At 66.7% G+C, this 53667-nt stretch carries 59 protein-coding genes, 2 tRNA genes, 1 pseudogene and 2 riboswitches (1 of these 64 only partly in view); of the genes and pseudogenes, 39 read left to right on the top strand and 23 right to left on the bottom strand.

Annotated features, from left to right (window positions below; genetic code table 11):
- Together VB739_RS04330 and VB739_RS04325 are read right to left on the bottom strand one after the other, a co-directional pair.
- Positions 1 to 344, bottom strand: the start of a protein-coding gene (locus VB739_RS04330; protein WP_323355889.1) for a Nit6803 family nitrilase. The gene continues 661 nt to the left of window position 1, outside the view; the window shows 344 of its 1005 coding nt (coding positions 1-344); it begins with the start codon at positions 342 to 344; its stop codon lies off the left edge, out of view.
- A 26-nt stretch (positions 345 to 370) separates the two neighbouring features.
- The gene (locus VB739_RS04325; protein WP_323355888.1) at positions 371 to 853 is read right to left on the bottom strand and encodes an MSMEG_0572/Sll0783 family nitrogen starvation response protein; all 483 of its coding nucleotides are present in this window, start codon (positions 851 to 853) and stop codon (positions 371 to 373) included.
- A gap of 169 nt (positions 854 to 1022) precedes the next feature.
- On the opposite strand from VB739_RS04325, the gene VB739_RS04320 reads away from it, so the two are divergent.
- Positions 1023 to 2321 (top strand): MSMEG_0569 family flavin-dependent oxidoreductase, encoded by a 1299-nt coding sequence (locus VB739_RS04320; protein WP_323355887.1) that lies wholly within the window; start codon positions 1023 to 1025, stop codon positions 2319 to 2321.
- A gap of 3 nt (positions 2322 to 2324) precedes the next feature.
- On the opposite strand, the gene VB739_RS04315 is transcribed toward VB739_RS04320, so the two are convergent.
- Entirely contained in the window at positions 2325 to 2948 is a 624-nt protein-coding gene (locus VB739_RS04315; RefSeq protein WP_323355886.1) for a HupE/UreJ family protein, read from the bottom strand.
- A gap of 25 nt (positions 2949 to 2973) precedes the next feature.
- Positions 2974 to 3138: riboswitch (cobalamin riboswitch) on the bottom strand.
- Between the two features lie 50 nt (positions 3139 to 3188).
- Positions 3189 to 3348, top strand: a riboswitch (cobalamin riboswitch).
- A 23-nt stretch (positions 3349 to 3371) separates the two neighbouring features.
- On the opposite strand from VB739_RS04315, the gene VB739_RS04310 reads away from it, so the two are divergent.
- Entirely contained in the window at positions 3372 to 3980 is a 609-nt protein-coding gene (locus VB739_RS04310; RefSeq protein WP_323355885.1) for a HupE/UreJ family protein, read from the top strand.
- On the opposite strand, the gene VB739_RS04305 is transcribed toward VB739_RS04310, so the two are convergent.
- From VB739_RS04305 to VB739_RS04290, 4 genes are read right to left on the bottom strand one after another with little or no spacing between them, the layout of a single operon-like run.
- Positions 3968 to 4936 (bottom strand): N-acetylglucosamine kinase, encoded by a 969-nt coding sequence (locus VB739_RS04305; protein ID WP_323355884.1) that lies wholly within the window; start codon positions 4934 to 4936, stop codon positions 3968 to 3970. The two genes, VB739_RS04310 and VB739_RS04305, sit on opposite strands and share 13 nt — an antisense overlap.
- A complete protein-coding gene (locus tag VB739_RS04300) occupies positions 4933 to 6243 on the bottom strand; it encodes an IctB family putative bicarbonate transporter (RefSeq protein ID WP_323355883.1) in 1311 nt (436 codons plus the stop codon). Before VB739_RS04300 ends, VB739_RS04305 begins: the two co-directional genes overlap by 4 nt.
- The gene (trmB, locus tag VB739_RS04295; protein ID WP_323355932.1) at positions 6243 to 6956 is read right to left on the bottom strand and encodes a tRNA (guanosine(46)-N7)-methyltransferase TrmB; all 714 of its coding nucleotides are present in this window, start codon (positions 6954 to 6956) and stop codon (positions 6243 to 6245) included. Before trmB ends, VB739_RS04300 begins: the two co-directional genes overlap by 1 nt.
- Positions 6957 to 6958: 2 nt before the next feature.
- The gene (locus VB739_RS04290; RefSeq protein ID WP_323355882.1) at positions 6959 to 8269 is read right to left on the bottom strand and encodes an FIST signal transduction protein; all 1311 of its coding nucleotides are present in this window, start codon (positions 8267 to 8269) and stop codon (positions 6959 to 6961) included.
- A gap of 60 nt (positions 8270 to 8329) precedes the next feature.
- On the opposite strand from VB739_RS04290, the gene VB739_RS04285 reads away from it, so the two are divergent.
- The 3 genes from VB739_RS04285 (at position 8330) to VB739_RS04275 (ending at position 9997) form a co-directional block, all read left to right on the top strand.
- The gene (locus VB739_RS04285) at positions 8330 to 8947 is read left to right on the top strand and encodes a DUF3177 family protein (protein WP_323355881.1); all 618 of its coding nucleotides are present in this window, start codon (positions 8330 to 8332) and stop codon (positions 8945 to 8947) included.
- A gap of 25 nt (positions 8948 to 8972) precedes the next feature.
- Positions 8973 to 9314, top strand: a complete 342-nt coding sequence (locus tag VB739_RS04280; protein ID WP_323355880.1) for a hypothetical protein — start codon at positions 8973 to 8975, stop codon at positions 9312 to 9314.
- Between the two features lie 308 nt (positions 9315 to 9622).
- On the top strand, positions 9623 to 9997 hold the full coding sequence (locus tag VB739_RS04275) for a hypothetical protein (protein ID WP_323355879.1): 375 nt from the start codon (positions 9623 to 9625) through the stop codon (positions 9995 to 9997).
- 138 nt (positions 9998 to 10135) lie between these two features.
- On the opposite strand, the gene VB739_RS04270 is transcribed toward VB739_RS04275, so the two are convergent.
- On the bottom strand, positions 10136 to 11419 hold the full coding sequence (locus VB739_RS04270; protein ID WP_323355878.1) for a serpin family protein: 1284 nt from the start codon (positions 11417 to 11419) through the stop codon (positions 10136 to 10138).
- Between the two features lie 122 nt (positions 11420 to 11541).
- On the opposite strand from VB739_RS04270, the gene VB739_RS04265 reads away from it, so the two are divergent.
- From VB739_RS04265 to VB739_RS04230, 8 genes are all read left to right on the top strand, one after another.
- Complete coding sequence (locus VB739_RS04265; protein ID WP_323355877.1) at positions 11542 to 12204, top strand: response regulator transcription factor; 663 nt, start codon at positions 11542 to 11544, stop codon at positions 12202 to 12204.
- A gap of 53 nt (positions 12205 to 12257) precedes the next feature.
- Positions 12258 to 13817 carry a HAMP domain-containing sensor histidine kinase gene (locus VB739_RS04260; protein ID WP_323355876.1) on the top strand — a complete coding sequence of 520 codons (1560 nt, stop codon included), beginning with the start codon at positions 12258 to 12260 and terminating at the stop codon, positions 13815 to 13817.
- A gap of 251 nt (positions 13818 to 14068) precedes the next feature.
- Complete coding sequence (locus VB739_RS04255) at positions 14069 to 14719, top strand: hypothetical protein (RefSeq protein WP_323355875.1); 651 nt, start codon at positions 14069 to 14071, stop codon at positions 14717 to 14719.
- A 53-nt stretch (positions 14720 to 14772) separates the two neighbouring features.
- Positions 14773 to 16053: a hypothetical protein gene (locus VB739_RS04250; protein WP_323355874.1), complete on the top strand. Its 1281-nt coding sequence runs from the start codon at positions 14773 to 14775 to the stop codon at positions 16051 to 16053.
- Between the two features lie 570 nt (positions 16054 to 16623).
- A complete protein-coding gene (locus VB739_RS04245) occupies positions 16624 to 17322 on the top strand; it encodes a hypothetical protein (protein ID WP_323355873.1) in 699 nt (232 codons plus the stop codon).
- A gap of 60 nt (positions 17323 to 17382) precedes the next feature.
- Positions 17383 to 17895 (top strand): hypothetical protein, encoded by a 513-nt coding sequence (locus VB739_RS04240; RefSeq protein ID WP_323355872.1) that lies wholly within the window; start codon positions 17383 to 17385, stop codon positions 17893 to 17895.
- 16 nt (positions 17896 to 17911) lie between these two features.
- Positions 17912 to 18406, top strand: coding sequence for a hypothetical protein (locus VB739_RS04235; RefSeq protein WP_323355871.1), 495 nt, complete (start codon positions 17912 to 17914; stop codon positions 18404 to 18406).
- A 22-nt stretch (positions 18407 to 18428) separates the two neighbouring features.
- On the top strand, positions 18429 to 19379 hold the full coding sequence (locus tag VB739_RS04230; protein WP_323355870.1) for an aldo/keto reductase: 951 nt from the start codon (positions 18429 to 18431) through the stop codon (positions 19377 to 19379).
- Here the strand turns inward: VB739_RS04230 and VB739_RS04225 are convergent, their stop codons facing one another.
- Positions 19380 to 20042: a TetR/AcrR family transcriptional regulator gene (locus VB739_RS04225; protein WP_323355869.1), complete on the bottom strand. Its 663-nt coding sequence runs from the start codon at positions 20040 to 20042 to the stop codon at positions 19380 to 19382.
- Between the two features lie 118 nt (positions 20043 to 20160).
- Between VB739_RS04225 and VB739_RS04220 the strand changes: the two genes are divergently transcribed.
- The 14 genes from VB739_RS04220 to VB739_RS04155 all read left to right on the top strand — a co-directional run bounded on the left by VB739_RS04220 (position 20161) and on the right by VB739_RS04155 (position 32662).
- Complete coding sequence (locus VB739_RS04220; protein ID WP_323355868.1) at positions 20161 to 20880, top strand: Coq4 family protein; 720 nt, start codon at positions 20161 to 20163, stop codon at positions 20878 to 20880.
- Between the two features lie 11 nt (positions 20881 to 20891).
- On the top strand, positions 20892 to 22007 hold the full coding sequence (locus tag VB739_RS04215; RefSeq protein WP_323355867.1) for an MFS transporter: 1116 nt from the start codon (positions 20892 to 20894) through the stop codon (positions 22005 to 22007).
- A gap of 260 nt (positions 22008 to 22267) precedes the next feature.
- Positions 22268 to 22948 (top strand): DUF6602 domain-containing protein, encoded by a 681-nt coding sequence (locus tag VB739_RS04210; RefSeq protein ID WP_323355866.1) that lies wholly within the window; start codon positions 22268 to 22270, stop codon positions 22946 to 22948.
- A gap of 249 nt (positions 22949 to 23197) precedes the next feature.
- Entirely contained in the window at positions 23198 to 23428 is a 231-nt protein-coding gene (locus tag VB739_RS04205) for a DUF4287 domain-containing protein (protein ID WP_323355865.1), read from the top strand.
- A gap of 223 nt (positions 23429 to 23651) precedes the next feature.
- Positions 23652 to 24419 (top strand): hypothetical protein, encoded by a 768-nt coding sequence (locus tag VB739_RS04200; RefSeq protein WP_323355864.1) that lies wholly within the window; start codon positions 23652 to 23654, stop codon positions 24417 to 24419.
- Between the two features lie 153 nt (positions 24420 to 24572).
- Complete coding sequence (locus tag VB739_RS04195) at positions 24573 to 25625, top strand: DUF4062 domain-containing protein (protein WP_323355863.1); 1053 nt, start codon at positions 24573 to 24575, stop codon at positions 25623 to 25625.
- 44 nt (positions 25626 to 25669) lie between these two features.
- Positions 25670 to 26431 carry an endonuclease/exonuclease/phosphatase family protein gene (locus VB739_RS04190; protein WP_323355862.1) on the top strand — a complete coding sequence of 254 codons (762 nt, stop codon included), beginning with the start codon at positions 25670 to 25672 and terminating at the stop codon, positions 26429 to 26431.
- 152 nt (positions 26432 to 26583) lie between these two features.
- The gene (locus VB739_RS04185; protein WP_323355861.1) at positions 26584 to 27663 is read left to right on the top strand and encodes a DUF262 domain-containing protein; all 1080 of its coding nucleotides are present in this window, start codon (positions 26584 to 26586) and stop codon (positions 27661 to 27663) included.
- A gap of 1380 nt (positions 27664 to 29043) precedes the next feature.
- Positions 29044 to 30129 (top strand): M14 family metallopeptidase, encoded by a 1086-nt coding sequence (locus tag VB739_RS04180; protein ID WP_323355860.1) that lies wholly within the window; start codon positions 29044 to 29046, stop codon positions 30127 to 30129.
- Between the two features lie 57 nt (positions 30130 to 30186).
- Positions 30187 to 30450: a ribbon-helix-helix protein, CopG family gene (locus VB739_RS04175; RefSeq protein WP_323355859.1), complete on the top strand. Its 264-nt coding sequence runs from the start codon at positions 30187 to 30189 to the stop codon at positions 30448 to 30450.
- Positions 30447 to 30854: a type II toxin-antitoxin system VapC family toxin gene (locus VB739_RS04170; protein ID WP_323355858.1), complete on the top strand. Its 408-nt coding sequence runs from the start codon at positions 30447 to 30449 to the stop codon at positions 30852 to 30854. The genes VB739_RS04175 and VB739_RS04170 overlap by 4 nt, the downstream gene beginning before the upstream one ends.
- Positions 30855 to 30932: 78 nt before the next feature.
- Positions 30933 to 31289 (top strand): hypothetical protein, encoded by a 357-nt coding sequence (locus VB739_RS04165; RefSeq protein WP_323355857.1) that lies wholly within the window; start codon positions 30933 to 30935, stop codon positions 31287 to 31289.
- Positions 31290 to 31323: 34 nt separating this feature from the next.
- A complete protein-coding gene (locus tag VB739_RS04160; RefSeq protein WP_323355856.1) occupies positions 31324 to 31803 on the top strand; it encodes a nuclear transport factor 2 family protein in 480 nt (159 codons plus the stop codon).
- A gap of 94 nt (positions 31804 to 31897) precedes the next feature.
- Entirely contained in the window at positions 31898 to 32662 is a 765-nt protein-coding gene (locus VB739_RS04155) for a hypothetical protein (protein ID WP_323355855.1), read from the top strand.
- Here the strand turns inward: VB739_RS04155 and VB739_RS04150 are convergent.
- The 3 genes from VB739_RS04150 to VB739_RS04140 form a co-directional block, all read right to left on the bottom strand.
- Positions 32605 to 33444: a glycosyltransferase family 25 protein gene (locus VB739_RS04150; RefSeq protein ID WP_323355854.1), complete on the bottom strand. Its 840-nt coding sequence runs from the start codon at positions 33442 to 33444 to the stop codon at positions 32605 to 32607. The two genes, VB739_RS04155 and VB739_RS04150, sit on opposite strands and share 58 nt — an antisense overlap.
- 140 nt (positions 33445 to 33584) lie before the next feature.
- Complete coding sequence (ileS, locus tag VB739_RS04145; RefSeq protein WP_323355853.1) at positions 33585 to 36509, bottom strand: isoleucine--tRNA ligase; 2925 nt, start codon at positions 36507 to 36509, stop codon at positions 33585 to 33587.
- Positions 36510 to 36534: 25 nt separating this feature from the next.
- Positions 36535 to 37134, bottom strand: coding sequence for a Ycf66 family protein (locus tag VB739_RS04140; protein ID WP_323355852.1), 600 nt, complete (start codon positions 37132 to 37134; stop codon positions 36535 to 36537).
- Positions 37135 to 37225: 91 nt separating this feature from the next.
- Here VB739_RS04140 and VB739_RS04135 point away from each other — a divergent pair.
- From VB739_RS04135 to crtR, 3 genes are all read left to right on the top strand, one after another.
- Positions 37226 to 37307, top strand: a tRNA-Leu gene (locus tag VB739_RS04135).
- 77 nt (positions 37308 to 37384) lie between these two features.
- On the top strand, positions 37385 to 38935 hold the full coding sequence (locus VB739_RS04130) for an alpha/beta hydrolase family protein (protein ID WP_323355851.1): 1551 nt from the start codon (positions 37385 to 37387) through the stop codon (positions 38933 to 38935).
- 85 nt (positions 38936 to 39020) lie between these two features.
- Positions 39021 to 40040, top strand: coding sequence for a beta-carotene hydroxylase (crtR, locus tag VB739_RS04125; RefSeq protein WP_323355850.1), 1020 nt, complete (start codon positions 39021 to 39023; stop codon positions 40038 to 40040).
- Between the two features lie 27 nt (positions 40041 to 40067).
- On the opposite strand, the gene gatC is transcribed toward crtR, so the two are convergent.
- Positions 40068 to 40361, bottom strand: coding sequence for an Asp-tRNA(Asn)/Glu-tRNA(Gln) amidotransferase subunit GatC (gene gatC / locus VB739_RS04120; protein WP_323355849.1), 294 nt, complete (start codon positions 40359 to 40361; stop codon positions 40068 to 40070).
- Between the two features lie 27 nt (positions 40362 to 40388).
- Complete coding sequence (locus VB739_RS04115; RefSeq protein ID WP_323355848.1) at positions 40389 to 41207, bottom strand: creatininase family protein; 819 nt, start codon at positions 41205 to 41207, stop codon at positions 40389 to 40391.
- Positions 41208 to 41277: 70 nt separating this feature from the next.
- Here VB739_RS04115 and VB739_RS04110 point away from each other — a divergent pair, with 70 nt between their 5' ends.
- Positions 41278 to 41574, top strand: coding sequence for a DUF6679 family protein (locus tag VB739_RS04110; protein ID WP_216908097.1), 297 nt, complete (start codon positions 41278 to 41280; stop codon positions 41572 to 41574).
- Positions 41575 to 41594: 20 nt separating this feature from the next.
- Here the strand turns inward: VB739_RS04110 and VB739_RS04105 are convergent, their stop codons facing one another.
- Positions 41595 to 41732 (bottom strand): hypothetical protein, encoded by a 138-nt coding sequence (locus tag VB739_RS04105; protein ID WP_015109478.1) that lies wholly within the window; start codon positions 41730 to 41732, stop codon positions 41595 to 41597.
- Between the two features lie 129 nt (positions 41733 to 41861).
- Between VB739_RS04105 and VB739_RS04100 the strand changes: the two genes are divergently transcribed.
- Positions 41862 to 42542, top strand: coding sequence for a DNA-3-methyladenine glycosylase (locus VB739_RS04100; RefSeq protein WP_323355847.1), 681 nt, complete (start codon positions 41862 to 41864; stop codon positions 42540 to 42542).
- Positions 42539 to 43549 carry an aspartate carbamoyltransferase catalytic subunit gene (locus tag VB739_RS04095; protein ID WP_323355846.1) on the top strand — a complete coding sequence of 337 codons (1011 nt, stop codon included), beginning with the start codon at positions 42539 to 42541 and terminating at the stop codon, positions 43547 to 43549. The genes VB739_RS04100 and VB739_RS04095 overlap by 4 nt, the downstream gene beginning before the upstream one ends.
- Before the next feature lie 19 nt (positions 43550 to 43568).
- Here VB739_RS04095 and VB739_RS04090 read toward each other — a convergent pair whose 3' ends face one another.
- From VB739_RS04090 to VB739_RS04075, 4 genes are all read right to left on the bottom strand, one after another.
- Positions 43569 to 43955 carry a DUF565 domain-containing protein gene (locus VB739_RS04090; protein ID WP_323355845.1) on the bottom strand — a complete coding sequence of 129 codons (387 nt, stop codon included), beginning with the start codon at positions 43953 to 43955 and terminating at the stop codon, positions 43569 to 43571.
- A 269-nt stretch (positions 43956 to 44224) separates the two neighbouring features.
- Positions 44225 to 44422: a hypothetical protein gene (locus tag VB739_RS04085; protein WP_015109473.1), complete on the bottom strand. Its 198-nt coding sequence runs from the start codon at positions 44420 to 44422 to the stop codon at positions 44225 to 44227.
- A gap of 44 nt (positions 44423 to 44466) precedes the next feature.
- Complete coding sequence (locus VB739_RS04080; protein ID WP_416233300.1) at positions 44467 to 44640, bottom strand: PCP reductase family protein; 174 nt, start codon at positions 44638 to 44640, stop codon at positions 44467 to 44469.
- 68 nt (positions 44641 to 44708) lie between these two features.
- Positions 44709 to 44781 (bottom strand) — tRNA-Ala (locus tag VB739_RS04075).
- 46 nt (positions 44782 to 44827) lie between these two features.
- Between VB739_RS04075 and VB739_RS04070 the strand changes: the two genes are divergently transcribed.
- Both VB739_RS04070 and coaBC read left to right on the top strand, forming a co-directional pair.
- On the top strand, positions 44828 to 45046 hold the full coding sequence (locus VB739_RS04070; RefSeq protein ID WP_323355844.1) for a DUF2555 domain-containing protein: 219 nt from the start codon (positions 44828 to 44830) through the stop codon (positions 45044 to 45046).
- Positions 45036 to 46334, top strand: a complete 1299-nt coding sequence (gene coaBC / locus VB739_RS04065) for a bifunctional phosphopantothenoylcysteine decarboxylase/phosphopantothenate--cysteine ligase CoaBC (protein WP_323355843.1) — start codon at positions 45036 to 45038, stop codon at positions 46332 to 46334. Before VB739_RS04070 ends, coaBC begins: the two co-directional genes overlap by 11 nt.
- Here coaBC and VB739_RS04060 read toward each other — a convergent pair.
- Positions 46300 to 46638: a hypothetical protein gene (locus VB739_RS04060; protein ID WP_323355842.1), complete on the bottom strand. Its 339-nt coding sequence runs from the start codon at positions 46636 to 46638 to the stop codon at positions 46300 to 46302. The two genes, coaBC and VB739_RS04060, sit on opposite strands and share 35 nt — an antisense overlap.
- A 112-nt stretch (positions 46639 to 46750) precedes the next feature.
- Here VB739_RS04060 and psbO point away from each other — a divergent pair, with 112 nt between their 5' ends.
- The 4 genes from psbO (at position 46751) to VB739_RS04040 (ending at position 51397) form a co-directional block, all read left to right on the top strand.
- Positions 46751 to 47563, top strand: a complete 813-nt coding sequence (gene psbO / locus VB739_RS04055; protein ID WP_323355841.1) for a photosystem II manganese-stabilizing polypeptide — start codon at positions 46751 to 46753, stop codon at positions 47561 to 47563.
- Between the two features lie 125 nt (positions 47564 to 47688).
- The gene (sat, locus tag VB739_RS04050; protein WP_323355840.1) at positions 47689 to 48858 is read left to right on the top strand and encodes a sulfate adenylyltransferase; all 1170 of its coding nucleotides are present in this window, start codon (positions 47689 to 47691) and stop codon (positions 48856 to 48858) included.
- 66 nt (positions 48859 to 48924) lie between these two features.
- The gene (gene ftsH3 / locus VB739_RS04045; protein WP_323355839.1) at positions 48925 to 50769 is read left to right on the top strand and encodes an ATP-dependent zinc metalloprotease FtsH3; all 1845 of its coding nucleotides are present in this window, start codon (positions 48925 to 48927) and stop codon (positions 50767 to 50769) included.
- A 16-nt stretch (positions 50770 to 50785) separates the two neighbouring features.
- The gene (locus VB739_RS04040; protein ID WP_323355930.1) at positions 50786 to 51397 is read left to right on the top strand and encodes a bifunctional 4-hydroxy-2-oxoglutarate aldolase/2-dehydro-3-deoxy-phosphogluconate aldolase; all 612 of its coding nucleotides are present in this window, start codon (positions 50786 to 50788) and stop codon (positions 51395 to 51397) included.
- 8 nt (positions 51398 to 51405) lie between these two features.
- Here VB739_RS04040 and aroC read toward each other — a convergent pair whose 3' ends face one another.
- From aroC to VB739_RS04025, 3 genes and pseudogenes are all read right to left on the bottom strand, one after another.
- Positions 51406 to 52494: a chorismate synthase gene (gene aroC, locus VB739_RS04035; protein WP_323355838.1), complete on the bottom strand. Its 1089-nt coding sequence runs from the start codon at positions 52492 to 52494 to the stop codon at positions 51406 to 51408.
- Between the two features lie 48 nt (positions 52495 to 52542).
- Positions 52543 to 53397, bottom strand: a complete 855-nt coding sequence (locus tag VB739_RS04030) for a methyltransferase domain-containing protein (RefSeq protein ID WP_323355837.1) — start codon at positions 53395 to 53397, stop codon at positions 52543 to 52545.
- 144 nt (positions 53398 to 53541) lie between these two features.
- A pseudogene (locus VB739_RS04025) lies at positions 53542 to 53667 on the bottom strand (photosystem II q(b) protein); the annotation flags it as partial.

Genomic DNA, 53667 nt, shown 5'->3' with positions numbered 1-53667 from the left:
ATCAGCAGCTGGGCGTTGTAGAGGCTGCCCCCGTCGCGCTCGTTGATGCCCAGCAGCACGTGCAGGCCGAGCTGGCGGGCGGCGGCGGCGATGCGGGCCAGGGCCGGGCCGGGCACCGTCACCGCCTGCTCGTAGAGCTTCAGGTGCGACTTCCCCATCAGCACCGGCGGCTCCACGAAGGAGAAGTAGGGGTAGTAGGGCAGGAACGTCTCCGGGAAGGCGATCAGCTGCACCCCGGCGGCGGCGGCCTCCTCCATGGCCGCGACCACCCGCGCCACCGATCCCTCCAGGCTGTAGAGCACCGGACGGATCTGGGCGGCGGCGACGGTGATCGTGGCGGGCATGGGCGGCTCGACGGGGGACGGGGAACTCAGAGGGTCCAGGTGTCGAGGATGAAGGCCCCCTCCTTGCGGTGCAGCAGCACGATGTCGAGCACATCGAGGGGGTTGATCGGGATGATCCCGGGGATCAGGGCGCCTTCGCCGTGGCCGTAGAGGGCCTGCAGGGCGAAGCGGCAGGCGTAGACCTTGCCGCCCTGGTCCATGAACTTCTGGATGCGGGCGCCGAAGTTGAGGTGGCCGTCGAAGGCGGCGTCGCCCAGCTTGGGAAAGCCCCGCTGCAGCCCCAGGGTCACGCCCGGGCCGTAGAGCAGGATCGAGGTCTCAAAGCCCTTGTTGACCAGGCGGCTGGCCTGCAGCAGGTTGACCAGGCCGATGGAGCCTTCGAAGGCCACGGTGTGGAAGGTGACCAGGGCCTTCTCACCCGGTTCGGCCTTGATGTCGGGGAAAACCTTCTCCTCGTAATCGACGAGGAATTCGCCCGTCTGGTTGGCGGGACGGCTGACCTGGGGCATGGGGACGTGCGGTCGGTGGAATCGGCATGGCGACCGTGCCACGAATGAAGTTTTGTGCTGTGTCGCCGATGCCACCGAATGCCGGCACCGGGCAATCCGTGCCGGTCGTTACAGGGCCGATCGAGCCGCGCGGCCAGCATCAGCCCACGACAACGACCAGAGGGTCACGGTGGCAAGCGGCTCGCAGACGGTTCAGCGTCATCCGGTGGTGGTGGTGGGCGGCGGGCAGGCGGGCCTGTCGGTGGCCCACTGCCTGAAGAAACGGGGGCTGCGTCCCCTGGTGCTGGAGCGCCACCGCATTGGCCACGCCTGGGCGCGCCAGCGCTGGGAGTCCTTCTGCCTGGTCACCCCCAACTGGCAGTGCCGCCTGCCCGATTTCCCCTATGACGGCGACGATCCCGACGGCTTCATGGGCCGCGAGGAGATCGTCCGCTACGTCCAGCGTTTCGCCGACCACATCCAGGTGCCCGTGCGCGAGGGGGTGGCGGTGCGGCGTCTGCAGGCGAGTGGTTCCGGCTTCCTCCTGAGCACCGATGAGGGTGCCATCGAGGCCGATCAGGTGGTGCTGGCCACCGGCGGTTACCACCGCCCGAAGCGCCATCCCCTCGCCGCCCGCCTGCCCGAGCGGATCCTCCAGATCGATGCCCGTGATTACACCAGCCCTGAATCGCTGCCCGCCGGCCCGGTGCTGGTGGTGGGCAGTGGCCAGTCGGGCTGCCAGATCGCCGAAGACCTCTTCCTGGCCGGCCGCCGGGTGCACCTGAGCGTCGGCCGCGCCCCCCGCTCCCCGCGCCGCTACCGCGGCCGCGACGTGGTCGACTGGCTCGATCGCATGGGCTACTACGCCATGCCGATCGACCAGCACGCCGACCCGAAGGCGGTACGGGGCAAGACCAACCACTACCTCACAGGCCGTGACGGTGGCCGCGAGATCGACCTGCGCCGCCGTGCCCTTGAGGGGATGGTGCTGCACGGCCGGCTGGCAGAGCTGGGCCACGACCGCATCGACTTCGCCGGCGACCTGGCCGACAACCTCGACGGGGCTGACGCCGTCTACAGCCGCATCTGCCGCAGCATCGACGACCACATCGCCGCCCAGGGCCTCAGTGCCCCTGAGGAGCCCCCCTACGTCCCCTGCTGGACGCCGCCGCCCGGTTCAGCGGAGCCCCTCGATCTGGTGGCTGAGCCGCTGGCGGCGGTGATCTGGTGCACGGGGTACCACCCGGATTTCAGCTGGGTGGAGGTGCCGGTGTTCGATGGCGCCGGCCATCCGGCCCATGAGCGGGGCATCACCCAGGTGCCGGGTTTTTATGTGTTGGGTTTGCCCTGGCTGCACACCTGGGGTTCGGCCCGCTTCTGCGGGGTGGCCGAAGACGCCGAGTACCTGGCGGAGGCGATCCGGCTGCGCGCCTCCCGCCTGGCCGTCAGACAGGAGCGGCTGGTGTACACCGCCCTGCTCGGCACCTGAGCCTCAGGCCACCAGGGCCGACCAGGTGAAGGCCAGGCCGATGCCCATCAGCAGGCCGGCGGTGAGGCTCAGCGCGCCGCTGGAGGCGTTCTGGCGCCAGCGCCGCACGGCGGTGAGAGCCACCAGCAGCAGCAGGCTCTGGCTCACCAGCAGACCCACGAGATAGAAGGCGATCGGGGTGGGCTCCCAGCCGAGGACGGCACCGCTGAGGGCATAACCGTGCAGCAGGAAGGCGGGCACCAGCACGGCCGGGGGCAGGCGGCGGGCCAGCACCAGGCCGGTGAGCGCCACCGACAGGGCCACCAGCGGCTCGACCCAGGTGAGGCCCGGCAGGGCCAGCCCCAGAGCATTGCCCACCAGGCCGCAGCCCAGCAGGGCCAGCACCCAGCGGAAGGGCTGGACGATGCCCACCAGGCCGATGGCCAGCAGGAACAGCAGGTGGTCGGGGCCCAGGATCGGGTGGGCCAGGCCACTCAGCAGGCCGGTGAGGGGGCCCGGCTTCAGCCCGGTCAGATCCATCAGGTGGTGGGCCGAGGCCGGCGCCGCCAGCAGCAGGGGCAGGGCGCACAGACCGGCCAGGGCGATCGGCAGGAGGCCGCGTCGCTCAGCCAAAGAAGGCAGGTTCATGGAAAGTCTCCGGTCCGCGCCGGCAGGAAATGGGTCGAGTGGGGGTGAGCGTTCTGACTGAGGACGCCGGGCCGGGAAGCCAGGTTTCCATCACAGCTGCGGGACAGCGGCGGACTCGGGCAACCCCTCACCGCCTTTCCTCCTTGCGTCCTCCCCGTGAAGGGGAGGAACCTCCTGGGCGCCATCCTCCCCCCTTCCTGGTCAGAAGCTGCGGTCATCGGGCGGCAACGTCACCGGCTGCGGTCACAATGGGCGGACGGTTCCCGGGGTTCACCTCCGGGAGGAAACGAGGAAAGTCCGGTGCACGACTGGGTTCGCCCCTGCGTCATTCCGGCGCTGTCCCGCAGCTGTGATGGGGTCACCCTCAGCCAGAACGCTCGCCGTGAACCGTTCCTTCCATCCCGGCGCGGACCGGGCACCTCGATGACTCACTTCTCCGGCCTCCGCTCCTGGACCCTCCTGGGGGTCGCGGCCGCCCTCGGCTTCGTGCTGATCGGCCAGCCGGCCCAGGCCCATGGCCTGGCCCACGGCGGCCTTGGCCACGGCTTCCTCCACCCCATCACCGGCGTCGATCACCTGCTGCTGCTGATCGGCGTGGGTGCGGCCGCGTCCTATGTGTCCGCGGAGCTGCTGCTCTGGGGCCTGGCCGGTGCGGTGCTGGGGGGCCTGGCCGGTGCCATGGGCTTCGCCCTGCCCTTCGCTGAAGTCCTGGCCGCCCTGGCGATCTCGGCGGTGGCGCTGCTGATCCTGCGCTCCCACCGGGATGGCCGCAGCCCCGGGCTGGCCTTCGGGGGCACCCTGGTGGCCGGTGCGGTGGCCCTGCACGCCCTGCTGCACGGCGGCGAGGCCCCCGTCGATGGCTCGGCCCTGGGCTGGTGGGCCGGCGCCCTGGCGGCCTCGCTGCTGGTGAGTGGTGGTTCGTTCCTGGCGCTGCGCCGCCTGCCCCTGGTCTGGACCGCCCGTCTGGCCCTGCTGCTGGCCGTGCTCGGCGGCGCCCTGGCCCTGGTTCCCCTGGCCGCTCAGGCCGGCTGAGACACCGCCTGCAGGGCGGCCGCCATCGCCAGGGCCCCCTGGCAGGCATCGCCGGCCGCCGTCACCAGACGGCTGCCGGGCAGGGCCAGCTCCAGGTTCCGGGCAAAGGGTCGGCGCAACTGCTCCAGGTGGGTGAGCGCCCCGCCCATCGGGCACACCGCCGGCCCGATCAGATTCAGGCCCCGGGCCACCCCCGCCGCCAGCGCCGCCAGCGCCGCAGCGTTGCGCTCCATCACTGCGATGGCCGTCGCTTCACCCGCGGCGGCTTGTTGATCCAGCACCGGCGCCAGCCGGGCAAAGCCGGCGGGACCGAAGCTGGCCGCCACCACCAGCGCCTTGAGCCGCTGCGGTGAACCGGGATCGTCCGGGTCCAGCCCCAGGGCCTCCCAGAGGGACAGCCGCAGGGGGGAGTCAGGGAGCCGGCCGTCGGCCATCTGCAGGCTCAGGGCCAGGCCGTCGCGGCCGATGTCCATGGCCGAACCGGCCCCATCCAGCAACCAGCCCCAGCCGCCGCAGCGGTGCTCGCACCCCTGGCCGTCGCGGCTGACGGCGATGCTGCCGGTGCCGCTGATCACCACGATGCCGGCGCCGTCAGGGAAGGCCCCCCGCAGGGCGGTGCGCTCATCGCCCGTGACCATCACCCGCTCCGGGGCCAGTCCCAGGGCCTGCGCCGCCAGGGCCTGGCCTTGTGTCTGCACCGGGGAGCCCTGCTCGATGCCGCTGGCCCCCACGGCGGCCGCCACCAGCATGGTGGTCGGGCTGCCGCTCTCCACGCGGGCCATGGCCTGCACCAGGCTCTCGCGCAGGGCGGCGCCAAAGCGTGCGGGACCCTCCGGGGCCGCCAGATGGCAGACCCCGGGCCCCTCGCCCTCGCCGATCACCCGGCCATCCCCCACGAGGGCCAGGCGGCAGCTGGTGTGGGTCTGACCGGCGTCGAAGCCGGCGATCAGCCTCACGGCAGGGGATCCGCCGCGGCGGCCGCCAGGGTGGCCAGGCTGAACAGACCGATCAGCTGCACTTCCGGGCGGAAGAAGATCGTGTCGGTGAGCCCCTGTACCCCCAGGGCCGCGAACACAGCCACCGCCGCCAGGCAGGGCAGGGCCAGGGGGGCGCTGCTCCGCCACTGGCCCAGGCCCACCTTCACGGCGCTCAGCAGCAGGCCCAGCCCCGCCAGCAGGCCGGGGATGCCGGCTTCCACCAGCAGCTCCAGGGGGATGGAGTAGGCGCTCAGGGCATTGAACTTGGGCTGCTGGTACAGGGGATAGATGAGGTTGAAGGCGCTGTTGCCGGGGCCGATGCCGATCCAGGGCCGGTCCTGGATCATCGCCAGGGCGGAGGTCCAGACGTTCAGGCGGAAGTTGTTGGAGCTGTCCTCCCGGCCCGCCACCAGGCTCATCACCCGCACCCGCAGGGGCTCCACCTGGGTGACCAGCAGCACCAGCACCAGGGTGGCGCCGGCCAGGAGCAGCAGGGGGAACAGGCGCCGCCACAACGGCGGCCAGTCGCGGGTCTGACGCAGCACCAGCAACAGGCCCAGCAGCCCGAGGGAGGCCACCATCCCCATCCAGGCGCCGCGGCTGTAGGTCAGCACCAGGGCCACCAGGCCCAGCACCAGGCTGGCCAGCGCAAACAGGCGCCGCCCCCGCCCCTGCCAGCGCAGCAGGGCCACCACGGCCAGGGGCAGGATCGGCAGCAGATAGCCGCCCAGCAGGTTGGGATTGTCGAGGGTGCTGTAGATGCGCACCGTGCCTTCGGCCACGGAGTTGTTGTCCGACCATCGCGCCAGGGCCCCGGGGGCTTCGTAGAGCTGGCGGATGCCGATCACGCTGGTGATCAGCTCGCCGGCCAGCAGGGCGCCGACGAGCCGGTCCCACCACACCGGGGCCGTGGCCAGCAGCTGGCGCATCAGGGCATAGACGCTCAGGTAGCTGAGCAGCTTGAACAGCCCCACCAGCGCGGCCTTGGGCACAGGGGAGAAGCCGGTGGCCACCACGGCGATCGCGATCACCAGCAGCAGCCAGAGGTTGATGGCGCCGAGGCGACCCGGCGGGGTGCGCAGGGCCCAGAGCACCCAGAGCAGGGCGGAGGCGGCGATCAGCAGGCTGAGGCCGGTGCGGGTCACCAGGGGCAGCCCCGCCATCAGGGCGCAGAGGATCCAGCCCGCCAGCAGGGGCAGGTGGGCACTGAGCCGGCCGGCGGGCAGGCTGGCCAGCAGCCCCTGCCAGCGCAGCAGCAGGGGCACGGGAGCTGGGGCAGGCACCATCAATCCGCTGCGGCGTCGAGGCGATTATCGGTGCTGCCGGCGGTGGGCTCCAGACGGCCTTCCAGATCAGCCAGCGGCGGCAGGGGGGCGCAGTTGCGGCGGTAGAGGCTGCGGTGCACCGGCAGGCCCCCCGCCAGCACCTGGCCTTCCCGTTCGGTGGCCACCGGCAGGGGATTCAGCTCGGGGCCGCACTCCTCGGGCCCGGCCAGCTCGAAGGCGCTGCTGGCCTCCACCAGCTGCCGCATCGGGGCGATCAGGGCCTCCACATCGCTCTGCAGGAACAGGCGGCGGCCGGGGGCCAGGGCCGCGGCGATCGCCAGCAGCAGGGCGGGCTGCAGCACCCGGCGTTTGCGGTGGCGCAGCTTGAACCAGGGGTCGGGGAACTGCAGGGTGACCAGCTCCAGCTGCCCGGCCCCCAGGTGCACCAGCCACTCCGGCAGGTTCACGTTGGCGTTGCCGTAGAGGAAGCGCAGGTTGGTCAGCCCGTCCCGGCGGCGGTCGGCCTCGGCGGCCTCCACCAGGGGCCGGCGGATCTCCAGGCCCAGGTGGTTGCGCTGCGGCGCCAGGGGGGCCATGGCCAGCAGGAAGCGGCCCCTGGCCGAGCCGATGTCGAGATGCAGGGGCAGGGAGGGATCGGCGAACAGCTCGATCAGCGGCGGCAGGGGCCGTGCCAGCTGGTGGATCCGGCTGAGGGGATTGACGTGCTGGCGCACCATCAGAGCGGCGCGGCGCTGCCCCCGGGCGGCTCGTTCGGCACCAGGAACCCCCAGCTGGCGGTGTAGCCGTGCAGGTGGGTGGTGCCGCCCACCGGGCCGATCTCGCCGTTGCAGAACAGACCGGCGATCGGCACGGTGCCGAACACCTCCCGGCAGAGGCTCACATCGCCGTCGGCCTCGCCGTAGAGGCCTTCGCCCCGCCCCAGACAGGCGAACAGGAAGGCGGCCAGGGGCTCACTGCGCCGCCGCGACTGGCCGGCCAGCAGCTGGCGGGATTCGTCGCGGGAGGCATCGGCATCGCGGAGCTGGAACTGCACCTTCTGACCGACGCGCATGCGTTCGCCCACCGCCACCGCGCCGTTGCGGGGATCCACGCCGATCAGGTTGCGCACCAGGAAGGACCCCGGCGCTTCTGCCACGGGGGTGAGGTCGGCGTTGGGAAGGCTGAAATCGCTGCGTCCCACGCCGAGGAACAGGGAGTGCTTGACCTGCTCCCGCTCGGCCGGGGTGAGGTCGGTGAGGATCGACTGCAACGCCGCCACGGGGCTGTTGCGGGTGCTGCCGCAGCTCACCTCGATCACCACGTTGCGCTGGGCCTGCTCCACCTCCAGCACCGGCCCGATCGGCCGGCAGCCCTGGGCCACCAGCGGATCGAGCCGCCAGGAGCCGCTGATCAGGCAGCCCACCGCACCGGTGCGGACGGTGTCGGCGGGGTCGCTGGTCCCGCTGCTGAAGAGAAGGGAACCATGGGTGGCGCTGTGGGGGCCGGCGATGCCGCCCACCTTGGTGGTGTTGGGGTAGGCGTAATCCAGGCCGCTGATCAGGTCGTTGATGGCGGTGCCGGTGGGATCGAGCAGCAGCAGCATCGACTGGCCCTCCTCCAGCTCGGCCCCCACCCGCTCGCGCCAGGGCTCGGCCGGACCATCGAGGTCGGGCAGGGAGGTGGTGTCGATGGCGAAGGGGCGCAGGCTGGCGCCGGGCAGGCGCAGCAAGGTGACCGCCAGGGCCGGCTGGTTCTCGATTTCATGGGGCGCGCCGGCCGGATCGGTGCCCACCACGCCACCGCCGACGCAGCCCAGCCAGTGGGCGGCGTTGAGTTTCTGCTGCAGCAGGGGCAGCAGCCGGGGCAGATCGCTGGCGTAGCTGGCGGAGGCGAACACCAGGGCCAGGTCGGCCTCGGGGGCGCCCCGGAGCTGCTCGAACACCTGGTTGACGGCGTCCTGGAGCGAGGCGTCCCGGCCGAGGGCGGTGCGGCACCAAGGCCCATCAGGACGGCGTTGCAACCAGGGAAAGGAGGGGAGGGAACCCATCAACGGACCCTATCGCCTGGGGGGCACGCGGATAATGGCGCCTTACCGAACCGAGCGGACGTGCCGGAACAGCTCTATCGCTCCCTGGTCTGGCTCGACGTGCGGCTGGGAATGCTGTTCGCCGTGGGGCTGCCGCTGGTGTTGCTCCTCTGGGCGGCCCTCCGCAAGGAGCAGGCGCTGGTGCGCCTGATGGGCCTGTATTGGAAGGTGGCCAGCCTGCAGCTGATCGCCCTGCTGCTGCTCACCGACAACCGCCCCACCGGCTTCCTGCTGCTGGTGGTGGCGCCGCTGCTGGTGGTGGCGAGCCTGTGGTTCTGGGTGGATCTCAATGAGGAACTGGCCGACATGCCCCCCTGGCGGGCCCTGCCCCTCACCCTGCGCATCTGGCGCTGGAGCCTGACGCTGCTGTCGCTGGCCGGGGCGAGCCTGGCCGTGACCGCTCTGCCCTGCATGGGCGGCGCCGGCGCCACGTTGCGCCTCTGCCTGGCCTGGCAGGAGGCGCCCCAGGGGTTGCACGGTGTGGTGGCCAGGGTGTTCGCCTTCGTGTTCGGCGGGGCGTGGACGCCGGGGGTGGCCGCCTTCGTGGGTTATGTGGCCCTGGTGGCCTATGCGGTGGGGCTGCTGCAGTGGCTGGTGGTGCGCCTGCCGCGGCTGGGCCGGGTGGCCGGCGAGTTCTGAGCCTTCTTCCCGTGCCCCTCCGCCGATGACTGACGCCGCCTCCCCCTCCATGGCCGCCCTGCTGGCCGCTCTGGAGACGATCAGCCGTGGTCGCCCCGACCGGGTGCTGCGCCTCGTTGGCCTCCTGCCGGCGCCGGGGGGGGACGAACCCTTCGAGCTGCTGATCTTCCGGGGCTTCTCCAGCAGCATCACCCACCCCACCGCCTTCGACCCCGACCAGCCGGCCCTGCCGGAATCGGCCCGCCTCACGGCGGCCGAACTGCTGGCCGGGCCCCTCAACCCCAGCGAAGAGCGGCTCCTGGCGGGCCCGCTGCCGGCGGAGATTTACCTGGATCCGGGGGCCTGGGAGGGGATGGGGGGCGCCTGATCCGACCATCCTTCTGATGGCCCTGGTGTGCTTGCCCGCACCCATGAAGACCACGCCTGCGGCCTGCATCGACGGCGCTCCGGATCGAAGCATCGGTGGAGAATGGAACCACCCACGTCGTGGTCAGGTGCGTCTCCTCACAGAGGTCAGCACGCAGGCTCCCGAGGAAGATCTGGGCAGCCTCAATCTGTATGGCGCCACAGGCCAAGAAGCCTCACAGTCCCATTCGGATGTCAATGAAAAGCCACCAACGCCCGATACAGGCCGCTGACCCTGCGGCACGCCGCCGGGCGTTCCTATGGCTGGCGATGATCAGCGCCTTGGGCATCGTCGCCATCTCCGTGATGGAGCGTTGGCTCGCCGACATCTCGAGCCTGCCTGAAACCCACGCCGCCCGGGATTCGCTGGCCGGGGCGCTCTGGTATTGGGTCCTTCCAGCGTCCGCGGTTCTTGTCGCCCTTGGCGTTCACATCTGGCGAGTCGCCGCACGGGCTCAATCCGCTCGCCGCTTTCCGCCTCCCGGTCAACCGGTCGTGCGCGACACGGCCATCCTCCAGGGCCAGGCGGCCGTCCAGCGAGCCCGGTGGTTGCGGATCTTGGGAGTCCTGCTGGTTGCTTCGGGGGCAGGCCTTGTGCTGACGGCGCGTGTCCTCATTCAGCGTCTCGTTCAGGGCGTGGCCTAGCCCCTCGCATGGGCGGCTTCTGCTCCACCAGCAGCCGGATGGCCCAGCGCGATGCTGGGGGGCTTCGGCAACGTCGGGCATGGAACCCGGCTTCGGGTGAAGGGCGATCCCTTTGGCTGGGTAGCTCACGGTGCCCGGTCAGTGGGCTTGCGTATGGGGTGGCGATACCAGCACCCCGTTGAACAGCAGCGTCCGCGAGGCGCGCTCGACGATGGCGAAGGCGAAGGGTCGGTTCACCACAATCTGGCGCCGCCGATGGCTTGGACGCACCGAGGTGGACTTGACGCCTCCGACGAGGGTGGCCGCGGCTGCACGCACCCCCTTTTCGTCCAGTTCGATGCGGGTGTCCTGCTTGATGATCCCAACCCGGCTGGGCTGTTCCGACAGCCTCGACAGGTCCACGCCCCGCTCAAACAACGGTGCAAGCCCCAGATCCCGCGTCAGCGGCGAGAGGCCGCCCATCGTGACGGTGTCGCTGAACGCGAAGGCCGGCAGCTGGATCGACAACGGATGCAGGCTGCCTTCGCCGCCGATCACCCGCTCGGCCATGCCCGCAAACCCTGGAACCGCCACATGGAGCAGCCAGCCGCGGACGTCAGCCTGCTCGGGTGCCGGCATGTGCACGATGAAGGCGTAGTGGCCTCCCGCGAAGGGCAGCTGGAACACCAGACTGCCATCGTCCAGGTCGATCACTCGCGCCGCGTAATCCACGGTCCGAATCGTCGCGGCGGCCTGCGAATGGCCGTCGAGGGTGATGAAGCGGTAGGCGTCCTGTGCGCCCACGCGCTGCATCGCCGTTCCCCAGGTGCCTTCAAACAGGGTGGTGTTGAGGATGACCCAGTCGAGCCTGGACAAGAGAGCGTCGTCGATGACGGCCGGGATCAGTCCGCGGGTCTGTTCCTCCGCCCAGTCATTGATCAGCCGCGCCGCGCCGGTCGCCCTGAAGTCGAGCGGCCGGTGCCCGGCGCCGTACAGCGCCTCGGCAGTGGCGAGAAACCCCTCCGCCAGCACGAACGGTTTGCGATCGCTCGCACCATTCGTCGACCACAGGGAATGGCTCAGCCGGAACGCACCGTTCCTGCTGTCGCCGTTGTCGCCGCTGTTGTCCGTAGAAAGCAGCGCAGCCAGTGGCGGGGCGACATCGGCCAGGGACGCATCCGGATCCGTGAGCAGCCGCGAGGCCAGCAGTTCCTGTGAGGCTCCGTCGGCGCCAAGAGCCAGCACGCTCAACGCATAAAACAGCGATGGGGATGACACCATCGCGTTCTGAAGTCCGTTGTGGCGCAGGTGAGAGGTCAGCAGTTCGGGGCCGATCACATTGAGCGAGGTACGCGCCTGCAGTTGTGCGGGGTCGACGTTCGCTGCGGCGAACGCGGCTCCAGCCGCGAACACAGAGACGCCGAGGCTCAGGAGCTTCTTCATGGGGGTCTTGTGTGCGATTCGCTAAAGTGGTGCGACCACTATTCCCGCCCGCAACAGCCCTGGCTATGGGGTGATGGCCCTATTCGCGCCTGGGAATGCGGGCAGTATCGACTGGAACGAGGATGCATTCCGAGCCAACAGGAAAGACCTGCTCGGTCGTCATCGCTGATGATCACGCCATCATCCGTGAGGCGATTCGCGATCTGCTCACCAGCAGCGCCGAAACCGACAACATCCAGTTCTCGGTGATCGCGACCGCGGAGAACGGCCTTGAGGCCATCGCAGCGGTGAAGGCACACCGGCCGGATCTTCTATTCCTTGATATCTCCATGCCGCTCGCCAGTGGCGCGGAACTCATTCACGACGTCAGGTGCTGGAGTCCGGAGACCAGGATTGCGGTGTTCACCGGCATCTCCGCCGCCGGTGTCCTGGCCGCCGTCGTCGAGGCAGGTGCCGACGGTCTGTTCAGCAAGTCACATCCTGCCCGTGACATGGTGGCGAAGCTGCCACTGCTGCTCAGCGGCGGTCGTTATGTCGCGGCGGAATTCACCGACCTCATCCGTCGCGGCCAGCAGGCCGGGGCGCTCACCGGCCGTGAGCGACAGGTCCTCAACATGATTGTCGCTGGAAAGTCAAACAAGGAGATCGCCGGTGAGCTGTATATCAGTCCGAAGACGGTGGAGAAACACAGGGCCAGCGTGATGGGCAAGCTTGAGGCGCACTCGGTGGTGCAGCTGATGGCGCGTGCCCTCAAGGACGGCCTGATCGATCCGTCTCCCGTGTGAATGGGGTGAGCACCCCATGGGCGTGGGGCCTCGTTTCAGGAGAATGGGGAGCCATGACGGTGTCGGGAACGCGCATGGTTGCCCCCTTGCGATCGCAGGCCGTTTACCGCCATCGCCTCTGGTTCACGGTGCCAGTCGGCATGTTGCTGGCCGCGGGCGAGGCCCAGGCGCTGACCGAGGGCCATGTTCCGGACATGGGCGATGCCGTGTTCTACACCTTCTTCCTCACCGCCATCGCCTTCTCGGCCGCCATCATCGCCGCCTACCAGGAGTTCCGATGGCTGGTTTACGTGCTGTTTTCCCTGCTCCTGTTGCTCAGTGTGGCGAGCCAGGACGGCACGCTCGCCCACCTGCTCGGGGGCGGGCCTTTCGTGCTCTGGGTCGTGCCCTACCTGTGCCTGTCGCTGACGACGGCCTTCGGCTACCTGGTGGTCGTCCTGCGCATCGAGGCGCCCCATCCCCTGGCCCGCCTGCGGCCGCTCTTTGGTTTCTTGGCCCTGCTCACCACCCTGCTGCCCCTCAGCAGTGCGCTGTGGCTGGAGCAGATCTCGCTGGTGACCATGTGGAAACCGCTGAACCTGCTCTTCTTCGCGATGCTGCTCGCCCAGGCGCTTCCGCCGCTGACCTGGTCCATCCGGGACCGCCTGCAGCGGCTGTTGACGCGGACCTTCCCGGTGGTGGTGGGCGGCTTCGCGATCGCGTTACAGGTGGCCCACCTGTCCGGCGAAGGTTTCTCCCAGCCCGACATCAACCAGCTGAATCGCCTGACCCTGCTGTTGTTCGCGCTGTTTTCCCTGGCCATCGTGATCTGGCAGGTGGTCGCCATCACCCGTGAGAAGATCCGGGCCGAACGCCAGACGCTGGAGGCCGAGCGCAACGAGGCCCGGTTGCAGCTGGCCCTCGCCGAGGCCGAAGCGGATTATCAGCAGGCTCTGTCGACCGCTTCCCGGCACCGCTCCAGGCTCGCCACGGTGTCGCATGACCTGAAGCAGCCTGTGGCGGCGTTGCGCCACGCGGTGGACCAGATGCAACGCGCCGGCCGCGATCAGGACGCAGACACGCTCTCGCGTGCCGTGGACTACGTCGCCAGCCTGGCTCACGCCTACACGGGCGATCACGGGGCCGATCCGGCTGGCGAGGTGCAACAGACTGCACCCAGCCGTGGGCCCGAGGTGGTCGCCTGCGGCATGTTTGCGCGCACGCTCGAGCAGATGTTCGCCGCCCAGGCTCTGGAGCAAAACGTGCGTCTGCGCATCATCTGCCCGGACACCAGCATCTGCGTCGAGCCGCTGGCGACGATGCGGATCATGGCCAACCTGATGGCCAATGCCCTCGCCCATGCCGAGTCCACGCGGCTTCTGATCGGCTTCATGCCCCGCGGGAGCAACGTCGTCTTCCAGGTCCACGACGACGGCGTCGGGATGGACGCTCAGATGCTGGCCCGTGTGAGCCAACAGGGTTTCAAGGGGGCCGACTCCAAAGGCGACGGTCTGGGGCTGAGCATCGTCCAGGCGTTGTGTCGGGCCCAGGGGATGGCCTTCGACCTGCGCTCGACGCCCGGCCGGGGGACATCGGCCTTCGTGGCGCTGCCGAGACATCTGGGTCGCCCCTGAGGGCCTGAACCGGGTGCAGGGTTCCCTCCCGCCAGGATGCAACAGGTCAACATGCACCAAGCATCCAATCCGATCGCCAAAGCTGGATGGCTTCGGATGTTTTGGGCGTGACAACTGACGGAGAATGGGGTGTTCACCCCATTCTCCGCACGCGCTGTCTTGCTTAGGTTTCAGAGGTGATTCGGGCCAGACAGTGTTTGCGAATGCTGCCGGCAATGGAGGAACTCTGACCAAAATCAAGGAATGACGACATGAGCAATTCAAGGCGTTCACAGTGCCGCTTCTTTCTATCGGGGCTGTGTGCTTTCGGCCTTCTGTTGGGCACATCGCAGGCCCAGGCCAAGCCGTTCGATGGTGGCCAAATCGCCCAGATCCCAGCCTTCCTGCCGATGTCCACGGCTGTCCCCATGACCGAAAAACTGCCGATTGACGGTGAGTGGATCATCAGCACCATCGGCAAGAGGATCCGTATCGAGGCTGGGCGTGCCTATGCGATTGATCCCTGGGCCCATCTGTTTATGCTGCAGATTCAGCCCTCGATGGTGGTCATCAAGGACATGCGCCGGACCGGCCCGGGTGCCTACTCCGGCTATGACTTGCCACTGATGGGCACGCTCACCGGGCGACTGCAGGCCGACGGTTCGCTCAGCGTTTCGGTACGGGGCGCGCTGATGCCGGCCCAGTACACGCTGATTCCGGTACGTGTCGATGACCAGCTGACCTTCGACCTGGAAAAAAGCGGACAGTCCAACGAACCGGGCGATGAACCGGAGCCTGGCGATAGCCCACAGCCCTGGGATCCCCAACAGCCCGACGATCCAGTCCCTTTCCCTGACGAACCGGGCCTGGACCAGCCGCCGGTCAACCCCGATCCCAGAGAGGCACCAGTCAGCCCCTGGTAGCTGCGCCCGCAAGGCACTGACAAACAGCAATCAAGTACACCACGACTCTGACCATGTTCACCTCCACCACGATCAAGGCTGTCCTCCCCATCATGGCCGGCTTGGCCCTTTCACTGTCCCTTTCAGGTGAGGCCCACGCCGGCAAGAACTGCGGCGGCCTGAATCAAAAGAGCTGCTGGAACCTGAACCCCCAAAAATGGTGCAACACCGGACTGCAGTATGTCGGCACCGGCAAGCCCGGCGAAGGTCGCTGCGTGAAGCCCCAGCCGAAGCCCAACCCCGGAGTGAGGCCCGGGCCGAGGCCCAACCCAGGAGTGAAGCCAGCCTGCGGCGGCCTGAATCAAAAGAGCTGCTGGGACCTGAACCCCAAAAAATGGTGCAACACCGGACTGCAGTATGTCGGCACCGGCAAGCCCGGCGATGGTCGATGCATCGCCCCAGGCGGTGATCCCACGCCGAATTGCGGTGGACGGAACCAGAAAAGCTGCTGGAATGCCAATCCCAAACTCTGGTGCGATCCCGGTCTGAAGTATTTCGGCACCGGCAAGCCCGGCGACGGCCGCTGCATCCCACCGGGAAGCGATCCCACACCGAATTGTGGTGGGGAGGGTCAGAAAAGCTGCTGGAATGCCAACCCCAAACACTGGTGCGATGACGGCATGTCTTACAGCCCTGGCGTGATCCCTAACCAGGGCACCTGCCATCGCAAGCTGAGTAGAGAGGAATACAAGGCAGCCGCCAGAAGGATGTTCGAAGTCGTCAAGTCTCTGGGGGTCGAAAACCCGGCCTTCCGTCTGCGGACCTGCCTGCTGGTTCCTGGCAACCTGACGCAGCTGAGGAACGCCATGAAGGAGCGCTCGGAAAACGGCATCAACCGACTCCTGTCCAGCTGTGGTGTTTCGCCCCAGGCACTCAAGGCCTATGGGACGAAAGTTCTTGGTGCTCCTCCAAGGACGCTGGAGATCGGTGTTTCCGGCGGGGTGATTGCTGGTGTCGGCATTGAGGGCTCGATCTCCTACGCGATTCCTCTTGTGCCGCGTCCCGATGGCCGTTTCTTCCTCACCAATGGCCTTGGTGCCGGTGCCGGCCTTGCCGGTGGCGTGGATGTGACCGTTGGTCTCACCGTCGAGGAAATGCCGGTTGAGGACTATGTTTCTGAGAAAGGCCGCAGTGTCAACTTTTCGGGAAAAGCCCTTGCCGGTGGTGGCGTGTCGATCGATTTCCCCGAGCGCGCCATCACGCCGCACGGCTTCACCATCAGTGGGGGTGTCGGTGCCGGTGCTGAGTACGGAACGGTGATCTTCACGCGCGATCAGTATCTGAAAAACTGGTAGCGACCGCGGCGGGTGTCGTCATTGATCCTACTGAGCTGACAAGGCCGAATCTGCTGAGGAACCAAGGGATCGAAGCCTTCATCCTGCGAGATGCGCAGGCTCCACGGCCTGCTATCGATGCAGATCGAGATCAATGATCGAATGGCTTCGATGCCCTGGCTTCAGCAATGCGACGCCCTCCATGCCCTGGACGTCGATTCATCAGCTCAACGGATTCGTCTGAACAGCCCATGATTTCGGCGCCTTACCAGGATCATCCGGTCATTCGAATGGCCCACTGTCTAACTTCGAGCGGCTGCCTCACTTCGATCTGCCTGAATCCTGCGTTCAATCCATTCACAGTCCAGGCCCTGTTGCGGACGCCGGGCCTCTCCTGTGGCCGTTGGTAGAGTCCCCATCTGTGAGCCCATGCGCCAGCTGTTCATGCCTGTCCTTCGGCTTGCGCTTCCCCTGGCGGTTTTTGCTGTCGTCCTGGGGCTGCCCTCCGTTGCCAGGGGGGCCAGCTGTGAAGAGGCTTTCGCGACACGTGGCAACCCCCTTTCCGGTATTCGGTTCACCGCCGTGGTGACCGTGGAGGAGTTGACCCCGGCCACGGCGATTCGCCAGCTGCGCGGCATCGCGGCCACCAGGGGTTACGACATCCTCAGCGAAGAGGCTGACGACGGCAGCATGCTGCTGGAGCAGCCCCGATCGGGCTCCGCCCGGCCGTTCCCGATCATCGCCACAGCCGAGTCGGCGGCGGGAGCCGCCACGGTCAAGCTGGAGGCCAAGCTCCCGGCTGGCATGTCGGCCGGTGCCAATGGTGCCCGCACCGAGCTGTGCGCCATGTTGGGCTCCTTGAAGGGTGGCCCCGAAGGCATCGCCGCAGCGGAGCGCAGCCAGGGGGCCGTGTCATCGGCGGGCCCGGTGGTGATTGATGCCCTGGTGCTGTCCCAGCAGATCTCCCAGGAAGCCGACACCAACGCCGCTTCGATTCCCACCCGCTACCAGGGCAAAACCTTCACGATCAAGGGTCGGGTGGCCCACGTCGCCAAGGATGGCGGTGCCTATCGCATTGCGTACGAGATTCCCAATTCCACCAACGATCTGGCCATCAGGTTCGGCAAGTTCCGCTTCCTGACCCAGATCAGTTGTCTGGCCGCCAAGGGCCAGGGCGCCTACGCCCTCTCCCTGAGGACCGGCCAGGGCATCCAGCTGACGGGCCAGTACAAGGATTACGACCATGCCCGCCACGTCATGTGGTTCGAGGGTTGCCGGCCGGTCAACTGAGCGTTCCTGGCGGACAAACCCGGTGGGCCTGGCCACCATGACCGTGGTGGCAGGGAGGGCATGGCCTCGAGGGATCCGATCCGAGACTTCTTCAGCTTCCTGCTGGGAGGGGTGCTCTTTTCGATGGGTGCTTTCCTGTTCTTCAACCAGGTGATGGTCAGCTCCGTGCCCATGGGCCTGGGCCTCCGTCACGGCCGCCGCTTCGCGGGTGGCTGGGGCGGTGCCGGATCGGCCTGGGGTGGCGGCTGGGGCGGCGGCTTCGGGCTCTCTCAGGGCCTGGGCGGCGGTTTCGGCCTGCTGCTGATCCCGCTCACGATCGGGGTGTGTCTGCTGTTCGCCCTGCGCAACCAGCGCTGGGGCTGGTTCCTGGTGCTGGCCTCGGTGGCGGCCCTGGCGGTGGGCGTGCTCCAGACCCTGATCATGAGCTTCCAGCCCACCTCGCTCTGGAACCTGCTGACGATGTTCGCCCTGATCGGCAGCGGCGGCGGGCTGATGTTCCGTTCACTGATGGCCTACGACGATGGCAAGGACCGGCAAGACCGAGCGGAACGCGGGGAGCGGGAAGACCATTGACGACCTGATCGTCGAGATGGAGCCGGTCCCGCCGGCCCTGCCCCCGGCCTCGGGATCCTCCCGGTTTCCGTTCTTCCAGCGGCTGCTGATGGTGGGGCTGGTGCTGCTGGGCTTCGGCGCCGGCTGGATGGCGGCCGGCCTGCGGGCGTCCCTGGCCGAGAAGCCGGCCGCCGGCGGCAGGGGCGAAAGCCGCCAGGACCTGCTCGCCGATGGCTGGGTGGAATCGGATCAGGGGGTGTTCACCCGCCGCTGCCAGGGGATCTGCCGCAAGCCCCGCCTCTATGGCGGCGGGCTCATCGACGTGATGGAAGTGGCCTGCCTGGAGCGCCCCTGCGGGGACATCCAGGCGACGTTCGCCGTGCTCGATGGCCAGGGCCAGGAGGTCGACAAGGTGGTCGAAAACCGAGCCGGACGGCAGGGGGAACGGCTGCAGCTGGTGATCGAATCGCAGAAGTCGGAGGCCCGGCGCTTCGCTTTGGTTGACTTCCGTGCCAAGGCCAGGGTGGAGTGACGATCCACTGGGGTTCCCCGCCATGAAGACACTCCGCTTCGACAACGGCGCTGAGATGCCGATGCTCGGCCTGGGCACCTGGAACGCCCCTCCGGGCGAGGTGGGGGCGGCGGTGACGGCGGCGCTGCAGCTGGGCTACCGCCACATCGACTGTGCCGCCATCTATGGCAACGAGGCGGAGATCGGCGAGGCCGTGGCTGGGGCGATCCGCTCGGGCCTGGTGCGGCGCGACGAGCTCTGGATCACCTCCAAGCTCTGGAACAACGCCCATGCCGCCGAGGACGTGGGCCCGGCGCTGGAGCGCACCCTGGCCGATCTGCAGCTCGACCACCTCGATCTGTATCTGATCCACTGGCCCGTGGCCTTCCGGCCGGGCGTGGTGATGCCCGAGAGCGCCGCGGATCTGGTGTCGCTGGAGACCCTGCCGATCGCGGCCACCTGGGCGGCGATGGAAGCGGCCGTGGACGGGGGCCTGTGCCGCCACATCGGTGTCAGCAACTTCGGCATGGCCACCCTCTACAGCCTGCTGGGGCAGGCGCGCATCCGGCCGGCCATGAACCAGGTGGAGCTGCATCCCTATCTGCAGCAGAAGGGGCTGTTCGCCTTCTGCGAGGCCCACGGCGTCCACCTCACGGGCTATTCGCCCCTGGGCACCCCGGGCCTGCCCCCCCAGATGCGCCCCCCGGGTCAGCCGGTGCTGCTGGAGGACCCCACCATCACGGCGATCGCCACCCGCCGGGGCCTCACCCCGGCCCAGGTGGTGCTCGGCTGGGCCCTGCAACGCGGCACCGCCGTGATCCCCAAGTCGGTGTCGCCAGCGCGCCTGGCCGAGAACCTCGCCGCCGCCGAGGCCGAGCTGGCCCCCGAAGACATGGAGGCGATTGAGGCCCTCGACCGGTGCCATCGCTTCATCGACGGCTCCTTCTGGGTGAAGCCCGGCGGCCCCTACACCCTGGAAACGCTCTGGGCCTGATCAGCCCGTCGCCAGCCGCCGGCGCAGGTAGGCGATCGCCAGGTCGCCGCATTCGGCCACCAGCCTGTCGCGGCGGCCCTGCTCCTGGGTGGCCGCCAGCCAGAGCAGGTGGCCGACGGTCTTGACCAGCACGTAGGCGATCAGGTGGCCCTCCTCGTCGCTGAGCTGGCTGCCCTCGGCGGCGGCCTTTTCGACGATCAGGCCGCTCCAGTCGTTGATCAGCCGGACGTCGGCCTCCTCTTCGATGGCCAGCAGCTCGGGGGTGGCACTCTGCACATCCAGGAAGATGGCCGGGTAGCCGGGGTGGTCGCGGAAGAAGCGATCGGTGAGGGCCACGGCGGCGGTGATCGAGGCCTCCAGGGAGAGGCCGCGGCCGTCCCCCTGGTCGAAGAAGGCCGTGAGCAGCTCGTGCAGCTGCTCGGCGTAGAGCTGGGCGAGGCTGCGCAGGATCGCCCCCTTGTCGGGGAAGAACTGGTAAAGGGAGCCGATCGGCACCCCGGCTCTGGCGGCGATGGCGTTGGTGGTGGTGCTGCCGACGCCTCCTGCCACGAACAGCTCCTCGGCCGCCGCCAGGATCCGCCGCACCCGCTCCTGGCTGCGGGCCTGACGCGGCTGGCGGCGCAGGGGGGAGGGCTCGCCGGGGGTGGCGGGTGCGTCGGCCATGGCGGGAAGCGGCGCCTCCAGAAAACCTGAGCGATCCTCGCATCCCATTGACAAAGGCGAGGGATGCTCATAATTTCTTAGACGTGAGGACTGCTCACGTTCTTTCGCGACCATCCCGATGACCACCACCGTTTTCCGCCCCAATCCCGCCCCCACCGCGGCGTCGTTCGAGGCCCCGGAGCTGCCACCCCAGCTGTTCCGGGTCCTCGGCACCTTCGTGGCCATGAGCGGAGGCGACACCGACCTCGAGCTGGTGGGGGCCCTGGCCGAGGCCCTGCTGGAGACGCCCTCCTATGCCCTGATGGCCGAGCAGCTGCGCCGCGATCCGGCCTGCGCTGCGCTGATCGAGGCGCGCTGGATCCCCCCGGCCCACGACCTGGAGCAGCTGGCCGCCCTGCCCGAAGGCAGCCTCGGCCAGGCCTACGCGGCGTCGCTGGCACGGCTGGGCTACGACCCCAACCTGCACGCCGGCATGGCGCCGAACACCGACGCGGCCTATGTGGAGCTGCGGCTCAGCCAGACCCACGACCTCTGGCACGTGATCACCGGCTTCGACACCACGGTGACGGGCGAGATCGGCCTGCAGGCCTTCCATCTCACCCAGTTCCCCTACCCCCTGGGGGCCGTGCTCACGGCCCAGGCCCTGCTGTCGGCCACCCTCGGGGCCCCCGAGCTGCTGCCGGAGCTGGTGGAGACGATCCGCACCGGGCTGCAGATGGGCCTGGAGGCCAGCCCCCTGTTCGCCCAGCGCTGGGAGGAGGGCTGGGAGCGGCCGCTGCACGAGTGGCGCGAGGCGCTGCAGCTGCGGCCGTTCGCCGAGCGGGTGGGGCAGCTGTGAGCGGCAAGGCCGTGAGCGGCTCCCTGCTGCGGCGGCCGGGCTTCCGCTGGCTCTGGCTGGGCCAGACCCTGCTGTTCGCCGGCGTCCAGTTCTGGTTCGTCGCCGTCACCTGGCTGATGCTGCTGGGCGGCGTGCTCAGCGACCGCCATCCGCCCCGGACGCTGGCGGTGCGGGCCGGAACGATCCTGGCGACGGCCACCGGGGTGCTCACCCTGCTGGCCAGCCGCGACGCCCTCAACCTGGGCCCGGTGCTGGTGCTGGCGGCCGTGTTCGGGGCGGCGGAGGCCTGCCTCTACCCGGCAGCCCTGGCCCTGCTGCCCCGCCTGCTGGAGGACCGCCATCTCGGCAGGGCCCACGCCTGGCTCCAGGGCAGCGAGCAGATCAGCAACGTGGCCGGCCCGGCTCTTGCGGGGTTGTCCCTGGCCGTGGCCGGGGCGACGGCGGCCCTGGCCTTCGACACCGCTCTGCTGCTGCTCGCCGTGGGCTGCTTCGTGCAGGTGCGGCCTTGCCTGGCTGCGGCGGACACGGCCCCGACGGGGGGCCTGGGGCAGGGCCTGCGGGAGGGGATCGCCTTCGCCTGGGGCCACGGGGCGATCCGCACGGGCCTGACGCTGATCGCCATGATCAACCTGGCCGTGCTGGGCCCGGTGGTGATCGGCGTGGTGGAGCTGGTGACGCTGCGCTTCGGCGGTGGCGCCGCCAGCTACGGCTGGCTCCAGGCCGCCTACGGCGTGGGCGCCCTGGTGGGGGTCTGGTGGGCCGGCCGGTTCGGCGCCCTCGCCCATCCGGGGGGCGCGCTGGGCTGGCTGTCGGCCGGGCTGGGGGCGGGCCTGCTGGGGCTGGCGGTGGCCGGCCAGTGGTGGACGGCGGCCGCCCTGCTGGCGGCGATGGGGATCGGCGGCGGCCTGGTGGGGGTGCTGGCCACGGCCTGGTTGCAGCGGGAGACCCCGGCACCCCTGCAGGGCCGGGTGATGGCCCTGGCCATGCTGGCCGGCGTCGCCTTCGATCCCCTGTCCCAGGCCCTCTCGGGGGTGCTGATCGACATCTCCCTGCCGGGGATGTTCGTGGTCGCTGGGGGGAGCCTGCTGCTCACTGTGCCGTTTGCCTTGCGCAGTGCGCGGGGATGAGCGGGCTGGATCTCTTTGCGGGTCTTGAACTGCTCAAGATGGGCGGGCTGGCAAGACTTGCGTATCGGTGGCTACAGGTGGTTATCGGATCCGTGAACCACTGCTAGAACGCGGAAGTTGCTCTCGGAAGGCTGTGCAGCATCGGGATTTCAAGTCATCCTCCCTGCTGCGCGTCAGGTGGTTATCGGAAAGGGAGCACATGGGAGGAGTGGTTCTCTGAACCGTCTAATGAGTTGTTATGCATTTACGGAGGTAATCATTTGAACCAAGCATTTCGTGATCTATTTGGTGCCAAGGTTGCAGGTGCGGTGGCTTCGGCCAAGGCGTTGGGTCAAGTCGATCATTCAGGCCTTAAAGGTGCACTTCGCGAAGTTCTTGTAAGATCATTGTTGAGGCCCTTTCTTCCGCCATCGATTGGCGTAGGCCATGGAATAGTAATTTCTGCCTATGATGATCAGTCAACAGAACAGGATATAGTAATCTTTAATCGTGCCAGTCTGCCGTGCATCCTCATTGATGAGGAATCAGGGCTATTCCCACTTGAATCGACACTGTTCACGATTGAAGTAAAGAGCAGGCTCAATGCTACTGAGCTCGAAAAGACTCACGAAAAAGCGGCTCGCTTAGAAAAGCTGCGACACACGCCAGGAGAAACTACGCCAGAGCATGTCATCCCATGTCTATTTGCCTTTGAAACTGATCTGGTTCAAAAGACTGACCTGCATAGGTATCAAGAGCTAATCGGCACAAGTGATCCTAGTATTCGTGAAATCTGTGTGGTTGGTCAAGGCCGGTGGTTCTGGACACCACAAGGTTGGCATCATACGCCTCCGACTGATACATACTCAGAGGTCGCGGGTCTAATCGATGGCATTTCATCTGTGTATGAAAGAGTTCAAGCGACTAGATCTCGTCCATTGCTTCTGAACTATGTAGACTGAATGCATAACATCAAGATTCAGCGGGCCGGGGCAAGGCCAGCCGGTCATTGCAGAGATCATTTCCCAGCCGCTGATCTTGGCGTTGGGCGGCACTTACCTCTTGCTGGTTGCCGTGTTTGCTCGGAGCAACGCTAAGCTCGCGATCGGGAGGCGAACTATCCAACCACCTACTAGATTCTCTGAGACAGACCGGCCTTGGCAAGTGAGTTGTTATGGCCGTTGGTAGACCCAGATCCTTCGGAGAACGTCATGTCTTTTGAAGCGTATCTCACGGCCATCAAGTCCAAGACTGGCCGTACCCCTGAACAGCTCAAGGTCGATGCTACGAAGGCCGGCATCTACAAAGCCGACATGAAAGCTGCGGAGCTGGTGTCGTGGCTAAAGTCGGAACACGATCTGGGGCACGGACACTCCATGGCTGTGTGGGCTGTCTGGAAGGAGAAGGGCTGGGTTCAAGCACCTTCGAGCAAGAAGAAGTAGCTGACCTGGTGCAAGAACAGAAGTGAGAGTCTCATGGACCTCGTGCCGCCCAACAAACAAATGCAGCGCGCCGGGACGCATAAAGTGCTCGGCCGCGGGCGGCCTAGCCTCGTGCCCTGTTCAGTGCCCCGCACCCGCGTGCTGATAGCTCAGCGTGCGGGCGCTGATGTGAACCGTTGTGCGGACGCTATCTTGATGGCTTGAGGGTGAGACGGTTAACCCAGTGGGACGTAAAGATCGGCGGCCAAAGCCTTGCCGCCTATGCCATGCCGAAAAGCTTCTCGTTGAAGCCCATATAATTCCGAGACAGTTTTATCATTCAATTCGAGATAGTGGTGTTGGCTTTGGTGCCGGCGAACTCGTGCCTAGAATCTATGCTGCTGGAAGCAACCGGAAGCCAAAACAGTGCCAGAGCGGAATCTTTGATCCTAATATTTTATGCGCCGACTGTGATCAGAAGGTGATTGGACCCTGGGATAAGTATGCTCAAGAGCTTTTCCTTCGCAATTTTCCCAAGCAGCTCGCAACCTCTATACAGAGTCCAGCATTCTACTGTGTCGACAGCTTCGACTATTCACGGCTGAAGCTATTCTTCTTGTCGGTTCTATGGCGCTCCGCAGTAACTGAGCAAGAGTTCTTTGACCGGGTTGACATCCAGGGTAACGAGGAGGAAATTCGGAAAATGCTGCTAGAAGGCAATCCTGGAGCTTCCGAAGAGTTTCCGGTTATGGCCGTCAAATATGAGGGTCCATTTAGTGAAGTTATGACATGTCCCTTGCGCGCAGATCTAGACGGAGCAAGGATCCACCACTTTCGAGTCCCTAGATATGGTTGGTTTCATCAAACAAATGATGCACCGATCAACAGAGAGCTTGATTTCTTTCAAATAAGACCGAACAAGCCTCTATTGATAAAAAGTACGCGCTATGATTCGACGCTGGGTTTCAAGAATCTTCTGAAACTTGAGCGTGATGGAAAGTTGCCTGAGTAGAGCTCGCGGCGGCTGCACAACAAGCCCCTTGAGTGGTCAGGCCCCCATGTTCTTTCGGCTGCGCACAGTTGGCTCCTCGCCTGCCACTCAGGGGCGGCGTTAAGCCGTCTGTATTCTTGCTGCTAAGGTATCAGTCGGAAATTAGGATCCAGCATGAAGGGTAAGTTTCAGGTCTTTGTGAGCTCTACTTTTATGGACTTGTCATTTGAACGAGACTTGGTCATTAAGGCCATCCTTGAGATGGGCCATATTCCTGTTGGGATGGAGATGTTTAGTGCAGCAGACGAAGAGCAGTGGAATGTCATAAAAAAGCAGATTGATCAAACAGACTATTATGTGGTTATAGTCGCCCACCGCTACGGAAGTGTCGACGCAAATGGCGTCAGCTATACAGAGAAGGAGTATGACTACGCAGTTTCGCAGAGCATACCAACGCTAGGATTTATCCTAGATGATGAAGTCTCATGGCCTAAGGACAAGTCCGAAATCGATCGCGCTGCAATAAGGAAACTGAAGTCATTCAAGGAGAAAGTGAGGCTAAAGCCCGTTAGCTTTTGGAAGAATGGGGAAGATCTTTATGGAAGGTGCTCTATTGCGCTAATGAAGGCGTTCAATGCCTACCCAAGAGAAGGATGGGTAAGGGCATCACAAGTTCAAGATGCAGCAGCCGCGAGAGAAATAGTTCGCCTTAGCGCAGAGAATGCGGGCCTACGAGATCTTCTTCACAGCTATGAAGAAGCAGCTGATACTGATGCAGCAATTGACAAAGCCATAGCAGTATTGCGAAGCAATAAGCGAAAGATATCTGTTTGGAAAACTGGCTCTAGCGGCTGGGACGCTGGCAAAGAAGTCACTTTATATCAGATCTTTGAAGTATTGGCCCCAGAAATGCAGGTGGAACTCGCGCTTACAGAGATTGCTAGGTACACTGCCTCGAATGTACTAAATATTCCTACGAAGGACCTGCGTAAAACCTGGCCCACGCCCCGAAATACAATCCGGTCGTTACTTGCTGATTTGGCGGCATTGAAATGTGTTGAACCTTCTGCCAGAAGAAAGCCTGTTTCAGATAAGGATGAGTATTGGGCGCTCTCTGCCTTTGGAGCACAGCTCTTGGCGCAAATGCGGAGACGCAGACTTGAACGTGTTGAGAGCCTTACAAAAATTGAACACAAGGCCGATAAGGACACTACAACTGATGCCTAACAACAAGACGCAGAAGGCGTGAGCGCAGATTATGGTCTTTGCTGATGTTACTTCCCGCTTCTGATCTTGGCGTTAGGCGTATGCACATCTTGACCTGGAACTGCAACGGTGCCTTGCGCAACAAGTTCGATGCTTTAGATGCCTTGAAGTTTGATATAGCCGTCATACAAGAGTGCGAAGACCCCGGTCGCTCCACGAGTGCTTCGTATAAGGCATGGGCGAAGAACTACCTGTGGGCTGGAAAGAACAAGCACAAGGGCCTTGGAGTGTTCGCTGCTCCCGAAGTAAAGCTTGCCCCTGTCGATCTTGATCTAGGCCATCTCGAATCGTTTCTTCCGTGCCGGATTCACGATAGCTTCTTACTCGTGGCTGCTTGGACACGGCAAGCAAACTCACCTACCTTCCAATATATTGGACAGCTCTGGAAGTTCATTCAAGCTCACCGCGCCGTGCTTTCAGCGCAGCCAACGGTGATTGCTGGAGATCTGAATAGCAATGTTCGCTGGGATAAATGGGATCGGTGGTGGAACCACACTGATGTAGTCAGAGAGCTCGCGGAAATGGGTCTGGAGAGTGTCTATCACCGTAGCCGCGGAATTCCGCAGGGTTCAGAGCAGGAGCCAACATTCTTTTTACAGCGGAATCCTGCCAAGGCTTATCACATCGATTACGCCTTCGCGCCTGTTGCGTGGCTAGGTGACTGCTCAGCTTGGGTCGGTGAATCTGACAAATGGTTGCAATGGAGCGATCACATGCCTCTCTTAGTTCGAGTGAATCTGCCCGATGACGCCTACAATGTCCCTTGATTGGACAGGCCACCACCGATTTCCTGGCGCTTTAGAATCATTTCCTGCCACTCAGGGGCAGCGTTGGCCAGACTTCATTGCAGCCCCTGAGCTTCAAGGACGCTTGACTTCCTGGCGGAACTAGACGAGGGTGAATTGAGTAACGATGACCAATGCCGAAGTTCCCCCCTGGAGTTGAGGAAGGTATTGCGCGCTACCAGAATGGCTTGGTGCTGCAGTCGTCTGACCTTTCGCTCGGCGCCATATCCAATATGGTTACCAAACAGGCCATCGATGTCAGCCCTACTTTTCAGCGGCGAGATCGTTGGCAGAGTGTCGCGCAGTCCAGGCTTATCGAGTCGTTTCTTCTGAATATACCGGTTCCACCTGTTTACTTGTCAGAAGACTCCGGAGGCACGTATTCCGTTATTGACGGCAAGCAGCGCATAACGGCCATCCATCAGTTTATGACTGGAGGTCTCACCCTGTCCGGTCTCGAAGTACTTCACAAGCTGAACGGCTTTAGTATAACCGACTTTCCCGCTAGTATCGCCAACTCACTCGACGTCAGGCCTTATGTGCGAACAGTAACGCTTCTCCGTCAGTCGAATGAGAGAGTCCGATACGAAGTCTTCCTGCGCCTTAATATCGCAGGTGTACCACTCAGCCCAATGGAGATACGCAAAGTCGCGTTCCGAGGGATGTATTGCGATATGGTATTTGCTGAGGCTGAGAATGAGTTTCTTAAGCGGCAGCTCAAAATCAAGACAACGGAGTCAAGCGCTTATCAAAAGATGGTCGATGCTGAGCTGGTGCTGCGATTCCTTACTCTTCGCGAGACATGGGAGAGGTTCAGTGGCGACTATCGCAACGCGATGGATCTTCATATGGAGCGTCATCACGATCTCATGAGTTCTGAGGTTGTGTCCGCGGCAAATTCGTTCAAACGTGCTATGCACTTCTGCGAGAGGCTTTGGGGGGCTCGAGCCTTTCAGAGGCCCGACGGTGACGGATGGAGAAATCAGGCCTTGGCAGGTGTTTATGACTCAGAGATGGTTGCGGTGGACGTGCTTTCAGATGGTTTGTTAGAGCTCGCCAGTTCCAGGACGCAAGCTGTACTACTGGCAACGCGAGACCTATTCGAATGCGATCAGGAGTTCACCGCTGCTGCGACGATGGCGACAAACACACCGTCGCGCGTTAGGTACCGCATCGAAGCGATGAAGAATCTGCTCGTGAATGTGGCCGGTTAGGACAATGTCTTCGGCACAGGTGCGATTTATTGATTCTATAGAAGCCATCGAGCGGGCCATGACAGAACCTCTTCTTCTGAATCGAGCACTTACGGAGACTGTACATAATACCCGGGCTGCACTGTTGCGAGCAGGTCTTATGGTTCGAGGCTTTGCAGGCTTAGAAAGCTTTCTCAGATCGCGTGGCGTGGAACTTCTGGCTCGTTTACCGGCTGCACACATCCCCTTCATGCAACTGTCGAAGGCACTGCGGAAAGCCTGCCTAACTGATGCGGTGAATGCGTTGATCTTTCAGTCTCGATTCGCAACTTCATTGCAGGGTGATTCCGAAGTCTATATTCAACGTATTGCAGCTCAGATCGCCAGCACAGCGAATAGCGCCTATCAAATTCCTGAGGTGGCATTTGGGCATTCTAGGTCGAATCTCTCCGCTGATGATGTGAAGGGACTTTTTGGAGCGCTTCTCATGAAAGACCCTTGGGGACAATTGTCGCGACTGGCAATCCGCTTTCAGATGACTAGCCCTGACCTCGAGAGTGACTACAAGAATATCGCGTCCCTGCGGAATGCGGCTGCTCACGAAAACAATCCGAATATTGAGCCATCGGACCTTGCAACTATGCTGAGAGTATGCCGCACACTTGCGATAACGTTTGACTTTCTCATGTGTGCTGCTGTGGGTCGCATGATTCATGGGCATGCCTCCATAGGATCTGATACAAAGGAGGACATCGAAGCCTCTATACACTGGAGTTCTCTAGTTCCGTCTACCTCCGGTTGGCGCGAGCTTAGAGACGGAGCAACCCGTGCTCGAAAGGTTTGGGACACGGCCGATGCAGGAGTGGCAGCACTCACACCCCGGTGTGGTTCTCGCTTAGTAGGTCTCGTACAACATGACGCCCAGGGGCATCCCACACGTTGGGTTCCACCGTTTAATCTCTAGTGGGAACGCTTGATGGGCTACCCAGCACAGCCATTCACCTGAACCACCTCCTCAAGCTGACTTTACCTATTGGTGATCCTTTGGCCCGGGCCTCCCGCGGCCATGTCATGGCCAGCGTCGAGAGGTGAGTTTGAAATGCCCAAATCCTGCCTTCTGATCAAGATGAAGAAGTTTTCGTTTGGCGAGAGATAGAAGGAGGGACCAGTCAACGAATGGATGGTGGGAAACGCCCTGTGCACCTATCTGCACGCAAAGCTCCCGATTGTGGGAATCCATGCTCCGTTCTTCTGCAGTGAAGATTGGGGCTGGTGGCTGCAGACAGAGTGCAACGGTTTCCCGCGGGGCCTTGGCATCTATACCGATCTGTTCGCCATCCATGCGGTTACCCGCCACGACGACTATCCCTTCAGATCACCTCCGGCCCAACACCCTCCCCCATGGCCACCAGCGACTTCTTCAACCCCGATTACCGCTCGGCCCGTGAGGCGTTCCTGGCCGCCGCCGTTGGCGCCGGCGCCCGGCTCAGCAGCCATGTCCTGCCCGATCACCGCGGTCCGGCCGGCGAGCCGCTCGCCATCGATGCGGCGGCCCTGGGTCCCGCCGAGCCCGAGTCCCTGCTGCTGCTGATCTCAGGCACCCACGGCGTGGAGGGCCTGGCCGGATCCGGTTGCCAGGTGGGCGTTCTGCTGGATGAACTCCACGGCGCCCTGCCGGCCGGCGGCGGGGCGCTGCTGATCCATGCCCTCAACCCCCATGGCTTCGCCTGGCTGCGCCGCGGCAACGAACACAACATTGATCTCAACCGCAACGGCCTCGACTTCCGCGGCCCCCTGCCCGAGAACCCGGCCTACGACGCCCTCCACGACGCCCTGCTGCCCGGCGACTGGGACGGGCCCGAGCGGCAACGGGCCGATACCCTGCTGGAGGCCTTCATCACTGGGCAGGGGATGGCCGCCTACCAGGCGGCGCTGCAGCGCGGCCAGTACACCCATCCCACCGGCCTCTTCTACGGCGGCAGCCGCCCCAGCTGGTCGCTGTCCACCCTGGAGAAGATCCTCACCGATCACCTGGGCCCGGCCTGCCGCCGCCTGGCGGTGATCGACCTGCACACCGGCCTGGGCCCCTGGGGCTACGGGGAGCTGATCGGCAGCGGCAGCACCGACGACGACTGGGAGCGGCTCCAGCGCTGGTATGGCCCTGAGGTCACCCGGCCCGGCCTGGGCCCCTCTAGCTCGTCGGTGGTGTCGGGCTCGGTGCCGGTGTTTCTGCGCCGCATGCTCCCTGCGATGGAGCTCACCGTCCTGGCCCTGGAGTACGGCACCCGCCCGATCGATCAGGTGCTGGCGGCCCTGCGCGCCGATGCCTGGCTGCACGCCGTGCCCGATCGCCCCACCCCCCACCGCGAAGCCATCCGCCGCCAGGTGCGCGACGCCTTCCTGATCGACAGCCCCGCCTGGCGGGCCGCTGTGTACGGGCGCTGCGCCGATGTGGTGCTGCGGGCTTGTCGGGGGTTGGGGGGCTGAGCCGTAATACCGCTTGGCAGCAGGTAGGATCGGCATGTCGATGACTCGGTGCTTGCCATGGCGGTGATCTCGCTCAAGTTGACCGAGGCCCTTGATGCGCAGCTCACGGAGCAGGCTCAACGGCGCCATCTCAGCAAGTCGGAATTGGTTCGACGCGCATTGACGGCATTTCTCCAATCCCCAGAGCAGGGCGTGGATGACGCAGCACCACCCTCCGCGGCTGATCTGTTGGCCGATCTCGTGGGCTGTTGCGAAGGCGGGCCCGCCGATCTGTCAACCAACCCTGCGTTCCTGGCTGATTTCGGTGCAAATCATTCATGACGGTTCTGCTTGATACGGGCCCTTGGGTGGCGCTGTTGAGTCGCAACGACACCCATCATCGATGGGCTGTTGAGCAGTTCAGGCGATTGCCGCCTCCACTACTGAGCTGTGAGGCTGTGGTTGCTGAGACCTGCTTTCTGCTCAGACGCTCCGGTTTTGATCCTGCGTTGGCCCTGCAGTTCATTGAGCGAGGAGTCGTCCAATTGCCGTTCGTGCTCCAGGAGCAGATTGGCTCTGTAAGTGCACTTTTCAAAAGGTATGAGAATGTCCCTGCTTCTCTGGCGGATGCCGCATTGATTCGCCTGGCGGAGATCAACGACTCGCCGTTGCTTCTGACGACGGACAGTGACTTCCAGATCTATCGCCGTCATGGAAGGCAAATGATTCCTCTGGTACAGCCGTAGGCATTGTCTGTTCGCCATCGCCGGTGCAGCCCTGGGCGCGGCGGGGGCCAGAGTGGACCTCCCCGGCGCCCATCCCCGATGCGTTCACCCCTGCTGGCCCTGTGCGCCGTTGCCGCTCTGGTGATCCCGGCCATCCCATCGGCCCACGCCCAGGCCGCCTGGCAGACCTGTAGCTTCAACGGCCGCTCCGAAGCCTGCCTGGTCGCGGGCGGCTCCACCTCGTTCACGGTCACGTTCCGCTCCGACGGCAAGCAGATCGAGATGGAGAAGGTGGGCGAACCCTGGACCTGCGGCCAGCGCGATCAGGAGGAATGCGGCAAGTTGCTGATCACCGAGCCCAGCAATGGCCGCACCACCCTGGCCACCTACCGGCAGACGTCCTCCGCTTTCCTGGTGCGCAGTGAGCGGGGTAACACCTACACGATTCCCTTCTGAATTAGCCTGCCCACGCAGTGGAATCGCCGCCTCGATGACCGCTCCAGAAGCCCCCAGGCCCCCCTTTCCTCCCTTCGATGCCGAATCGGCGGCGAAGAAAGTGCGCCTGGCCGAGGATGCCTGGAACGGCCGTGATCCCGAACGGGTGGCGCTGGCCTACAGCCCGGACAGCGTCTGGCGCAACCGGGCCGAGTTCGTCAGCGGCCGTGAGGCGATCCAGCAGTTTCTGGCCCGTAAGTGGGCCAAGGAGCTCGACTACCGCCTGATCAAGGAACTCTGGGCCTTCCATGGCAACCGCATCGCCGTGCGTTTCGCCTACGAATGGCACGACGATTCCGGCCAGTGGTTCCGTGCCTACGGCAATGAAAACTGGGAGTTTGACGCCCAGGGGTTCATGCACACCCGCATCGCCAGCATCAACGATCTGCCGATCAAGGAGAGCGACAGGAAGTACCACTGGCCGCTGGGTCGCCGCCCGGACGATCACCCGGGCCTGTCCGATCTGAGCCTCTGAGCCTCATCGGGCCTTGGCGATCAACCGGGAGCCATCGGGGCGGGCACGCCGGCGGGGGCATCGTTAAGGTCTGAGGACGGTGTCGTGGCGTGGCATGGACGAGAAACTCGTCTTCGTGAGTGTGGGCGCCACCGCCACGCCGGAGCAGGAATCCTTCGTGCGCTTGATCGAGGATCGCCTGCGCAGTGAATCCCTGAGTCCCAAAACCGTCGGCCGCAACACCTTCAGCGCCGATGCACCCCTGAAGGCCATCACCGAGTTGATGGAGCACTGTTCCGGCATCGTCGTCATCGCCCTGGAGCGCAGCTTCTTTCCCGCCGGCATCGACAAGCGCGGTGGCCCCCTCCAGGCCAGCCTCGCCGACGTCCGGCTGCCCACCCCGTGGAATCACATCGAGGCGGCGATGGCCTACACGAAGCACCTGCCGCTGCTCGTGATCGTCGAGGCAGGGCTGAAGGCCGAGGGCCTGCTGGAACCCGGTTACGACTGGTACGTCCAGACCCTGCCCCTGGAGGCGACGGCGCTGGGCTCCAATGAATTCAACGGCGTGCTGGCCGACTGGAAGGAGAAGGTGCTGGCCCAGCAGCCGCGCCGTCCCCAGGCCCTCAACCCGGCCGAGCTCTCCATCGCCGACCTGCTCGGTGCGCTGCGGCCGGTGCAGCTCTGGAGCGTGGCGATCGCCCTGGCCGGCCTGCTGGCGGGGGCCTTCAGCCTCGGCGCCCGCCTGGTTCCCCCCCTGAAGGACACGACCCCACCCGCCCAGGGCGTTGTGCCAAGGCTGGCGAACCCAGCCGATGCGCCTCAGGCCGGCACGGTCCCGCTGCGCGGTTGGATGTCGGTGCCGAAGCTTTCCTCCTGATACACCAGGCCGCAGTTCCGCCGGATCCAGTGGGGATTCGTGCCGCGTTCCTCGACAAGGCGTGGGATCCGATTGCCGTTCCAGGCATACCATCGCAGCGGGAACGCCGAGACATGGGATCCCCCGGCCATGGCGTCGTGAATCATGCAATCCGGGATGTAGATGCCGACGCTCTGGGTGGTCAGAAACTTCAGCAGCTCCTGGCAGCCCTTGCGGGTGATGCTGAAGGCGTGCAGGCAGTAGAGAGGCGCCTGCACCACATTGCCCAGCCAATGGGACGGCCAGGGCCAGGCCCTCTGGCTCAGCCGTGTGAGTGTTCGGGATCGATTCAGCCGCCTGGCTGGATGCCAGCGGGGCAGGGCGTCGTACTGAATCTGGGAGCCCATGAACAGAAGGTCGAAGTTGCGGGGCGTTGTTCTCAGGAAGGCAGGCGCCAGCTCGTGCCACCACCGGGAGAATCGGATGTCATCCTCGAAGATGCAGACCCGTGGATAGCCCTCGTCGATGATGTGCTGGAGCAGCTTCAGTTGTGAAACGGCGCAGCCTTGGGAGCCAGGCTGGCTGAGAAAGTGTTCGCGATCCGCCAGTCGTTCGATCCCGAAGGGTCGCAGACTCTCCCTGACGTTTCCCGTTGCACCATCAAAGGCCGACCAGCGACGCGTGTCCGTGAATCCCGCCCATTCCAGTTGACTGCGGGTGCTCTCCCATCGCTCCGGCCGGCGATCGAGATTGATCACAAAGGCAGGTCCGCTCAGTAAGTCCTGCCAGGAGGGTTTGGCCATGCATCAGTGCGGCGCGGAACCAGACGAGGGATTCGGCATGCGCGGATGCGGCATGGGCCAAGACTATCTGTTTTTCAATGCTCCAGCCTCTCGCATCGTTGGCTCCCTCCAGAGCCTGACCTCCTGGTTCAAGGGCCAGATCAGCGGCCTGGAGGAGGTGCACCCACCCCCTGCCTCTCCAGCACACCCACACAGCGCCCGCACAGGCTGGGATGGCTGGTGTGCGTTCCGATGTCGTCCTCGTGGTGCCAGCAGCGCTCGCACTTGCTGCCTGACGCGCCGGCGATCCGTACCGTGACGCCCTCCTCCTCGATCGCCGCCAGGGGGGCCTCCAGCGGCGGGCCGCCGATCTCCAGGGCGGACACCAGCAGCCAGTCGGCCAGGTTGTCGACCTCCCGATGGGGGCTGGCGGCCACCAGGGCCAGGGCCTCCTGCAGGGGCGCCGTCTCCGCCAGCTCCAGTTGCACCTGGGCCTCCAGGGAAGCGCCCAGTTCCCCCCGGCCCCGGCAGCCCTCCAGCACCCGGTTCACCTGGGCGCGCAGCTCCAGGATCTGCTGCATCGGTGCCACCAGCTCCGGCGCCGCCCAGGCCGCCGGCACCGTGGGCCAGCCCCGCTCGAACACCGACGCCTCGGCCACCGGGTAGGGCAGGTTCTGCCAGATGTCCTCGGCCATGTGACACAGAACCGGCGCAATCAGCCCCGCCAGCCGCTCCACCACCAGGTGCAGCACCGTCTGGCAGCTGCGCCGCCGGACATCGCCGGCCGCACTCACATAGAGGCGGTCCTTGGCGATGTCGAGATAGACATTGGAGAGATCCACCACGCAGAAGTTCTGCAGGGCCTGGAAGAAGCGGTAGAACTCGAAACGCTCGAAATCGGCGCTCACCTCCTCGATCAGGCTGGCGGTGCGTTGCAGCATCCAGCGATCCAGCAGGGGGAGATCACAGGTCGGCACGGCATGCTCCGCCGGCACGAAATCGTGCAGGTTGCCCAGCAGATAGCGGGCCGTGTTGCGCACCTTGCGGTACACATCCGCCAGCTGTTTGACGATCCCCGGCCCCAGGGGCACGTCGGCGGAGTAATCCACCGAACTCACCCACAGCCGCAGCACATCAGCGCCGTAGGCCGGCTCCTGCTTCTCGTTCTTGCCCCCCTCCACCAACACGAGGGGATCCACCACGTTGCCCAGCGATTTGCTCATCTTGCGACCCTTCTCATCGAGGGTGAAGCCGTGGGTGAGCACCCGGCGGTAGGGGGCCTGGCCGTTCACCGCCACCGAGGTGAGCAGGCTGCTCTGGAACCAGCCGCGGTGCTGGTCGGAGCCCTCCAGATAGAGGTCGGCGGGGTAGCCCAGCCCCCGGCCCTCCAGCACGGCGGCCCAGGAGGAGCCCGAGTCGAACCACACGTCCATCGTGTCGGTGCCCTTGCGCCACTGGTCGGCCTGGTCAGCCCAGGCCGGCGGTAGCAGGCCCGCCTCGTCCCGCTCCCACCAGACATCGGCGCCGTGCTCGGCGATCAGCGCTTCGGCGTGGGCCAGGGTGTCGGCGTTGAGCAGTACCTCGCCGCTGGTGCGGTGATAGAAGACCGGAATCGGCACCCCCCAGGAACGCTGGCGGGAGATGCACCAGTCGCCCCGGTCCCGCACCATCGCCTCGATGCGGTTGCGGCCGCTGGCCGGCAGCCACTCCACCGCCGCGATCGCCTCCAGGGCCTGGGCCCGGAAGCCGTCGACCGAGGCGAACCACTGTTCGGTGGCCCGGAAGATGGTCGGTTTCTTGGTGCGCCAGTCGTAGGGATAGCGGTGCTCGTAGCGCTGCTCGGCCAGCAGCAGCCCGGCATCCCGCAGGGCGGTGATGATCGCCGGGTTGGCGTCCTTGAGCACGTTGAGCCCGGCGAAGGGGCCCGCCTCGGCGGTGAGGGTGCCGGCCTCATCCACCGGGCAGAGCACCGGCAGGCCGTACTTGTTGCCGGTGTGGAAGTCGTCGACCCCGTGGCCCGGGGCCGTATGCACCAGGCCGGTGCCGGTTTCGGTGGTGATGTAGTCGCCGCCGATCACCACGGGGCTGGTGCGATCCAGCAGCGGATGGCGGTACAGGATCCCCTCCAGCTGGGCCCCCTTGAGGGTGAGCAGCGGTTCGAGCGGGCGCTCCAGGCTGGTGCGCAGCTGCTCCACCAGCTGGGCGGCCACCACCAAGTAGCGGGGGGTGCCGCCGTTGGTGGTGCCGTCGCGGCAGATGGCGTAGTCGAGCTGGCCATTCACCGACACCGCCAGGTTGGCCGGCAGGGTCCAGGGGGTGGTGGTCCAGATGGCCACGAACAGCTGCTCCCGGTGGGCCGCATCGGTGGGGCCGTCGATGCCGGCGGCCGCCAGGAGCTCGGCCACGGGTTCCGGCAGCTCCACCACCGGGAAGGCCACGTAGACGCTGGGGGAGGTGTGGCCGTCGGGGTACTCCAGCTCGGCCTCGGCCAGGGCGGTGCGGGAGCTGGGGCTCCAGTGCACCGGCTTGAGGCCCCGGTAGATGTGGCCGGCCAGCACCATGCGGCCAAAAACCCCGATCTGGGCCGCCTCGTAGGGCTTCTGAAGCGTGAGGTAGGGCGCGTCCCAGTCGGCCCAGATGCCCCAGCGCCGGAAGCCGCCCATCTGGCCCTCCACCTGCTCGAGGGCGTAGGCGTGGGCCCGGCGCCGCAGGTCGATCGGGGTGAGCTGCCGCCGCTCCTCCCCACTCAGGCCCTGCAGCACCTTCAGTTCGATCGGCAGACCGTGGCAGTCCCAGCCCGGCACGAAGCGGGCCCGGCGCCCCTGCAGCAGGGCGTGCTTGTTGATGATGTCCTTGAGGATCTTGTTGAGGGCATGGCCCACGTGCAGGGCGCCGTTGGCGTAGGGCGGGCCGTCATGGAGCGTGAAGGGCTCGCCCGGGTTGCCGCGGCTCAGCCGTCCGTAGAGATCGTGCGCCTTCCAGAAGGCCTGCAGTTCCGGCTCCCGCACCCTGGCGTTCGCCCGCATGGCGAAGGGCGTCTGCAGCAGGTTGAGCGTGTCCTTGTAGGACGCCGGGCTTGCCGTCACGTCGCCGGGGCGCGAGAAGGCTGGATTATCCCGCCTCGCCGAGACCCTCCCCCGGCTCCGCTGTCGCGGGCTCGGGCGGGGCTTCCGGCAGCGCCTGCTCCAGCAGGGCATCGATCTCCTCGAAGCTGCTGACCACAGGGGGAGCGTCCTCCGGGACCTCAGGCGTCTGCCTCTCTGCCGGCGCCGCTTCCGGCTCGGGCCGCACCCACTTCTTGGTGCTGGCGGGGCGGGCCGCGCGCCGTTCCGCCAGCCACGACCCCAGCCCACCCACCACGCCGCTGGCCAGTTGCAGCAGGCGGCCGAAGGAGGCGCCGATCTGGCTCAGGCTGGTCTGCCAGCGCTCCACCGACCACAGCCGCTGCCGTTCCTCCTCGCTCAGCAGCCGCCAGCGGCCCTGGCCCACTTCCACGCCGAGCCGGCCGATCAGCAGGCCGCCGCACAGCACCGCCAGCATCGGCGCGCCCGTGAGCCGCTCGGCGCTGGTGACGAGCACCAGGCCCAGCAGCAGCACCACCGCCCCCCAGACCGAGTCCCGGGCCCGACTCAGTTCGGAGGCCAGCAGGGGCAGCAGCAGCAGCAGCAGACCGAGCAGCAGGGCCAGGGAGCCTCCAAGGGTGGCAAGCATGGCCAGGACAACGTCTCGGCCCATTCTGGGCGGTGACGCTGGGGCTGCTTCGTGCAGATGGCAACGGCGCTGCTGCTTAGAGTTGCTCAGCGCCCACCTGGCGGAATTGGTAGACGCGCTGGATTTAGGTTCCAGTGGCTCAGGTCGTGGGGGTTCAAGTCCCCCGGTGGGCATCGATGAGCGATCCAGGCCAGCCCAGGGGTGTCGTTTGGGTGGCACACCTACGCTGCCCACCATCAGGAACCGAAGCATGACGAGCCCACTCCGCCAGCTCACGGCGCTGCTCCTGGGCGCGGGGTCGCTGCTGGCGGGGGCGCCTGGCCAGGCGCTGGAGCAGATCCAGATGATCCTTCCCCTGATCGATACCCCGTTCACGATCCAGCTCAGCGAGCTCCGTGATCAGAGCAAACTGCTCTCCGGCGACAGCGATCTTGCCGAGCTCGACCGGGCCACCGATGGGGCGATCGGCCAGAGGCTGGTCGAGGCGTTCCAGACCCCCCTGCCCCTGCCGATCAAGGCGTTTGCCGAGCAGTCTGTGGGCTCTCCCCTGGTCAACCAGGTGCTGCTGCTGCTCTCGTCGGTGGTGCTGGTGGAGGGGGTGACCCAGCCGATCGACAGCCAGGGGCTGGCCGCTTCGCTGGCCGCCAGCCAGGCGAAGGGGAGCCTCAACCTGCTGGACGTGCTTGAAGCCATGCCCGGCAAGAGCGCCTCGGTGGATCTGCAGCGGGTGGTCCTCGCCATTGATCGCGTCACCAGGCAGCAACGTCTGGGCAACTCCCTGGTGACGTCCCTGCCCGCCGCCGCGATCAACCCGGACCTGAGCCAGGCGGGGCCGCTGGCGGTGAAGCGCCAGGAGCTGGCGATCCCCGTCCAGCACCGCCCCAAACCCCTGCAGGTGGTCACGATCCAGCCCGAGAGCGGCGCCAACGGCCGGCTGGTGGTCATCTCCCATGGCCTCTGGGACGACCCCGAAAGCTTTGAGGGCTGGGGCCGGCACCTGGCCAGCCATGGCTACACGGTGCTGCTGCCCCGCCACCCCGGCAGCGACCGCTCGCAGCAGCAGGCCATGCTCTCCGGCAAGATGCCGCCCCCCAGCCCGGACGACCTCAAGTTGCGGCCCATGGACGTGACCTCTGTGATCGACGCGGCCGCGGCGGGCAGCCTGGCGTTGCCGGCGGGCCTGCGCACCGACAACGTCGTGGCGATGGGCCAGTCCTATGGCGCCACCACGGTGCTGCAGCTGGCCGGGGCCCGTCCCAGCGCGGCCCTGCTCAACCGCTTCTGCAAGGACGTCACCAACCCGGAACGCAACATCAGCTGGGTGCTGCAGTGCAGTTTCATCACCTCCGCCGACCAGGCCGGTCTGGCCGATCCCCGCGTCAAGGCGGTGGTGGCGGTCAGCCCGCCGATGTCGCTGCTGTTCGACCAGGGCTCAGCCCGCACCATGACCGCGCGGGCCCTGGTGGTCAGCGGCAGCCGCGACTGGGTGGTGCCCTCGGGGCCGGAAGCGCTCCGGCCGATGGCCCTGGAGGCGCGCAACGTCGGCGGCGGCCACCGGCTGGTGCTGGCCAAGGATGGCGACCACTTCAACCTGCGCTCCTCCTACGAGGAGGGGGGCGGCGCCCTGCGGGGGCTCCTGCTGGCCTGGACCGACGGCGCCTTTGCCGCCGGCGCCGCCGTGGCCCCGGGCCCGAGCGCCCCGTCGCTGCTGCCCCCCGATGGCTGGGGCGACATGGAGTTCCCCCTGGTGGATGTCACCGCCAATCTCCGCACCCTGCCCATCGGCCCCAAGCAGCCGTGACGCCTCCTTCTCCGCTCCTATCGCGCCGACGGGGCGTCTTCCGTAATCTGGGTCCTCCTTTGGGATTCCAGACCTGGCCCAGGCCATGACCGACACGCTGGCACCCTCGTCCGCCGCCGTGGCCGCGACCACAGCCGTGCCGCGGCGCAGCGTTCCGCGGGAGTACCTCGATCCCCCCGCCGCCTGGAACCCCACGGTGGGCCTGTTTCTGGCCGGCTATGGCCTGGCGGCCCTGACGATCTGGGGTTGGTTCGTGGCGGGCTGGCCCCTGCCGCCCCTGCTGGCCCTGGGCTTCCTGGCCCTGCATCTCGAGGGCACCGTCATCCACGACGCCTGCCACAACGCCGCCCACCCCCACCGCTTCTGGAATGCGGTGATGGGCCACGGCGCTGCCCTGCTGTTGGGCTTCAGCTTCCCGGTGTTCACGCGGGTGCACCTGCAGCACCATGCCCACGTCAACGATCCCAAGCTCGACCCCGACCACATCGTCAGCACCTTCGGGCCCCTGTGGTTGATCGCGCCGAGATTCTTCTATCACGAAGTCTTCTTCTTCCGCCATCGCCTCTGGCGCCACAACGAGCTGTTCGAGTGGGTGCTGGCCCGCACCATCTTTGTGCTGATCGTGGTGGCGGCCGCCCAGCACAACTTCCTGCCCTTTGTGTTCAACTGCTGGTTCGCCCCGGCCCTGATGGTGGGGGTCACCCTCGGCCTGTTCTTCGACTACCTGCCCCACCGCCCCTTCCAGTCCCGCAACCGCTGGCACAACGCCCGCGTCTACCCGAGCAGACTGATGAACTGGCTGATCATGGGGCAGAACTATCACCTGATTCACCACCTCTGGCCGTCGATCCCCTGGTTTGAATACCAGCCCGCCTATCTCGCCACCAAGCCGATTCTCGATGCCAAGGGTTCACCCCAACGGCTGGGATTGTTCGAGAGCCGCACCGACAGCCTCAACTTCCTCTACGACATCTTCCTGGGGGTGCGCTCCCACAAGAAGCGCCGCAGCCGCCTGCGGCCGATCGTCCGGCTGATGCCCACCCGCCATGCCCGCCGGCGGGTGCTGGAGCTGTTGCACCGCACCGCCATCTCACCAGTGCGCTGAACGCCCATTGGGCTCCTTGCCGGCGCTTCAGTCCGCAAGGATCCGGGGCACCCGGAAGAAATCCCCCTCGCGCTGGGGAGCCAGCGAGAGCAGTTCCTCCCGCACCGGCGTGGGGTCCACCGCGTCGGGGCGGGTCACGTTCACCACCTCCACGGCCCGGGTGGTGGGGGGCACCCCTTCGGTGTCCACCTGCTCCAGATGGGCGACGTAGTCGAGGATCCGCTCGAGCTGGCCGGTGTAGGTGGCGATGCGTTCTTCAGGAAGGGCCAGGCGGGCCAGCTGGGCCACCTTGCGCACGTCCTCTTCTGAGATCCGACCCATCGTCCATCCACACATCCGAACCCGAACTTAACCGGCGTCCCCTTCCGGCCCCAGGAAGGCGGCCAGGTCCTCGCTCAGGGCTGTGGCCGCCAGCTCCAGGAAGCGGGCTCCGTCGTCGGCCGTGGCCAGGAAGGGGTCGGAGCCCATGCGGCCATCGGGATGGCGGCGGCGGAAGTCCTCGGGGCCGTGGATCGGCCCGGCCGGCGCTGCCTCGGGCAGGGGCCGCTGCTTGGCCGTGAGGCTCGGCTCCAGGTGCAGGGTGAGGGCGATCTCGCTGGGGGTGGCATGGTGCCCCTCCCGCTCGCCATAGCGATCGCGGGCCTCCCGCATCACCGGGCCGGCGGTGAACCAGTTGGCCAGACGGCAGCGCAGCCGCTCGGCCCCCGGCAGGCCCCGGGCCGCGGCGGTGCCGTAGGCCTGGGCGAAGGCGGCCCGGGCGGTGGCGATGTTGCCGCCGTGGCCGTTGATCACGTAGATGCGCTCGAAGCCGTGGCGCGCCAGCGAGAGCACCACGTCATGGAGCACGGCCAGCAGGGTGGAGGGCTGCAGGCTGATGGTGCCGGCGAAGCCCAGATGGTGCTCGGCCATGCCGAAGGCTTGCGCGGGCGTCACCAGCACGCCGGTGCGACGTCCCACCTCCAGGGCCACCGCTTCGGCGGTGAGGGCGTCGGTGCCGATGGCGCCGGTGGGACCGTGCTGCTCGGTGGAGCCCAGGGGCACGATCACCCCGCGGCAGTGGGCCAGGTAGGCCTCCACCTCGGGCCAGCTGCGCAGCTGCAGCCGGATCTCCTCGCTGCCGGCCACGGGGCCCGGAACCGTGCTGGGGCCTGGGGCGGTGCTGGGCATCGATCGGGTCATGGTGAACATGGCGGCCTGCGCCGTGCTGCCTAGGATCGACCCTATCCGCGGCGTCACGATGCTGCATCGCAAGCTCGACCGATTTCGCCTCGAACAGCGGCCGGTCTGGGTCTACCTGCTCGACCAGCAGCGCTGGATCGAGCGGGCCCTGGTGGTGGAGATCGAGGGCGATCTGGTCACCCTCCGCTTCGACGAGGAAGACGGCGACGAGCGCCACAGCTGGGAGGAGAGCGTGCGCCTCGCCTCGATCGGGGCCGTCAGCACCCGGCTGGCCTCGGTGAGCCTCTCCGCCGATGCCGACGACCTGCCCACCACCGGCGACTGCCCCGAGGCCGAACGGCTGGGCCGTCCCTGAGGCGCGGGTGCCAGCTCAGGTCAGTGGGCGGTGCCGTTGCCGTCGTAGTCGTCGGTGTCGTAGTAGCCGCCCTTGGTGCCGAAGAACAGGGTGGTCAGCACGAACAGGCCGCTGACGGCCAGCAGGACGGTGCCGAGGTTGAAGCTGGCGGTTTCCATGGAGGGGGAGTTGATCGGCGGGCCCCTGTCGATTCAGGGCTGCTCCCACTGTGGCCCCGCCCTGCCCCCCCGGCGCGGCGGGGGGGACCGCGGTCCGCTTCCCCGCACCATTCCCCAGCGCCGCCGCCCGTGAACGACCGAGAGGCCGCCCCCCTTCCCCCGTCCTTTTTTGCCCGTCCGGCCGAGGTGGTGGCCCCCGAGCTGCTTGGCTGCCTGCTGCTGAAGCGCCAGGCCGATGGGGTGCTGCTGGCGGGCTTGATCGTGGAAACCGAGGCCTACTGCCAGTCGGAGCCGGCCTGCCATGGCCACCGCCGCCGCAGCCCCAGCAACGAGACGCTCTTCGGCGAGCCCGGCCGTTTCTACGTCTATCTCACCTACGGGGTGTATCACTGCGTCAACGTCGTCACCGGCCGGCGCGACTGGGCCAATGGGGTGCTGCTGCGGGCGGCAGCCCTGCCGGGGGAGCCGGAGCGGACGGCCGCCGGGCCGGGTCTGCTGGCCCGCCGTTTCGGTCTCGACCGCGGCCACGATGGAACAGTGGCCTCTCCGGCCTCGGGCCTCTGGCTGGCGCCCCGGCCGCCCGAGGTGGCGGCGCTGCTGGAGGGGCCAACGGATGGCGGGCGGGCGGCGCTGCTGCAGACGCAACGGATCGGCGTTTCCCAGGGTCAGGAGCTGCCCTGGCGCTGGTACCTGCGCGCCAGCCGCAGTGTCAGCCGGCGGGCCCGGGGCGATCGCACCCCCCGCTTCGATGGGTTGCTCGCCGTGCTGGCCTCTACGGTTGGAGGGTTCGACGGGAGCAGGACGCCTTGAGCGGCTGGAGTCACCGCCACGTGCTCGACCTGGCGTCCTTCTCGGTCGCAGACTTCGCCACCGTTCTTGAACTGGCCCAGCGCTTCCGGGCCCTGCCCGTGGCCGGTGCGCGCCGGTTGCCGGCCCTGCAGGGCCGGCTGATGACCAGCCTGTTCTTCGAGCCCAGCACCCGCACGCGCACGAGCTTCGAGCTGGCGGCCAAACGGCTCTCGGCCGAGGTGCAGAGCTTTTCCCCCTCCTCCAGTTCCCTCAGCAAGGGGGAAAGCCTGCTGGACACCGCCCGCACCTACGTGGCGATGGGGGCCGACATCCTGGTGGTGCGCCACCGCTGCACCGGTGTCCCCCACAGCCTGGCCCGCGACCTGGATCGCTGCGGCGAGCGGGTGTCCGTGCTCAACGCCGGGGATGGCCTGCACAGCCACCCCAGCCAGGGCCTGCTGGATCTGTTCACCCTGGCGCGCCAATTCTCCCCTGAGGCCCCCACCCCCGAGAGCCTGCGGGGCCGGCGCATCGTCATCGTCGGCGACGTGCTCCATTCCCGGGTGGCCCGCTCCAACCTCTGGGCCCTCACCGCCTGTGGCGCCGATGTCGTGCTCTGCGGTCCGCCGACACTGCTGCCCGACTGCTTCGCCGATTTCGTTCTGGCGCCGCCGCCGGGGCAGGCCGCCGATCCGGTGGCCGTCCGGGGCCGGGTGCAGGTGGAGCGGCGGCTGGAGCAGGCCCTGCCCGGGGCCGATGCGGTGATGACCCTGCGCCTGCAGAAGGAGCGGATGCAGCAGCACCTGCTCACCAGCCTCGACACCTATCACCGCCAGTACGGCCTCAGCCACCGGCGCCTGGCCCTCTGCGGCGACGGGGTGCCGGTGCTGCACCCCGGGCCGGTGAACCGGGGCGTGGAGATCGCCGGCGAGCTGCTCGATGATTCCGACCGCTGCCTGGTGGAGGAGCAGGTCCGCAATGGCATCCCGATCCGCATGGCCCTGCTGTATCTGCTCGCCGCGACCTGAGCGCCGTCAGCGGCACCACTCAGAGCAGCTTGAAGCCATCCAGCAGCAGGCCGTAGAGCAGCCCCATGCGGGCCATGTCGAGCACCTGCAGCCGCAGTTTCAGGGGCTGGGCCAGCAGGTGTCTTCTCAGACGGGCCGCCACCTCAATGGCCAGCACACAGACCAGGGCCCCGAGGGGATCCAACAGGGACAGGGCGCCGATGATCGAGCCGACGCTGCCGCCGACCACGAATCCGCTCAGCAGCACGATCAGCAGCAGGGAAAGGCGCCGCCAAGGGTTCTGTGCCCAGGCCTCCAGCAGGTTGCCCGACTGGGTGATGCGCTGCTGGAATCGTGTCTGCTGGAAGCGGGGAGGCAATGGTGGAAACCTGCCGCTGTTGAGAAGGGGGAGCAGGGGGCTCAGCACCCAAGGGTGAAAAGCCACTGGCGGTGATCCCCATCACCCGGCCCAAACCCTGCGACCTCTGGTCTACACCATCTCTGGCGCCTTGACAGCACTTTCCCCCCACCGATAGGGGATACCAATAAAAAAGCCCGAGGCCTAGGCCCGGGCGGGTGATGGGGACGACACCAGCAAACCAAGCTCTTCGGGCTCGGGCAAGGGGGGGCAGCCGCTGACCGGAGCGTCCCTGCGGGGGCTTGACGCCCGGGGTGGCCGATCTCAGACGTCGCGCTTCAACCGTCGCCGTCTTTCTTGCGGGAGCCTTTGCCCTCCAGCAACTCCAGCAGGGCCTCCATCTGGGCCATCACCCCACGCACCTCTCCGGCCTCGGGCAGCAGGCCATCTTCCATCACGCCCTGGTGCATCTCACGCAACTCCTGTCGGATGTAGCGCAGATGACTGACAACCTGTTCTCGTTTGGACTGCGACATCGAGCGGGCCCCTGATCAACCCCCTCTTTTACCCCATCGCCGATTCACTTCCGTCCGAAACGCTCCTTGGCCTGCTCATAGAAGGCCAGATCCACACCATCCAGGCCGGCTTCTCGGGCCATGGACTCGATCCGCCGGCGAATGATCGGCCGCACCACGAAGGGAATCTCCTTGAGGCTGGTTTCCGCGTCGTTGCTCCAGTTCATCGGGGCGGACATGGGGGTCTGCGGCTGGCCGGCGGTGGCGTCAGGGCGGGGGGATCGCCATCGCCGGCCAGAATGGTGGATGGAGAATAGGGGACTCGAACCCCTGACCTCTGCGGTGCGATCGCAGCGCTCTACCAGCTGAGCTAATTCCCCTTCGATCGCCATTATCACCATCCCGTCCCCCTTCCCGGCCGCCACCTTGGTTGAATCCAGCCTGTCCATCACCCCCGAGCGGCTCGCGGCCTTCGACGACGCGTCCATCGCCGAGCTGGCCCGGCGCCTCGAGGACGACGACTACCCGACACCGTTCGCGGGCCTCGCCGACTGGCACCTGCTGCGGGCCCTCGCCATCCACCGACCCGACCTGATCCAGCCCTACGTCCATCTGGTGGATCAGGAACCTTTCGATGAGGAGTGAGACCCCGGTGGTCTCCTCCGTGATCCCCGCCGATCCGCTTGCCGGGCGGCGGGTGCTGGTCCTGATCAGCGGCAGTATCGCGGCGGTCAAGCTGCCCCTGGTGGTGAGTGCGCTCGTGCAGCGGGGCGCCCTGGTGCGCTGTGTCCTCAGCCCCAGCGCTGAGCGGCTGGTCAGTGCGGTGGCCCTGGCCAGCCTCAGCCGTGCCCCCTGCCACGTCGAGTCCGACCAGTGGAGCCACCGGGAGGCCCGGCCCCTGCACATTGAGCTGGCCGAGTGGGCCGAGGTGGTGCTGCTGGCCCCCCTCAGTGCCACCAGCCTGGCCCGCTGGGTGCAGGGCCTGGCCGACACCCTGCTGGCCAGCACCCTGATCGCCAGCGAGGCGCCCGTGCTGGCCGCCCCGGCCATGAACAGCGCCATGTGGGCCGCCCCGGCGGTGCGCCGCAACTGGCGGGAGCTGCAGGGCTGGGAGCGGGTGCTGCCCCTGGAGCCGGGCAGCGGCCTGCTGGCCTGCGACCGGGTCGGGGATGGGCGCATGGCCGACCCGGAGCTGTTGCTGCTGGCCCTGGAGTCGGTGCTGTTGGCCGGTTGCCGCCGCGACTGGCAGGGGCGCCGCCTGCTGGTGAGTGCCGGCCCCACCCGGGAGCCCCTCGATCCGGCCCGCTGCCTCACCAACCCCAGCACGGGCCGGATGGGTGTGCTGCTGGCCCAGGCGGCCCGCCTGCGCGGCGCCAGCGTCGACCTCGTGCATGGCCCGCTGGCGGTCGATCCGGCCTGGCTGGAGGGCCTGCACAGCCACCCCGTCCTCACCGCAGCCGAGATGGAAGCGGCGCTGCTGCGGCTGCAGGGCGGCGCCGATGCCATCGCCATGGCCGCCGCCGTCGCCGACCACCGGCGCCGCACCCCCGAGCCCACCAAGCTCCCCAAGCAGGCCCTGGCGGACGCGCTTGGCAGCGGCTGGGAGGCGGTGCCCGATCTGCTGGCGGGCCTGGTGCAACGCCGGCCGCCGGCTCAGGCGATCCTGGGGTTCGCGGCCCAGAGCGGTGAGGTGCTGGAGCAGGCACGGGCCAAGTTCGCCCGCAAGGGCTGCGACCTGCTGTTCGCCAATCCGATCGATCGCGCCGATGCGGGATTTGCGGCCGCCGGCAACGAGGGCTGGCTGCTCGGCCCCAGGGAGCGGCAGCGCCACTTCGGCCCTACGGGCAAACTGGCCCTGGCCCACGCGCTGTTGTCGGCGCTGGCCGAGGTGGTGGCGCTCAGGGCTCCGGTTCAGGCGACAGCAGATCCATGAACGTGCGCAACTGCAGCCGCGGGATGTAAGGCCAGCCGCCGCTGCTTTCCATCTCCGAGAGCAGGGTGAACAGGCCGTTGCGGTCGCTGGGGAGGCTGTTGCGGAAGGGGCCGTCCTGGATGCTGCGGTGCAGGTGTTCGATGCGACGCAGCAGATCGAGCAGGGCTTCGGGGTGCTGGGCGCGCTGCTCGGCGATCCGGAGCAGGGCGTCGAGGGGCTCCTGGAGGTCGGGGGCGGCCTGTGCTGGGGACGGCGGCGACAAGGGCGTGGAGTCGTCGATCGGGTGGGTGCGGCTCAGGGACATCGTCCTCTCATACAGGTTGTTGAGAGCCCACGCAAGCCGCCTGGAATGGGTGTTTTGCACCGGTAGGATCCCGGCCAGCCCAGTTCCCGTTCCGTCTCTGCGGCTTCTCCCCATGCGTTTCCGTCCCCTGCTGGCCCTCGTGCTGGCTCTGTGCCTGACCCTGGTGTCCGCATGCAGCGGCGGGGCCAAGGCCGTTGATCGGGCCAATCTCACCTACGAAGACATCCACAACACCGGTCTGGCCAACGACTGCCCGACCCTGCCCGATTCCGCCCGCGGCACGATCTCCCTGGATCCGTCGGCCCGTTACCAGCTCAAGGAGATCTGCATGCACCCCTCCGAGGTCTTCGTGAAGGGTGAGCCGGCCAACAAGCGCCAGGAGGCCCAGTTCGTCGCCGGCAAGATCCTCACCCGCTTCACCTCCAGCCTGGATCAGGTCTATGGCGACCTCGCCGTGACGGCGGACGGCCTCAGCTTCAAGGAGCTCGGTGGCATCGACTTCCAGCCGATCACCGTGCTGCTGCCCGGTGGAGAGGAGGTGCCCTTCACCTTCTCCAGCAAGGAGCTGTTGGCCTCCGCCGATGGCACGTCGTTCTCCACGAGCACCGATCTGAAGGGCAAGTACCGCGCCCCCAGCTACCGCACCAGCAACTTCCTCGATCCCAAGGGTCGTGGTCTCACCACCGGCTACAGCAGTGCTGTGGGCCTGGTTCCCGCTGGTGATGAGTTCACCGGGGAAACCGTCAAGCGCTACGTGGACGGCACCGGCACCATGGACCTCTCGATCACCAAGGTGGATCCCAGCACCGGGGAGTTCGCCGGGGTGTTCACCGCCATCCAGCCCTCGGACACCGACATGGGCACCAAGGCCGTCGTCGACGTCAAGATCACCGGCGAGCTCTTCGGTCGTCTCGAGCAGATCTGATCGCGCAGGCTGGGGCTCTCCCTGCCATCAGCCGTTCAGCGAAGGGGCCTTAGGGCCCCTTTTTCATGGCCGAACGCCGGTCTGGGAGGATGGGTCGAATCCCTGTAAAGCCCCGGCCCGTCGCCATGACGCTCGCCAATACCGCCCCTCACTCCGATCTGATCGCCCCCCATGGCGGCAGCCTCGTCGATCTGATGGTGCCGACCGACCACCGGGACGGCGTGCGTGCCGCCGTGGACCGGGTGGTGGACTGCAGCCACCGCAATGCCTGCGACGTGGAGCTGCTGATTGTGGGTGGCTTCTCGCCCCTGCGCGGTTTCATGCACCAGGAGGACTACGAAGCGGTGGTGGCGGGCCACCGCACCACCAGCGGTCTGCTGTTCGGCCTGCCGATTGTCTTCGACACCGACGACGCCTCCATCGCCGTGGGCGAGCGGCTGCTGCTCACCTACCAGGGGCAGGACCTGGCCGTGCTCACCGTGGAGAGCCGCTGGGAGCCGGACAAGGTGGTGGAGGCCAAGGGCTGCTACGGCACCACGTCCCTGGAGCACCCGGCGGTGCGCATGATCGCCACCGAGCGGGGCCGCTACTACCTGGGCGGTCGTCTCCAGGGACTGGCCCTGCCTGAGAGGGTGTTCCCCTGCAGCACGCCCGCCGAGGTGCGCGCCACCCTGCCGGCGGGCGAGGACGTGGTGGCCTTCCAGTGCCGCAACCCCATCCACCGGGCCCACTACGAACTGTTCACCCGGGCGCTGGAGGCGCCCAACGTGAGCAAGGGCGCGGCGGTGCTGGTGCACCCCACCTGCGGACCCACCCAGGAGGACGACATCGCCGGTGAGGTGCGCTTCGCCACCTATGAGCGCCTGGCGGCTGAGGTGGCCAACCCCCGCATCCGCTGGGCCTACCTCCCCTACGCGATGCACATGGCCGGCCCGCGGGAGGCCCTGCAGCACATGATCATCCGCAAGAACTACGGCTGCACCCACTTCATCATTGGCCGCGACATGGCGGGCTGCAAATCGTCCCTGACCGGGGAGGATTTTTACGGCCCCTACGAGGCCCAGGACTTCGCCCGCGACCAGGCCACCGAGCTGGGTATGGAAACCGTGCCGTCGCTCAACCTCGTCTACACCGAGGAGGAGGGCTACGTCACCGCCGAGCATGCCCAGGCCCGCGGGCTGCACATCCGCAAGCTGAGCGGCACCCAGTTCCGCCAGATGCTGCGCGGCGGCGAAGAGATCCCGGAATGGTTCGCCTTTCGTAGCGTGGTGGAGGTGCTCAGGGCCGCAGCCTGAGCCCCGTCCAGCACCGGACACCGTTTAACATTCTGTTACTTTCATCCTCATCCAGGAGACAGGGCCGTGAAAAAACGCTGGCGCAACGCGGGGCTCTACGTGCTCCTGGTGATCGTGATGATCGCGGTGGGCACCGCCTTCCTGGAGCGCCCTGATCCGGCCCGGGCCCCTCGCACGCTGCGCTACAGCGATTTCGTTGAGGCCGTGCAGGCCAACGAAGTCTCCCGGGTGCTGATCTCCCCCGACCGCGGCACCGCCCAGGTGGTGGAGAACGATGGCCAGCGCGCCGTGGTGAATCTCGCCCCCGACAAGGACCTGCTCAAGCTGCTCACCGACCACAACGTCGACATCGCCGTGCAGCCCAACCGGGAGCCGGCGGCCTGGCAGCAGGCCATCGGCAGCCTGATCTTCCCGCTGCTGTTGCTCGGCGGCCTGTTCTTCCTGTTGCGGCGCGCCCAGGGCGGTGGCGGCAACCCGGCGATGAACTTCGGCAAGAGCAAGGCGCGGGTGCAGATGGAACCCCAGACCCAGGTCACCTTCGGTGATGTGGCCGGCATCGAGGGCGCCAAGCTCGAACTCACCGAGGTGGTCGACTTCCTCAAGAACCCTGACCGCTTCACGGCGGTGGGAGCCAAGATCCCCAAGGGCGTACTGCTGGTGGGCCCTCCCGGCACCGGCAAGACCCTGCTCGCCAAGGCCGTCGCCGGAGAAGCGGGCGTGCCCTTCTTCTCCATCTCCGGTTCGGAGTTCGTCGAGATGTTCGTCGGTGTGGGCGCCAGCCGCGTGCGCGACCTGTTCGAGCAGGCCAAGAAGAACGCCCCCTGCATCGTCTTCATCGATGAGATCGACGCCGTGGGCCGCCAGCGTGGCGCTGGCCTCGGCGGTGGCAACGACGAACGCGAGCAGACCCTCAACCAGCTGCTCACCGAAATGGACGGCTTCGAGGGCAACACCGGCATCATCATCGTGGCGGCCACCAACCGCCCGGACGTGCTCGATTCGGCCCTGATGCGGCCGGGCCGCTTCGATCGCCAGGTGGTGGTCGACCGCCCCGACTACGCCGGTCGCCTCCAGATCCTTGGTGTCCATGCCCGCGGCAAGACCCTCGCCAAGGACGTGGACCTCGACAAGGTGGCCCGCCGCACCCCCGGCTTCACCGGTGCCGACCTGGCCAACCTGCTCAACGAAGCGGCCATCCTTGCGGCCCGGCGCCAGCTGACCGAGGTGTCGATGGATGAGGTCAATGACGCCATCGAGCGGGTCATGGCCGGCCCCGAGAAAAAGGATCGGGTGATGAGCGAGCGCCGCAAGCGCCTGGTGGCCTACCACGAGTCCGGCCACGCCCTGGTCGGGGCCCTGATGCCCGATTACGACCCCGTCCAGAAGATCAGCATCATTCCCCGTGGCCAGGCCGGCGGTCTCACCTTCTTCACCCCCAGCGAGGAGCGGATGGAGTCGGGCCTGTACTCCCGTTCCTACCTGCAGAACCAGATGGCCGTCGCCCTGGGTGGCCGGGTCGCCGAGGAAATCGTCTACGGCGAAGATGAAGTCACCACTGGGGCTTCCAACGACCTCCAGCAGGTGGCCCGCGTCGCCCGCCAGATGGTGACCCGCTTCGGCATGAGCGACCGCCTCGGCCCGGTGGCCCTCGGCCGTGCCCAGGGCGGCATGTTCCTCGGTCGCGACATCGCCGCCGAGCGTGACTTCTCCGAGGACACCGCCGCGGCCATCGACGAGGAGGTGTCCCAGCTGGTGGCGGATGCCTATCGCCGCGCCACCGATGTGCTGCTCGCCAACCGGGCCGTGCTCGATGAGCTGGCCGAGATCCTGGTGGAGAAGGAGACGGTGGATGCCGAGGAGCTCCAGGAGCTGCTGATCTCCCGCAACGTCACGGTGGCGGCCTACGTCTAGGCCTCCCGGCGACTCCCTGATCGCGTCGCTGCACCACCAGCCCCTGCTGGTGGTGCTTCGCCATCGGCAGCCCTCCTTCCTGGTTCCGCAACTCGAGCAGCTGCATGATCTGGGGGTGTGGCACACGGAGATCGCCTGGGGCCCCGGCGCCGACTGGATCGCCCAGTGCCAGCAGCTGATCGCCAGCTTCCCGGATCTGCGTCTGGGGGCGGCCTCGATCTGCAGTGAAGCCGCCCTGGAGGCGGCGCTGGAGGCCGGTTTTTCCTATGGCGTCTCCCCCATCCTCGACAGTGGCCTGCTGGCGAGGTCGGCCGCCGCCGGCTTCGCCCTGGTGCCTGGTGTGATGACACCCACGGAGGTGAACCGGGCCCGGTCTCTGGGCTGTTCGATCGTCAAGCTGTTCCCCGCCACCACGGTGGGCCTCGGCTACTGGCGGCGCCTGCGCGATCCCCTGAGCGCGCCGCTGCCCTTCTGCATCGCCGCCGGGGGGCTGAAGCCCAGTGATGTGCTCCCCTGGCTGGAGGCGGGGGTGGATGCCGTCGCCCTGGGGGCGTCGCTGGTGGGTGGCGCCCAGGGCGCCGCAGAGCCGCTGCGGCAGCTTCTGGCCGCCCTGCCAACGCGGCCCTGATCAGCCCGTCACCAGAGGCTGCACTGGCCCTGATGGCGCAGCAGGTGATCCGCCAGCACCAGGGCCACCATCGCCTCCACCATCGGCACGGCCCGCGGCAGCACACAGGGATCGTGGCGACCCTTGGCCGCCAGGGTGGTGGCGGCGCCTGAGGCGTCGATGGTCTGCTGCTCCTTGCGGATCGTGGCGGTGGGTTTGAAGGCCACCCGCAGCCGGATCTCTTCGCCGTTGCTGATGCCCCCCTGGATGCCGCCCGAGTTGTTGGTGGCGGTGCGCAGGCGGCCGTCCTCGCTGGGCAAAAAGGCGTCGTTGTGCTCGCTGCCGCGCAGCAGGGTGCCGCCGAAGCCGGAGCCGACCTCGAAGCCTTTGGTGGCCGGCAGGGACATCAGCGCCTTGGCCAGATCCGCCTCCAGCTTGTCGAACACCGGCATGCCCAGACCCACCGGCGGCCGCCGCACCAGGCATTCGATCACCCCACCGCAGGAATCTCCCTCCCGCCCGATCGCCTCGATGCGCTCGATCATCCGCGCGGCGACGGCCGGATCCGGACAGCGGACGATGGTGCTCTCCACCGCCTCCAGGCTCACCGTGGCCGGATCCACGGCGGCCTCGATGTCGTGGATCCGGCGCACCCAGGCGATCACCTCGGTGCCGGCGGCGCGGGCCAGCAGCTGCTTGGCGATGGCGCCGGCGGCCACCCGGCCGATGGTCTCCCGGGCCGAGGCGCGTCCGCCGCCGCTGCGGGCCTGGATGCCGTACTTGGCCTGATAGGTGGCGTCGGCGTGGGAGGGACGGAAGGCCACCTCCATCTCCCTGTAGTCCTGGGGGCGTTGGTCCTTGTTGCGCACCACCATGGCGATCGGCGTGCCCAGGGTGACGCCATCGAGGAGCCCGCTGAGCACCTCGACCCGATCGTCTTCCTTGCGTGGGGTGGTGATCTTGCTCTGGCCGGGTTTGCGGCGGTCGAGCTCCGCCTGGATGGCCTCCAGATCGAGCGACAACCGCGGTGGGCAGCCATCGACGATCACGCCCACGCCACCGCCGTGGGATTCACCGAAGGTGCTGATGCGGAAGAGGTGGCCGAAGCTGCTGCCCATGGCGTCCTGTGACTGGCGCGAGACTACGAAGCGGGTGCGGTGAAGTGTTCAGGTCCTGCGGGCCCTGACCTCCAGGATGGTGGGACCCACCCAGAAACTGCCGGGATCGGCCCGGCTCGCCGCCATCTCCAGCCTGGCCGTCTCGGCCTCTTCCGGGCTCCAGAGCCCCAGGGCCTGGAGCCTGGAGCCGTACAGCGTCACGAACATCTCCAGCCAGCGGGCCGGCCATTCCCCCGCCCGCCCCAGCACCGGCAGCGGCAGCAGCTCCTCGATCTCGAACCCCCTGGCCGCGAGCAGGGAGGGCAGCCGGCGACTGATGTCGGGGTCACCACCGGCCTGCCGGAAGCTGCGTTGCACGGCCCGGCTGAAGCGGGCCATGGCGTGGCCATGGGGATGGAGGCCAAAGGTGTCCCAGTGGACGTACTCGTGGAACAGAACCCGGCCGCCCCTGGCCAGGCAGAGCGGCAACGGATCCAGCAGGGGTTCGACCTCCGGCAGGAACATCGCCAGCCAGCGGCACCAGACCAGGTCGAAGGGGCCTGCGGGAACCGGATCGCGGAGCAGGTCATGGCATCGCATCTCCAGTTGGCCCAGATCAGCGTCCTGCGCCAGCTGCTGGCCATGCCTCACATAGGCCGGGTTCTGCTCCAGGGCCAGCACCTGGCCGGTGGGACCCACGATCCTGGCCAGATCCAGGGCCACGAACCCCGGGCCCGCGCCCAGGTCGATCGCACGCTCCCCAGGGCTGAGGGCGGCCCGCCCGAGGGCCGCCTGCAGGAGGGGGCGCCACAGGTCGTGCTGCAGCCGCAGCCGGTCCAGTTCCACGGCATCGTTTCCCAGCACGTAGGTGTCGTGGCTGGCGGCTGGGGCCTGGGGTTCCGGCGCTGTCAGGTGAGCTGGCATTTGCTGCCGTCGAGCCTGCCAGACCTCGGGGCCGGCGCCTGAAGCCAACAAAAAACCCCCTGCGCTGGCAGGGGGTTCGAAGCGATCAAGGTCAGACCAGGATCAATCGATCAGGGGGATTCCAGGGAAACCGGGAGAACCGGATCAGCCGATGGCCGGGGCGGTCAGGGCCACAGGGGTGGCGCTGGCAGCCGCCAGGTCGAGCGGGAAGTTGTGCGCATTGCGCTCGTGCATCACTTCCATGCCCAGGCCGGCACGGTTGAGCACGTC

It is taken from the genome of Cyanobium gracile UHCC 0281 (assembly GCF_034931305.1).
In the GTDB taxonomy this organism is placed as follows: domain Bacteria; phylum Cyanobacteriota; class Cyanobacteriia; order PCC-6307; family Cyanobiaceae; genus Cyanobium; species Cyanobium gracile_A.
The sequence above is the reverse complement of the archived record's forward strand: the minus strand, read 5'-3'. Positions and strand labels throughout refer to the sequence as shown.

Coding starts and splice junctions, on each gene's coding strand:
- VB739_RS04140 (WP_323355852.1), bottom strand. CDS start 37,134: ATGCTTGCCACCCTTGGAGGCTCCCTGGCCCTGCTGCTCGGTCTGCTG.
- VB739_RS04180 (WP_323355860.1), top strand. CDS start 29,044: ATGGCCACCAGCGACTTCTTCAACCCCGATTACCGCTCGGCCCGTGAG.
- VB739_RS04315 (WP_323355886.1), bottom strand. CDS start 2,948: ATGAACCTGCCTTCTTTGGCTGAGCGACGCGGCCTCCTGCCGATCGCC.
- psbO (WP_323355841.1), top strand. CDS start 46,751: ATGCGTTTCCGTCCCCTGCTGGCCCTCGTGCTGGCTCTGTGCCTGACC.
- VB739_RS04185 (WP_323355861.1), top strand. CDS start 26,584: ATGCCGAAGTTCCCCCCTGGAGTTGAGGAAGGTATTGCGCGCTACCAG.
- VB739_RS04275 (WP_323355879.1), top strand. CDS start 9,623: ATGATCAGCGCCTTGGGCATCGTCGCCATCTCCGTGATGGAGCGTTGG.
- VB739_RS04230 (WP_323355870.1), top strand. CDS start 18,429: ATGAAGACACTCCGCTTCGACAACGGCGCTGAGATGCCGATGCTCGGC.
- VB739_RS04190 (WP_323355862.1), top strand. CDS start 25,670: ATGTTACTTCCCGCTTCTGATCTTGGCGTTAGGCGTATGCACATCTTG.
- VB739_RS04130 (WP_323355851.1), top strand. CDS start 37,385: ATGACGAGCCCACTCCGCCAGCTCACGGCGCTGCTCCTGGGCGCGGGG.
- VB739_RS04280 (WP_323355880.1), top strand. CDS start 8,973: ATGACTGACGCCGCCTCCCCCTCCATGGCCGCCCTGCTGGCCGCTCTG.
- gatC (WP_323355849.1), bottom strand. CDS start 40,361: ATGGGTCGGATCTCAGAAGAGGACGTGCGCAAGGTGGCCCAGCTGGCC.
- VB739_RS04165 (WP_323355857.1), top strand. CDS start 30,933: ATGCGTTCACCCCTGCTGGCCCTGTGCGCCGTTGCCGCTCTGGTGATC.
- VB739_RS04250 (WP_323355874.1), top strand. CDS start 14,773: ATGTTCACCTCCACCACGATCAAGGCTGTCCTCCCCATCATGGCCGGC.
- VB739_RS04080 (WP_416233300.1), bottom strand. CDS start 44,640: ATGTCCGCCCCGATGAACTGGAGCAACGACGCGGAAACCAGCCTCAAG.
- aroC (WP_323355838.1), bottom strand. CDS start 52,494: ATGGGCAGCAGCTTCGGCCACCTCTTCCGCATCAGCACCTTCGGTGAA.
- coaBC (WP_323355843.1), top strand. CDS start 45,036: ATGAGGAGTGAGACCCCGGTGGTCTCCTCCGTGATCCCCGCCGATCCG.
- VB739_RS04310 (WP_323355885.1), top strand. CDS start 3,372: ATGACTCACTTCTCCGGCCTCCGCTCCTGGACCCTCCTGGGGGTCGCG.
- VB739_RS04325 (WP_323355888.1), bottom strand. CDS start 853: ATGCCCCAGGTCAGCCGTCCCGCCAACCAGACGGGCGAATTCCTCGTC.
- VB739_RS04225 (WP_323355869.1), bottom strand. CDS start 20,042: ATGGCCGACGCACCCGCCACCCCCGGCGAGCCCTCCCCCCTGCGCCGC.
- crtR (WP_323355850.1), top strand. CDS start 39,021: ATGACCGACACGCTGGCACCCTCGTCCGCCGCCGTGGCCGCGACCACA.
- VB739_RS04260 (WP_323355876.1), top strand. CDS start 12,258: ATGACGGTGTCGGGAACGCGCATGGTTGCCCCCTTGCGATCGCAGGCC.
- VB739_RS04060 (WP_323355842.1), bottom strand. CDS start 46,638: ATGTCCCTGAGCCGCACCCACCCGATCGACGACTCCACGCCCTTGTCG.
- sat (WP_323355840.1), top strand. CDS start 47,689: ATGACGCTCGCCAATACCGCCCCTCACTCCGATCTGATCGCCCCCCAT.
- VB739_RS04155 (WP_323355855.1), top strand. CDS start 31,898: ATGGACGAGAAACTCGTCTTCGTGAGTGTGGGCGCCACCGCCACGCCG.
- VB739_RS04265 (WP_323355877.1), top strand. CDS start 11,542: ATGCATTCCGAGCCAACAGGAAAGACCTGCTCGGTCGTCATCGCTGAT.
- VB739_RS04240 (WP_323355872.1), top strand. CDS start 17,383: ATGGCCTCGAGGGATCCGATCCGAGACTTCTTCAGCTTCCTGCTGGGA.
- VB739_RS04105 (WP_015109478.1), bottom strand. CDS start 41,732: ATGGAAACCGCCAGCTTCAACCTCGGCACCGTCCTGCTGGCCGTCAGC.
- VB739_RS04160 (WP_323355856.1), top strand. CDS start 31,324: ATGACCGCTCCAGAAGCCCCCAGGCCCCCCTTTCCTCCCTTCGATGCC.
- VB739_RS04170 (WP_323355858.1), top strand. CDS start 30,447: ATGACGGTTCTGCTTGATACGGGCCCTTGGGTGGCGCTGTTGAGTCGC.
- VB739_RS04150 (WP_323355854.1), bottom strand. CDS start 33,444: ATGGCCAAACCCTCCTGGCAGGACTTACTGAGCGGACCTGCCTTTGTG.
- VB739_RS04115 (WP_323355848.1), bottom strand. CDS start 41,207: ATGCCCAGCACCGCCCCAGGCCCCAGCACGGTTCCGGGCCCCGTGGCC.
- VB739_RS04110 (WP_216908097.1), top strand. CDS start 41,278: ATGCTGCATCGCAAGCTCGACCGATTTCGCCTCGAACAGCGGCCGGTC.
- VB739_RS04290 (WP_323355882.1), bottom strand. CDS start 8,269: ATGGGTTCCCTCCCCTCCTTTCCCTGGTTGCAACGCCGTCCTGATGGG.
- VB739_RS04085 (WP_015109473.1), bottom strand. CDS start 44,422: ATGTCGCAGTCCAAACGAGAACAGGTTGTCAGTCATCTGCGCTACATC.
- VB739_RS04030 (WP_323355837.1), bottom strand. CDS start 53,397: ATGCCAGCTCACCTGACAGCGCCGGAACCCCAGGCCCCAGCCGCCAGC.
- VB739_RS04300 (WP_323355883.1), bottom strand. CDS start 6,243: ATGGTGCCTGCCCCAGCTCCCGTGCCCCTGCTGCTGCGCTGGCAGGGG.
- VB739_RS04220 (WP_323355868.1), top strand. CDS start 20,161: ATGACCACCACCGTTTTCCGCCCCAATCCCGCCCCCACCGCGGCGTCG.
- VB739_RS04205 (WP_323355865.1), top strand. CDS start 23,198: ATGTCTTTTGAAGCGTATCTCACGGCCATCAAGTCCAAGACTGGCCGT.
- VB739_RS04270 (WP_323355878.1), bottom strand. CDS start 11,419: ATGAAGAAGCTCCTGAGCCTCGGCGTCTCTGTGTTCGCGGCTGGAGCC.
- VB739_RS04175 (WP_323355859.1), top strand. CDS start 30,187: ATGGCGGTGATCTCGCTCAAGTTGACCGAGGCCCTTGATGCGCAGCTC.
- VB739_RS04255 (WP_323355875.1), top strand. CDS start 14,069: ATGAGCAATTCAAGGCGTTCACAGTGCCGCTTCTTTCTATCGGGGCTG.
- VB739_RS04235 (WP_323355871.1), top strand. CDS start 17,912: ATGGAGCCGGTCCCGCCGGCCCTGCCCCCGGCCTCGGGATCCTCCCGG.
- VB739_RS04195 (WP_323355863.1), top strand. CDS start 24,573: ATGAAGGGTAAGTTTCAGGTCTTTGTGAGCTCTACTTTTATGGACTTG.